Origin of the sequence: Streptomyces sp. NPDC020597 (assembly GCF_044335095.1) — a bacterium.
GTDB lineage: Bacteria > Actinomycetota > Actinomycetes > Streptomycetales > Streptomycetaceae > Streptomyces.
In genome coordinates, this window is the sequence record NZ_JBIRUL010000032.1 from 1 (window position 1) to 57671 (window position 57671).

The following is a 57671-nucleotide window of genomic DNA, read 5'->3' on the forward strand; positions in this document are numbered from 1 at the left end:
GCTCCAGCTCGAACCGCCAGCCCTTGCTGAAGCCATAGGCGGCGTCCGCGGTCACCCACCGGAACGGGATCCGGTCCGCAATGGCCTTGCGGACCATGGCCTTGGCCATGGCCACCTTCGTCTCGAAGGCGATCTCGTCGCCGATGCCGGCCCGGCGGCAGCGTTCCCGGTCGTCCGTCCAGGAGGTGGGCAGGTAGAGCCGCCGGTCGATCAGAGTACGTCCGTGGCTCGTGGCGTAGGCGAGGAAGACGCCGATCTGGCTGTTCTCGGTGCGGCCGGCGGTTCCGGAGTACTGACGTTGCACGCCGGCCGAGCGGATGCCCTTCTTCAGGAACCCGGTGTCGTCGACGATCAGGACGGCATCTGGGTCTCCGAGGTGTTCGACGACGTAGTTGCGTACGTCGTCCAGGACCTCGTCGGCGTCCCACTCGATGCGGTTCAGCAGCCGTTGGATGCGATCGGGGCCCGCGTGCCCGGCCTCCTCCGCCAGTGTCCAGCCGTTCTTCCGTTCCAGCGGAGCGATCAGTCCGCGCATGTACGCCAGTGCCGACTCGCGCGGCTCCTCCCGGTTGAACCGGTGCACGAACCGCTCATGCACCGCCTCGAGTTCACCCGCCCACAACCTGACATCAGCAAGGTCCCCACCCATGACCACACCAACGACCGAGCTGGCCAGCAGTCACGGCAAGCACCGTTGCAGTACTAGACAGCACCGACACACGGAACACACACCCGGACACTGACCGCAACCTGCCATGCAACAACTCCCACCCACCCCCACCCCCACCCCCACCCACCCCGGGCCGGCCACCACCACCCAGCCCAGCCACCCCGACCCGTGGACCGGCAGCGCTCGGGAGCTCCGCGGAAGATCACGGACGAGCGGGTCGAGGCGCCGGCCGTCAGGACGCCGGATCAGGCGCCACCGGGTGATTCGCACTGGTCGGCCAATTCGATGGCCGGGGCGGCGGGGATGTCGCAGTCGGCCGTCTCACGGACCTGGCCGTCCTCCGGCCACAAACCGCACATCGCTCAGACCCGGAAGCTCTCGACCGACCCGCAGACCGTGACCAAGGCCGCGACGTCGTGGGCATCCACCTCGCCCCGCCCGAGAACGCCCCGGTCCTGACGGTGTACGAGAAGCCGCAGAAACAGGCCCCTGGACCGCACCCAGCCCGTACCGCCGATGACGCCGACCACGCCGGCGAAGACGACCCATGACGACATCCGACACGACACGAGCAGCCAGTTCGCCGCCCCGGACATCGCCCCCGGCGGTCATCGCCCAGCACCACCGCCGCCACCGGTGCACACGCCGGCGCCCCCCAGACCCGGAAGCGGCCGTAGACCATGGCCCACAGACCGAACTCGCCCGCAATCTCCCACCACTGACCACAGGCGCGAAACCGCCAGAGCACCCCCACGAACTCCTCCCGCAACCATCCCGAATACAGGCCGAGCTCACCGATCGGCAGAGAACGACTCGAGCAACATCCCATCCCTGCCAGTGGAGTACCTGCCACACACGAACCCTTGACGCTGAACCGTTTCATCACTTCTCTCGAAAAGCTGCGCCCGGGAGCGCTCCCACCCCACACCGAAAGGCACCCCCGCGCAGACCACCCCCCACACCACCTCCTTATGCCGCTTCGCCCATACCCTCCCTTCGCTCGTCACGGCCGTTCTCGTCGCCTGCCTGCTGTCCTGGACGGGGAGCTCCCCCGCCCAGGCCGCGCCGAGTGACGGCTCGGTCTCCGATCCCAACATCGTTTACGCCGGGCGCTGGGACACCAGCGCCGGCACCACGGCGGTGCCCTCCTGGACCGGCGCCTACCTGCAGACGGCCTTCACCGGCACCACGGTAACGGTCAAGGCGAGAGACGCGGTCAACCTGTACGCCAGCATCGACGGCGGCCCCGACGTCTTCCACGCCGGCGTGCACGGCACAGTGAACCTCACTCCCCAGCCGTTGTCCGACGGCACTCACACCCTGCGCATCTCGTACCGCTCCGGCGACACCGTCTTCCAGGGCCTGGTGCTGGACCCCGGTGCGCGCACGGTCGCACCGAACACCCCCTCCCAGCTCGTCGAGTTCGTCGGCGACTCCATCACCGCCGGCGCGCTCACGGACCGGCTCACACTGGACTCGTACGCCTGGAAGACCGGCGAGCAACTCGGGGCGCGCCACACCCAGATCGCCCGGTCCGACTACTGTCTCGTCGCCCTGTCCGGATGCACGGGCCTTGGCACGCAGTTCTTCAGGACGGCGAGCACGGGCAGCCAGAACTGGGACTTCTCCCGATACCGGGCGGACGCCGTCGTCATCAACCTGGGCACCAACGACATCGCCCACGGCGTGACCGGCGCCTCCTTCCAGTCGGCGTACACCAAGTTCCTCGCCGACCTTCGCGCCGCCTACCCGAACGCGCATCTCTTCGTCCTGCAGACGCTCAAGAAGCGCTACGTCGCCGATACCAGGGCGGCCGTCACCGCCCGCGCCAACGAAGGGGACAGCAGGGTGCACTACGTCGACACCACGGGCTGGCTGACCGATGGCACCGACTATGAGGACGGCGACGGGCATCCCAACGAGGCGGGCCACACCAAGTTCGCGAACCGCCTCGCCCCCGTCATCGCCGCCCGCCTTGGCAGCCCCCTTCCACCCGGGCGGCCGCTCCTGGGCAGCCCGGCGACCCGAACAACAAGTTCGTGGGCCGCTGGGACACCAGGACCTCCGCAACCGCCTACACCCCGTACTGGGCGGGCGCCTACTACAGGGTCGGCTTCACCGGCCGGACCGTCCAGCTCGAGCAGCGCGGGACGATCGACTTCTGGGCGAGGATCAACAACGGCCCGGTGAAGTTCTACGACGACGTCGAGGGAACGGTGAACCTGACGCCCTCCCCGCTGTCCGCCGGCAACCACGCCCTCCAGGTCAACTACCAGGTGGTCGCCGGTTCGTACCGGGGCGACGCCGTCTTCCAGGGGCTGGTTCTCGACAGTGGCGCCACGACGTTCGCACCGCCGACGCCCGGCAAGCAGATCGAGTTGGTCGGCGACTCGATCACGGTGGGGACGACATCGTCGCAGAGCGCCCGCACCGCGTACGGCTGGCTGATCAGGGAACGGCTCGGCACCGAGCACACCCAGATCGCCCAGGGCGGCGCCTGCCTGGTCGCCGCGGCGGACGGATGCGTCGGCCTGGAACGGCAGTTCACCAAGCTCAACCCGAACGCAGCCACCCCCGACTGGGACTTCTCCCGCTACCAGGCGAACGCCGTCGTCATCAACCTCGGCACCAACGACGTGGGGCACGCAGTCAGCTCCGCACAGTTCCAGACGGCGTACACCAGTCTGCTGCGCAAGGTCCGCGCCGCATACCCCCAGGCGTGGATCTTCGCGTTGGAGACCTTCCACGGCCGGTACGTCCCGCAGACCCAGGCGGCGGTCAAGGCGGCCATCGACGGCGACGACTCCCGGGTGTCCTTCGTCGACACCAGCGGCTGGCTGGGTTCGGGCGACCTGACGGACTCGGTCCACCCCAACGACCAGGGGCACCGCGTCATCGCGGGTAGATGCCGATCGTCCCGCTCGACGGGTCACCTCGCTTGCCGTGAACGTGAGGGTCGCATCGGCCGTGAGGCACCAGCGGGCCTCCTGCCAGGTGTGCTCGGGCAGCGGCACCTTGCGCCCGTACTCGGTACCGACCAGGTCGGGGGCAAGCTCGCGAGCCACTGTGGATCTCCTACTCGTGCTGGTAGCGAGCGGTTGTCCGACCCCAAGATCATCCGCAGCCGCACACCGCCAGGCAGTCCAGCACGCCTACGCCCTCGGGCAGGTCTTCCATCACGCGCCGCGCGCTCTGCAACCGATCCGGGACGTGATCCTGGACCGCACCCCACGGATGCAGAAGGTGGTCGGTGACTCCACCCCCGTATCGATCCTCACTCAGCTCGGTGAGATCGACCGGGCCGAAGCCCGCTTCATCGCACTCCTCAGCCTCGGCCGCGGCGAGGCGCATGACACCGACACCGCTTCCCGAACCACGTGGCAGGTCAACGCATCGCTGGGGTCCGCTCGGATGCGGCCGAGCGAGGCCCCCCAGGGCGAGTTGTCGGCGGCAAACCCCGGGTCAGCCACACGGTGGGCGCGTCGCGGTGGCTCCAGGAGGCCGGGGGCCCTGGTGAGACTATGCCGTCAGCGTGTCCATCGCGCGGTCGAGCAGTACGGCCAGGGGCACGGCGCCCTCGCAGGCCACCCAGCCCGTCGCGGCCGCATCCAGACAGGCGAGCGCGGCCCCCGAAAGCGAGTTCGGCCCGACCTCCTCCGGCTGGTCGGCGCTGACGCCCAGCCGCCGGGCGATCTCCGGCTCCAGCATCGCCTGCCAGCTCAGCTGCTTCTCGAAGTGCCGGGCGCGCAGTGACGGAGTCTCCTGGAGCATGCGCAGGTAGGCGAGTGTCTGCTCGGGAGCCTGCTCGTTCGCCTGCGTGAGGACGTCGAACGCCCTGCGCAGCGCCTCCCAGGGACGCTCGGTGTCGGGGCGGGCCGCGAACGCCTCCGCGATCTGCAGGCCGGTCTCCTCCAAACCCTGCAGGACCATGTCTTCTTTGGTACCGAAGTACCGGAACAGGCTGGCACGCGACAGCCCCACCTCACCGGCGATCTGGTCGACGGTCGTCCGGTCGAATCCCTGCTCGATGAACAGCCGGAGGGCGACCTCGACGACTTCCTTCCGGACCGTCGCGCGCATACGCTCCCGCAGGCCGGGAGGCTTGGTCACGGGCTGGGCAGAGTCGGCCATGAACAAACAGTACAACAGCAGCTCAATCTGATACTGAGCATCAGAAGCACGGGATCCCGGCAGCTGCACTGCAGTTTGCGCAGGACACGTCAGCTTCAGGGTGGCCATGGCCTGTTCGCCGATGGCGCGGATTCGCGCGTGGGCGACATCGACGGCCTGGTGACCGACCGAGAAGTCGCGGTGTTACCGCGGAAGGGCACGCGTAGACGTCGATGACGCCGTGGGTGCGGGCCGCGTTGATGTCGCGTACGACACAGGGCAGGGCGGCGGAGGCCCACGGCCTCGCGAATGCAGCGGATAGACCGTGGCTGCCATGCGTGTGCCGAAGGAGGCCGCGAGCCGGTGCAGGTGTCACCGCAGCGCAAGTGTGAGCTGGACAGGTCGATCACGGACGGAGGCAAACACGCCGATGCTCCTGGTCAAACGGGTGGTCTCTGGCGCCGGCTGCGCTGAGGTGGGCTGCACCCGGATGAGCAGGTACCGGTCAATCGTCGTTGGGCCGCCACAGCCAGCGCAGCGCGTCCGGTAGCAGGACGCCGCCGTGGTTGGGGCTGTGTCCGCCGTCTCCCAGGACGAGGCGGAAGTCGTAGCCCGCTTCGGCGAGAGCGGCTGCCACGCGCAGGTTTTCGGCGAGCCAGTTCCACTGTGGCTCGTTCCAGTGCAGGTCGCGGTGGCCGCCTTGCATGAATATGCGCAGCGGCTTGCGGGGAACGCGGGAGATGAGGTCTGGGTAGGGATTGCCGTCCGGCATCTGCGCGAAGCTGGACAGATATCCGATGACGCGGCGGAACTTGTCCGGCCGCAGCCACGCGGCGGTGAAGGCGCAGTTGCCGCCGCTGCTCCCGCCGCAGATGCCCCACCTTTCGGGTGACTGGGCGATGGCATAGCGCTCCGCGACCTGCGGGATGATCTCGGTGAGGAGGAAGGTGACGTACCGGTCGTCGAAGGCGTCGTACTCGTTGTTGCGGTTCTTAGGGTTCTCCGAGTCGGGGAAGACGCCAGGATCGACGAACACGCCGATGGTGACGGGGATGTCGCCGCGGTGCATGAGGTTGTTCAGGACGATCGCGCCGCGTACCTCCCCTGCGGGGTCCAGGTACGACCATCCGTCCTGGAACACCATCAGGGATGCCGGTTCCGCTGGGTCGTACTGTGCGGGCACGTGTACCCAGAACTTCCGGAAGGTTCCCGGGTATACCTCGCTGCCCCTCCACTCGAACTCGACCGTCTCGCCAGCAGGCACGCCCTGCTGTGGAGCGGAATCAGGTCCGTGGACGTAGCGCACGTCCGACTGGTCGATCGGAAGTGGCTGGTAGGGCATCTCGATGGTCACGGGGAGCAACCGTAGGGCGATCACCGCCCTTGGTCGCAAGGGGTTTTCGCTCAGACGCTCCACCTCGCAGCTTCAGTGCGAGGTTGGAAAGGCTCACTGTCCACGCCGGGCGCTCAGGTCACTCCCACGGAGTGCGTCAGCGATGCGAGGTGAGGTGAAGTGAGGTGAGGGTCCACTTGGCCCGGAGGGCCGGTCATCGAGGGGGTGTACTCGCCCGCAGAACGACGTTCGTGGCGACCGGTACGATCCGCGGGGCGTCGTCGTCGGAGAGCGCGAGCTCCATCGCACGGAGCCCGACCTGCTGCAGAGGAACGGTCACTGACGTCAGCTCCGGGAACACGTCCACCGCCGGGCCGATGTCGTCGAAGCCGGCGACGGCGACGTCCCGGCCAGGGACAAGCCCCGCGTCGCGGAATGCGGTCATCACACCGATCGCCATGACATCGCTGACCGCGAAGACGAGTTCCGTACCGTGCAGTCCCCGCCGGACGAGCTCCCGGGCCGCCTCACACCCCCCTCGCCGACTGAGCTCGGCATCGACCACCAGCCGCTCGTCGACGTCGATGCCGAACTCGCGCAGGCCCTCCACGAAACCGCTGCACCGGTCACGGGAGGTCCTGAGGTGGGTCCCCGCCCGGACCACCGCGAACCGGCGGTAGCCGAGCCCGACCAGCGCGCGGGCAAGCTGCCGCGCTCCACCGTAGTTGTCGATGCTGACGGTGTGGAACGGCAGGTCGTGCTGGCTGATCAGGACTACGCTGCCGCCCGCTTCCCGGTAGGCCTGGAGCTCCTCGACGAGTGGGTCGCGGGCATCGGCGCCGTCGACGCGGCTGCCGGTCAGGATGATGACGCGGGGGCGCATGCCGCGCAGCGTCCCGACGATCTGGAGTTCCCGCTCCGGCGAGCGGTCCGCGACCGCCATGGTCACGATGAGTCCGGCGGCCTCGGCCGCCTGCGTCACGCCGGCCGCGATGGAGGAGAAGTACGGGTCGTCGACACCGCTGACGACCAGCGCGGCGATGTTCGTCGAACCCCGCGCGATCGCCTGGGCGGACAGGTGCGGTGCGTAGTCCAGTTCCGCGGCCGCGGTGAGCACACGGTCGACGTTCTCCTGCCGGACGTTGCGGACGCTGCCGTTGAGCACGCGCGACGCCGTCGCCTGTGAGACGCCCGCTGTCCGCGCCACATCATGGAGGGTCACCTGACGCCCCTCGGATACGGCCTCCCCGCGACGCCCCGCAGGCGCTGCCGCTCCATCTTCCATGCCGCACATTGTGCACCGAGCCGCCCAGCGCGCAAGGCGTGTGCGACGCAGCAGCGCACCGGCCTGGGGAGTGACCGTCGGGACGGAATCCAACCGGGCCGACGTGACCACCTACCAGCCAGGCGACCGTATCCCGAGTCGGTCCGGCCGACCATGCCCCCCTCGGTCCGGCCGACCGTATCCCGTGTCGCTCACCGGCACTTTCGTCCACACCTCCGCCGCCTGGCCGGGGACATCCTCGGGTAGCGTCGGCGGCGGCTCGTTTTCGTGGTGCGGGAGGGACGCGCGATGCCCCATTCAGCCAGGCCGACCGTCACCCTGCGTGACGTGGCGGCGGCCGCCGGTGTGTCGGTCTCGACCGCGTCGCGAGTGCTGGGCGGCAGTTCCCGGACGGTCGCGGAGGAGTACCGGCAGCGGGTCGTCTCCGCCGCGGCCGCGTTGCGCTACACCGCGGACGCCGCGGCCCGGGCGATGCGGCGCGCGAACGACTCGATCGCGGTCGTCGGCGACGATCTCACGACTCCGTCGATGGGGATGGTCGCCGCGGCGATGGAACGGCGAGCGCGCGACGCGGGTGCGTTCGTGACCGTCTCGTCGACCCACGGCACCGCCGAGCGCCAGCTCGAAACCGTCCGGTTGCAGCGTGCTCTGCGGCCGCGTGCGCTCATTCTGACTTCGAGCCGCCTCGACACGAAGGCCCTCGGCGGGCGCCTGCTCGACGAGTTGCTGGGCTACGAACGCGAGGGCGGCCGGGTGGTGATCGTCGGTGACACCGACATGCCGTTCGACTCCATCAGCTTCGACAATCACGGCCCTGCGAAGGAGTTGGCCACCTACGTCGCCGGGGCGGGGCACCGGCATGTGACGATCCTCGCCGGCGCGCGCGGGCAGGGAAACGTCTCGGCCCGTACCGCGGGCTTCATCGCGGGTCTCCGCGACGGCGGCGTCGAGGAGCGGCATATCCGGGTCGCGCACTGCGCGGTGAGCCGCCAGGGAGGGTTCGACGCGGCGCGACGGTTGGTCGCCGAGGGGCTGGAGCCGCCCCACGCGGTCCTCGCTGCCAACGACACCATCGCCATCGGCGCGATGTCCGCCTTCCGAACCGCCGGGGTGTCGGTGCCGGACGAGGTATCGGTGACCGGTTTCGACGACATCGAGCTCGCGACCGATGTGACACCACGGCTGACGACCGTGTCGTTGCCGCTTGCGCAGGCTGGCGCCGAGGCGGTCCGCCTCGCGCTCGCGGCCCGTACGGAAGCAGAGCATCTGATGATGCGCGGCCAGGTCGTGGTGCGCGACAGCACAGCGATCCGCATCGTCTGAACCGCCCTGAGCCGATCGCTCCGATCGCTTCCGCCGACGCGCACAGCTCCTTCGGACACCAGAACCTGCCACGTCAAAGCCGCATTTTTTACCCGCCGACCGACGCTTGACGCCTCCGATCACGGACGGGCACACTGCGCGGAATACGATTTCCCGACGTGAAGAGACGCCTCCACCAGGTGGGCCCCCTCTGCGATCCACGCGACAGGTCACACCGAGTCTCAGTACAAGCCGCACCCACCCGCACTCCCTCCCAGGAGGATCTCCCGTGCACCACGTCATTGGCCTGCCTGACAGGCACACCAGACGGTTGGCGGCCCTGGCCGCCCTGCTCATGGGACTGGCCCTGCTGACCGGCCGAGCACTGTCGCCCGCGTACGCTGCCACGGACACGGCGATCACCGTCGACGGCACCAGCGCAGGACGCACCTTCGACGGCGTCGGCGCGATCAGCGGCGGCGGCGGCAACACCCGCCTCCTGGTCGACTACCCGGCCACCCAGCGCAACCAGATCCTGGACTACCTGTTCAAGCCCGGTTACGGCGCCGCCCTGCAGATCCTCAAGGTCGAAGTCGGCGGCGACGTCAATTCCACCGACGGCTCCGAGATCAGCTTCGAGCACACGAAGGGCGACATCGACTGCGACGCCGGCTACGAGTGGTGGGTGATGGAGCAGGCCAAGGCCCGCAACCCCGGCATCAAGCTCTTCGCCCTGGCCTGGGGCGCCCCCGGTTGGATCGGCAACGGCAACTTCTACACGCAGGACGGCATCGACTACATGATCGACTGGCTGGGCTGCGCCAAGCAGCACGGCCTGTCCATCGACTACATCGGCGGCCTGAACGAGAAGACGTACAGCGCCTGGTTCTACCAGAACCTGAAGTCGGCCATGGCGGCGAACGGCTACGCCTCGACCAAGCTGGTCGGTGGCGACGAGACCGTCTGGAACATCGCCACCGGCATGAAGAACAGCACCGCCCTGTACAACGCCGTGGACATCGCCGGCGCCCACTATCCCTGCACATACCAGTCCGCGATGACCACCTGTTCCTCCTCCGCCGACGCCCAGTCGCTGGGCAAGCCGATCTGGGCCAGCGAGAACGGCTCGGAGAACGCCGAGACCGGGGCGGCCCCGGTCGCCCGAGCCATCAACCGCGGCTACCTCGACGCCAAGATGAGCGCGTACATCAACTGGCCCATGGTGGCCTCCGACTACCAGAACCTCTTCTTCCACGACCAGGGCCTGATCACCGCGAACCAGCCCTGGTCCGGCGCCTACAGCGTGTCCCGCACGGTCTGGTCCATCGCGCAGACCACGCAGTTCACCTCGCCCGGCTGGAAGTACCTCGACAGCGCCTCCGGCTACCTCGGCGGCGACCGTGCCAACGGCAGTTACGTCAGCTACGCCGCGCCCGACAACAGCGCCTGGAGCACCGTCTACGAGACCCTGGACGCCACCGCGTCCCAGACGGTCACTTTCGACATCGCCGGCGGCCTGCCCGGCGGCACCCTGCACGTGTGGTCCACCGACCTCTCGCAGCCCGGCGGCGCCACCCCGCGCATGGTGCGCAACAGCGACCTGACCGCCTCCGGGGGCACGTACACCCTCACCCTGGACCCCGGTCGCGTCTACACCGTGACCACCACCACCGGTCAGGGCGCCGGAACGACCGCCACCCCCACCCGCAACCGGCTCTCGATGCCGTACTCGGACTCCTTCGCCGGCTACAGCACCGGGCAGGAGGCGAAGTACTTCGCCTCGATGAACGGTGCCTTCCAGGCCGCCCCCTGCACCGGGGGCCGCAGCGGCCAGTGCCTGCGCCAGACCGCGCCGATGAAGCCGATCATCTGGTGGGCGCCGGCCTCGAACGACGTCCAGCCCTACACCCTCATGGGAGACCTGGGCTGGAGCAACTACACGGTCACCTCCGACATACTGCTGGAGAAGAGCGGCAGCTCCGCGGAGATTCTCGGCCGCGTGGGCACTCAGGCGAAGTTCAGCACCGGGCTGAACGCCTACCACCTGCGCCTGTCCGACACCGGATCCTGGGCGTTGCTGAAGACCGGCACCACCGGCACCACCGGCACCAACTCGTGGAACTGGACCACCCTGGCCAGTGGTTCGGTCAGCGCGCCCGGCACGGGCACCTGGCACAAGCTGGCCCTGACCTTCCAGGACAGCACGATCACCGCCAAGATCGACGGAACCACCGTCGGCACCGTCACCGACACGAGCTACGGCGCGGGCCTGGTCGGCCTGGGCACGGCCGGCTACTACCCCGTCGAGTACTCCAACCTGTCCATCACCCACGAAACCGTCCCGGACCTCTCCGGCACCTACAAGATCATCAGCGTCGGCAGCGGCAAGGCGCTCACCGCCTCCAACGGTGGGACCAGCGACGGCACTCCCCTCGTCCAGAAGACCGACCAGAACAGCGGCAGCCAGCAATGGAGGCTGACGTACACCAGCGGCGGCTACCTCACCATCACAGGTGTCACCAGCGGCAAGGCCCTTGACATCAACGCGGCTTCCACCTGGCCCGGCACCCAGTTGCAGCTGGGGACTTCCAGCGGGAGCGTCAGCCAGCAGTGGCTGATCTCCCCGGCCGGCAGCGGCACGTACACCATCGAGTCCCGTTCGAACGGGTACAAGGCCGACGTGTACAAGGCGCAGACCGCCGACGGCACACCGATCGACCAGTGGTTCACCAACGGCAGCACCAACCAGCGATGGAAGCTGGTCAAGGTCTCGTGACGGACTGAGCACCCGACCGATCCCGTGGGCGAGACAGGTCCCCATCGCCGGCCTCCCGTCCATGCGCCAAGAACCCTGACTTCGGCCTGCGCTCCCGCGCCCATCGGGCGACGGGTACTCGATCGGCCAGTGCGCAGCACCATTCGACGGCAGACCGGGCTGCCGCACGACCCGCTGTCGAATGGTGCCGTCGGCTTCAGACGGGGCCCCACAGCACTGCCGGGTTCATCTGCTCGAAGCCTTGACTCACTCGAGGCCCGCTGGGCACACTGCGCGGAATACGTTTTCCCAGTATGCCCGCTCGGGACAAGCACGAGGCTTCCAGACGGTCTGCTTCACATCCGGGAGGGCACTGTGACACCGCTATCAAGGCGCCTGGAACCGTCGACGATCTCTGCTCCCGACAGGGCATGTCCGGCCGGCCCGGTTCCGGTGTCGTCGAGCGTCGGCGGGTGTGTCCGCCGCGCGGTCCCGAACCGCCTCCGCCCTGGGTCGTTACGCGACGCCTCGACTGGAGGCGCCACGACAGGAGCCAGTACCTCACCATCACAGACGACAAGAAGAGGACCATGACCGTCAATCGAAGACTTGTGTCACAAGCAACAGCCGCCGCACTGTGCGCGCTGGCAGTCGTGCTCGCGTCGATCGTGCTCATACCCGCGCAGCGGGCCTTCGCCGCGGGCACCACGTACTTCGTGAGCGCGAACGGCAGCGACGGCAACGCCGGAACCAGCAGCAGCGCGCCCTGGCGCTCGCTGAGCAAGGTGAACGCGACGACGTTCCAGCCCGGCGACACGATTCGCTTCGAGGCCGGTGACAGCTGGACCGGCCAGCTCTGGCCGAAGGGGTCCGGCGCCGACGGCGCCCCGATCGCCATCGACAGCTACGGAACGGGCACCAAGCCGAAGATCGCAGGCCAGGGCACAGTCGGCGACGCGGTGCGGCTGAACAACCAGCAGTACTGGGAGATCCGCAACCTCGACGTGTCGAACGCGGTACCCACCGGGACGACAGACGGTTCGAAGCTCGGCGACTTCCGCGGCATCGGCGTGCACGGTGACAACGGCCAGACCCTGCACCACTTCGTGATCGACTCGGTGGACGTGCACGACGTCACCGGCGAGGTCAAATGGGTCGGCGGCAGTACCGCCGACAACAAGCCGGGCATCACCTTCCAGCAAGGCTGGGACCGCTCGAAGGACACCGGCGGCATCGCCTTCCTCACCGGCGTCCAGGACATCACCGCGCCTGGAGCTCCCACGGTCCTCGACGGCATCACCGTGGAGAACTCCACCATCAAGAACACCTCGTTCAGCGGGATCGTCACCAAGCAGTACGCCGGTGACGCGCCCGGTGCCGTCTTCACCGGCTGGGGCAAGCGCGCCACGGCCACCGACCCCGCCTACACGCCGTACACCGACGTCACGTTCCGCGGCAACTACATCACGCAGGCGAACACTCCCTACGGTTGCAACGGCATCTACCTCACCGGCGTCCGTGGCGGACTCGTCGAGGGCAACGTGATCGACCGGGTCGGTGTCTCCGGCGTCGAGACCAACATGGCCGACAGCGTCACGGTCCAGCACAACGAGATCATGGGCACCCACCTCTCCTCGGGCGGTGCCGACCAGAACGCCCTGGACCCCGACATCGGCACCACCAACCAGGTGTTCCAGTACAACTACCTTCACGACAACGGCGACGGCATCCTGCTGTGCGCGTGCAACTCCGCGGTCAAGTTCGGCAGCGTGGTGCTCCGCTACAACGTCATCACCGGCAGCACGCGGTGGAACATCCACATGTCGCAGCAGAGCGGCACGGTGGCGAACATCTACAACAACACCATCGCCAACACCAATTCGCAGAACATGGTGACCGGCGGTGTCTCCGGCAAGGCGACGTTCACCAACAACCTGTTCGTCTCCAGTCAGTCCGCCCCCCAGTTCATACAACCGTCGAGCATCACGTACAACAACAACGGATACTCGTCCAACCTGACGACTCGGCCGGCGTCCGACGCGAACGCCGTGGTCGGCGCTCCGCAGTTCGTGAATGCCTCCGTCACGGGGCCGTACGGCGACGAGAACGGCCCGAGGCTCGACACGGCGGCGAACTTCGCGCTCCAGTCGGGATCGGTGTTCGTCGACGCCGGAGCCACGGTCACCGGCAACGGCGGCCTCGACTACGCCGGGGCAACCGTGCCGATCGGGAACGGTCCGGAAATCGGCGCCTTGGAACGCGGCGCGCCCGACATCGCGTTCACGGACACGTTCGACGGCCTGGCGACCGGCGCGCTCGCCAATGGGACCAACGGATGGCGAGTCATCTCGACCAACAACGACGTCTCCGTGGTGGAGACGCCGTCCGCCACCGACAAGAGCGTCCGGCTCACCCGCACCATCGAAGGCGGCGGCACCGACGGGACCAACCTCGCCCGTCTCTTCAGCACCCCGCTGCAGGGCGTGGTGACCATCGACACGCAGGTGATGCGCAACGACACACAGGCCGGCTGGTTCGGGCTGCCCTACCTTTACAACGCCTCCGGCAGCCCAGCCGTCAGCGTGGCCTTCGCCCGCGGCCAGATCCACGCGTACAAGGGGACCACGGACACGGTGCTCGGTACGTACACCAATGGCAAGTGGTACCGGGTCACGCTCACCGTGGACACCGTGAACCAGCGCTTCGACCTGGACATCGACGGCCACCGCCTACTGAACGACGCGGCGTTCCGCACCTCGATGCCGGGGATCGCGAAGATCGCGTGGTACTCGAACGGGGGTGAGCGCGGAGCTGTGCACGTGGACGACGTCAGGATCTCGCGCGGCACCGGATTCGGCCAGTGAAAGCCAGGGCCAGAGTGGTGGCGGGAGCATTTCGGTAAGCTTCCGATCCAGTAAGCGCTTCCCAGTCTGGCATGATTCTCAACTCAGGATGACGTCACGATAAAGAGGAATCGGATCTGCCTGGCCGATGTCGGCCAGGCAGATCCGATTGCCGACTGATCAACGTGATGCAATCTGCTGCAGCGTGGCACGCAACACCGGCACATAGAAAGTGGTGATACCGGCGTCGTTGGGATGCGTCCCCGATCCCTCTGTGCCGGGAAAACCGTTGACCAGGTCGTCGAAGGTGTATTTCGCACGCTGCATGTCGTCGCGCGTGTCGAACGTCGTCTCTCCGAAGACATCGGCAACGGCGACGTCCCGCTTACGGCAGGCCTCCAGGGTCGCCTCGCGCAACGCCACCTGAGTGTCCCAGTCGCGCGAACCGAGTTTGTGGGCGGCGACGTACACGATGCGGGCGGTCGGCCACTTCCGCTCCATGACGTGCAGCGTCTTCTCCAGCTCTTCGGCATAGGCGCCGAATGTGTACGCGCGGTCCCGGAAGATGGACTGCGCGTCGTTGGTGCCTCCGTCGAAGACGACGAAGTCCGGCGCGATGTCGGTCGCCTGCTCGACCTGCGTGCGTATCTGCCCTCCGGAAGCATGGGGATCGATGCCTATGGTCGCACCGTTCCGGGCGAACTTGGTGAGGGCCATGCCCTCGCACTCTGCGACTACGTCCACGAAACTGTGCGGGTACACATGCCCGTACACAATGCTGTCCCCGAAGGCATAGACACTCTTGCCTGCCAGCGCATTTTTCACATCATCCTCCTCGCGGCTTCACCATTCGGGTCTGAGTTTAGACAGAACATTGACCGGTTGAGCGATCGGCGCGTAAATTGAGAGAGATAGAAAGCGCTTACTGCACACACCTGGAAAGTTGACACACGCATGAACACAATCAACACCGGATTGCCCGGGGGCGTCGCCATCTCGCATCTGTCGGTGTACGACTGGCCTGCCGCCGACGGGGCGTGCGGCGGCACGCCTCACATGCACCTGGCGTGCTCAGAGGCCTACGTCGTCACCGGCGGACGCGGGGCCGTGCAGACGCTGACCTCTTCCGGGTACGAGGTCACTCCGCTCCAGGCCGGCACGGTCGCCTGGTTCACGCCGGGCACCATCCACCGGCTGGTCAACGAGGGCGATCTGCGGATCACCGTTCTGATGCAGAACAGCGGGCTGCCGGAGGCGGGGGACGCGGTCCTCACCCTGCCCCCGGAGTACCTGACCGATCCGGAGACGTACGCCCGCGCCACCGCCATCCCGGCCGACGCGACCGAGGAGGAGCAGGAGCGCGCCGCCCGGGCCCGGCGGGACCTCGCACTGGAGGGCTACCGGGCCCTTCGGGAGGCCGAGGGGCCACAGGCCCTGGCCGCGTTCCACCGTGCCGCCGCCGCGCTCGTACGGCCCCGCATCGCCGAGTGGCGCGAGCGGTGGCGACAAGGTGCCGATGCCTCCGCCGCGGCCACTGCGGCGCAGCTCGACTGGCTGGAGCGGGGAGAGTCCCCCCATCTCGAAGCCGCCGCCGTGAGCTCCGAACAGCCCTCCGCCCGCGGGAAGTTCGGCATGTGCGGTCGGCTTGACGTCTACGCGAACTGAGAGTGATGGGCATCTGAGGAGGCGCGGCGTGCGCGGCCGGTTCGGCCCGCGCCCAAGGCCGGGCGGGCGGGCTCAGGGGACGTCCGCCTGCTCCGCGCCCACACCGGCGGCGGCGCTGGTCACCGCCCGCGGCTGAGACGCCCTGCCTCAGGCGGCTCGGCCGTCGACTCCCGCCAGATGATCCGGAACAGGGAGCCCTCCGTCGCCTCGGGCGCGCTGCCCCCCAGACCCGCGATCAGCTTCGCCATGGCCGTACTGCCCAGTTGTTCGAGCTCCACGTCGACGGTGGTCAGGGACGGGGTCATGAACTGCCCGACCCCGGCATTGTCCCAACCGGTCACGCTGAGGTCGCCGGGCACGTCCCAGCCGCGCTCCCGGGCGCCCCGGACGACACCGGCGGCGACGAGGTCATTGGCCGCGATCACCGCGGTCGGCCGCGCATGGCTCGGGAGCGACCGTATCGCCTCGATGCCGGACTCTCCCGACCAGTCTCCGTCGAAGACCCCGACGGACTCGACGCCGAGACGTTTGACGGTCTCCAGATAGCTCTGCTTGCGCGCCCTCGCGGAGGCGAACTGCGCGTCGCCCGCCACATGGAGGAACCGGGAGTGACCGAGCGCCGCCAGGTGCTCGATCATCCGCACCAGGGGCGTGGCGTCGGCCAGTTGCCCGATGCCGCGCATCTCGTCGTCGAAGTCGGCCGAGATCACCACGGCCGTCCTCTGGTGCAGTTTGCTCTCCACGTCGGGAAGCACGGGAGCGAGGGAGAGGAGGCCCTCGTACTGTCCCGAATCGGCGAGCTCCAGCAGGCGGTCGCTCCTTGCGGCTACGCCGCCCCCGGCGCTCACGACATCGACGAAGAACCCTGCGTCCTGCGCCGTCGCACCGGCACCCGCCAGCATGCGCGAGGGGTTGAAGGCCATGGCGGGCATGAGGATCGCCAGGCGGCCGGTCTTCCGTGTGCGCATCGACCGCGCCACCAGGTTGGGACGGTAGTCCAGCTCCCGTATGGCCTTCTCCACGCGTTCCAGGGTCGCCGGCTTCAGCCCGCCGTTGAACCGCAGATACCGCGACACCGTCTGGGGTGACACACCGGCGAGCCGCGCCACATCCGTGATCGTAGGCCGTCGTCGCGCCGCGTCAGCGCCATCCATCCGCTTCCCCCACCTTTCCGCCAACGTTCGGTGAAGTCAGAGACTACACACTCTTGACGTAAAAAGTGATCGTTCACTATGGTCCTCGCAACCCACAAAGTGAACGATCACTTTTCAGGGTGACGCGAGGCCCGGGACGGGCTCGCACCACTGTCTGCAGATGCCGCCGCTCAAGGGAGCAGTGCCGTGAGCTCCATCAACGAACTACGCCGGCTGCGCGGGTCCCAACGGGGCGCGCGACAGCAGAACAAGGCGGCGTTCTTCTTCCTAGCGCCATGGTTCGTCGGGCTCTTCGGGATCACTCTCGGCCCGATGCTGGCCTCGCTCTACCTCAGCTTCACCAAGTACAACCTGTTGCAGCCGCCGCAGTTCAACGGAGCCGAGAACTGGACGCGCATGCTCGACGACGAGCGACTGCACAAGTCGCTCGAGGTGACGTTCAGCTACGTCCTCGTCTCCGTGCCGTTGCAGCTGGCGATGGCCCTCGGGCTCGCCCTCGTGCTGGACAAGGGAGTACGGGGTCTTGCCTTCTACCGCTCCGTCTTCTATCTGCCGTCACTGATCGGCGGCAGCGTGGCGATCGCCGTACTGTGGCGCGCGATGTTCGGGACCAACGGCCTCGTCAACGAGGCCCTGGCCCTCGTCGGTGTCCAGGGACAGGGGTGGATCTCGGAGCCGGGAACGGCGCTGTCGACCCTCGTCGTCCTGAACATCTGGACCTTCGGCTCACCCATGGTGATCTTCCTCGCCGGGCTGCGGCAGATTCCGACCTCCCTCTACGAGGCGGCCTCCGTCGACGGCGCGAAGCGCTGGCGCCAGTTCCGCAGCATCACCATTCCGCTGCTGACACCCATCATCTTCTTCAACCTGGTGCTGCAGATCATCCACGCCTTCCAGACCTTCACCCAGGCCTTCGTGGTCTCCGGCGGTACCGGAGGGCCCGCCGACTCCACCCTCTTCTTCTCGCTGTACCTGTACCAGCGCGGGTTCGGCCACTTCGACATGGGGTACGCGTCCGCGCTCGCGTGGGTCCTGCTCCTCATCGTCGCGGCCTTCACCGCCGTCAACTTCTGGGCTTCAAAGTACTGGGTGTTCTACGATGACTGACCGCACCGAAGCCGTACCCTCCTCGCTGCCCGCCCCCCGCCCGCACGCGATACGCCGGGTCAGGCGCGCCGTGCGCGCCCCTCTCAAGCACTGCCTGCTGGCCCTCTGCGCCCTCACGATGCTGTACCCCGTCCTGTGGATGGTGGTCAGCTCACTGCGTCCCAACAGTGAGATCTTCCGCAGTGCGGGACTCGCCCTGACGCACCCGCGCTTCGAGAACTACAGCAACGGCTGGAACGCCTTCTCCCAACCGTTCAGTCACTACATGATCAACTCAGCGATCGTCGTCACCGGCGCGATCATCGGGAACCTCCTCGCCTGCTCCCTGGCCGCGTACGCCTTCGCCAGGCTGGAATTCAAGGCGAAGCGCGTGCTGTTCGCCATCATGCTCGTCACGATCATGCTGCCGATCCACGTGATCATCGTGCCCCAGTACGTCCTCTACTCGGAGCTCGGCTGGGTCAACACGTTCCTGCCCCTGATCGTGCCGAAGTTCCTGGCGACCGACGCCTTCTTCATCTTCCTCATGGTGCAGTTCATCCGTGGCATCCCGCGCGAGATCGACGAGGCGGCGCGGATCGACGGCGCCGGGCACGCACGGATCTTCTTCCACGTCATCCTGCCACTGATGGTCCCGGCCCTGGCGACCACCGCGATCTTCACCTTCATCTGGACCTGGAACGACTTCTACACCCAGCTCATTTACCTGACCGACCCGGACATGTACACCACGCCTCTCGCGCTGCGCACCTTCGTCGACCAGCAGAGCGCGACGGACTGGGGCTCGGTGTTCGCCATGAGCGTCGTGTCGCTCGTTCCCGTCTTCCTCGTCTTCCTCGCCGGGCAGCGCTTCCTGCTGCGAGGCATCGCGACCACCGGCGGCAAGTAACCGCGGGGGCTATCGCCGGACAAGCGGAGGTGACCGAGTCATGGCCGTTCGGACGCACCGCAGCCACCGATCCGACCCACGTATCAGCCACAGGAGAACCACATGAACCCCAGCCCCTTCAGACGCGTCGCGATCGGGACGGTCGCCTCACTCTCGCTCGTACTGACCGCTTGCAGCAGCGGCAGCAGCGGCTCCGCTCCCGAACTCGGCGACAAGCCGGTCACCATTCGTGCCACCTGGTGGGGTGCGGACGCCCGCGCCAAGCTCACCGACGAGGTCATCAAGGCGTTCGAGAAGAAGTACCCCAACATCACGGTCAAGGGCCAGTACAAGGACTGGAACGGCTACTGGGACGCGCTCGCCACGACGACCGCGGCCAAGGACTCCCCCGACGTCGTCCAGATGGACGAGCTGTATCTCGCCTCGTACGCCGACCGCGGAGCGCTGTACGACCTCGGCAAGGCCAAGAAGCTCCTCAGCACCTCGCAGTTCGACGACCAGGCCCTGGCCACCGGACAGATCGACGGAACGCAGTACGCGCTTCCCGTCGGCGTCGGCGTCATGTCCGTCCTCGTGAACACCGACCTGTTCAAGAAGTACGGCGTGCAGGTTCCGGACGACAAGACGTGGACGTGGGACGACTACGCCAAGACCGCCAAGGAGCTGACGGACAAGAGCGGCGGCAAGATCCACGGTGCGGCCGGTGCGCCCGGGTTCTCCGCCGGCGACGTCAAGTACTGGGCTCGTCAGCACGGTGAGAACCTCTTCGACAAGGACGGCAACGTCTCCCTGAAGCCCGAGACGCTCGCCGGCATGTGGAAGTACGGCCTGGACCTGCTCTCCTCCGGGGCCAGCGTCAACACGTCGACGATGGTCGAAGACCTGACCGCGGGTGTCACCGCCGGCACCTTCGCCACTGGCAAGGCAGCCATGATGGGCGCGTACAACACCCAGATCACCGCCATCCAGCAGGCCGCTGGCGCCCATGTGCAACTGCTGCAGATGCCTCGTGTCGGCGACACCAAGGCCAACTTCTTCAAGCCCTCCATGTACTGGGCGGTCTCGAGCCAGAGCGCGCACCCGGCTGAGGCGGCCGCGTTCATCAACTTCATGCTCAACGACCCCAAGGCCGCCGACATCCTCAAGACGGAGCGCGGCATCCCCGCCAACAAGGAGATGCTGAAGCACCTCCAGCCGACTCTGGCCGGGACCGACAAGGCGGCGGCCGACTACATGAACGCCGTGACCCCGGGTGAGTCGCCGGTCGTGACCCCCAACGGCGGAAGCGGCATCGAACCGGAGCTGCAGCGCTACAGCCAGGAGGTCTACTTCAAGAAGACCTCGCCGGAAGTCGCCGCGAAGGCCTTCATCAAGGAGCTCCAGGGCGAGATCGACGCGGCCAAGTGACCTCCTTCCGGGGGCCGTCGCCGCTGCCCACGGCCCCCGGTGGCCCCACGTGACGTGGGTCAGGAACCAAGAGAGAGAAAACACCCATGCCCAGCCCCCGGCCGCCGTACCGCGTGGCCATCATCGGCACCGGCGGTATCGCCCACGCTCATGCCGAAGCCCTCACCGAACTCTCCGAACGTGCCCGGCTGGTCGCCGTCGCCGACCTCGACCCCACCCGCGCCGCCGAGTTCGCCGACCGATTCTCCGTGCCGCACGTCTTCGACGACCCGCAGGCTCTGCTGGACAGCGAAGACCTCGATCTCGTACACATCTGTACGCCCCCGCAGACCCATGTACCGCTGGCATCCATGGTGATGAAGGCCGGCGTCACCGCCCTGGTGGAGAAGCCGACGGCGCTGAGCCTGCGCGAGATGGACCAACTGGCCGCGGTGCAGGAACAGACCGGCTCCAAGGTCCTGACCGTCTTCCAGCACCGCTACGGCGCCGCGGCGGTACGCCTGCGCCGGCTGGCCCGATCCGGCGCACTGGGCCGGCCGCTGGTCGCCACCTGCGAGACCCTCTGGTACAGGCCCGACGCGTACTTCGAGGTGCCGTGGCGGGGACGCTGGGACGTCGAGGGCGGCGGCCCCACGATGGGACACGGCATCCACCAGTTCGACCTCTTGCTGTCGGTCCTCGGGCCCTGGTCCCAGATCACCGCACTCGCCGAGCGCCAGGCCCGTCCCACGGACACCGAGGACGTCTCGATCGCCGCCGTCCGGTTCGACGGCGGAGCCCTCGCCACGGTGGTCAACTCCCTGCTGTCCCCCCGGGAGACCTCGCGCCTGCGCTTCGACTTCGAATACGCCACGGTCGAACTGGAACACCTCTACGGCTACCGCGAGGAACACTGGCGGTTCACCCCGGCCCCCGGCCATGAGGGTCTCTCGGACCTCTGGACCGACGGTGCCGAGCCGGACATCACGAGCGGCCACAGGCTCCAGATCGAGGCCGTGTTCGACGCCTGGGAGAGCGGACAGGAACCCGGCGTCTGCCTGCACGAGGCGCGCCGCACGCTGGAGTTCGCGGCGGCGACGTACGCCTCCGCCTTCCGCGGTGTCCGCGTCGCCGCGGGCGAACTGACCGACGACGACCCCTTCACGCTCAGCATGGACGGCGGCGCCGTGCCGTGGGCACGGGTCAAGGAGACCCTCGTATGAACGCTCTTGAAATCCGCCACGACCTGGGTACCTCGGTCACGGTCCGCGACGACGGCACCGAGTTGTTCCGCTACGTGTACCGGCCGGACACCGTGCAACTGGAATCGCCGAAGCCCTACATCCACCCCCTGCGCACCCGGGCCGGCAAGGTGGTCAGCCTGTTCCGTCCCCATGACCACGTGTGGCACAAGGGCATCGCGTGGTCCCTGCCCCACGTGGGCGAGGAGAACTTCTGGGGCGGTCCCACGTACATCCACGGACGCTTCTACGTGCAGCTGGAGAACAACGGAACCCAGGCCCACCGCCGGGTCAGCGACCTGGACAGGGCCTACGGAACGGCGACGTTCGCCCACGACCTGGACTGGACCACCCAGTCCGGCGCGCTGTTCTTCACCGAGCGCAGGACGCTGCGGGCGAGCCTGATCTCCCCGCACGCCTGGGCATTGACGTTCGAGACGCAGATGACCAACGTGTCCGGAACGGACGTCGCCATGGGGTCCCCGACCACCAAGGGACGGGAGAACGCCGGCTACGGCGGCCTGTTCTGGCGTGGCCCCCGGTCGTTCACCGGCGGACAGTTCGTGACCGAGGAAGGCCTGGGCGGCGATGAGGTCCGCGGGCGGCGCATGGAGTGGATGGGCTTCGCGGGCCGCCATGACGAGACGGACGCGCAGTCGCTGGTCCTCATGGTCGACGACGCGGCCAACCCGAGTCACCCGCCGCAGTGGTTCGCCCGGACCGAGGAGTTCGCCTGCCTCAACCCGGCACCGTTCTTCAGCGAGGAGCTGACCGTCGAGGACGGCGCGACCGTGCGGTTCCGCTACGGCGTCGGGATCGCCGATGCCGACGCGACCGCGGCTCCCGCACTCGCCGACGAGGTACGCCGGGTGCTCACACGGTCGGACACGCCGTCCGCACGTGCCGCAGAATCCACAGAGTCCTCTTCAGGACGCTTCGCGACGGAGTGATAGGACCCCGCTCGCCGTGCTACCCCCGGCGTGCACTCCCCGCCCAGAAGGGAGTGCACGCCTTTCCTCACCACCCCGGCTGACATCGCAACGGCCCGGCGCCTCTCGACGAACCGTGAGACGGCGGGCGTCCTGACGCTGCTCCGTTCCTGCGCTCCGGCGAACCGGACGAGGTGGCCGTGGATGAGTTCGCGCGGAGCTGGGGGGTCCACTGCTCAGTTCCCCGCAGCCCACACCGGCCGTAGCTGTTCCAGACGTTGACTATCGCGTCCGCCTCCGTGCCTGAGCACACGGTTCGCAATGCGGCCCAGGTCGCCGGGTCGAGCCCGAGCGGGTGGCACTCACGAGCCTGCTGGAAGGCCGCTTTCCCGGGTGGACTCGCCCCCGCCCGCGCCCTCGCCGTGCCCGAGGAGGAGGCGGACGCGTTGGTCTCCACGACACTGCGATCGCCATCTGTGCCGGCTGTGTCACGTGAGCCCGAAGACGGCCCGGCCCCGGCCGACGCGCGGACGGCCGTCCTGCCGCCTTCCGACGCCGTGCGACGGTGGACGTCAGGCCGCACCGGCCGGGTGGTCGCCGGGACCACGGCCGCGGCCTTGATGGCCACGCCAGGCACGTTCGTCCTGCAGCCCTTCTCCGCGACGCGCGAGCGCGAGGCGCAGTGGGAGGCAGGAGTGCCGAGCCCGCGGGGCACTGCGGCACCTTCGCTTCACCGGTGCGCGGAGGTTGCGCCGGGTGGGCCGATCCCGGCGGAGCTCCACCCGACGATCTCCCAGCAGTTAAAGTGGTGCCGATCCTGTCCACCGCGTCGGAGCCGACCTTGCCGAACCTGTCCCACCTCGAGGAGATCTTCTCCGACGAGGGTGACGGCGCCGCCGGCCCCGTGCGGTCGCCCGGCTGGCAGAGCACTGTCTCGCCACAGGGCCTCGCGGTGACCCTGATCGCTGACTACACGTTCCCCGTCCGGTCCTGGTTGCCGTCGGCGGCGATCGTGGCGCTGCTCGGCGAGTTCCATGTGACCCCGGGCGCAGCTCGTACGACGATCAGCAGGCTGATGCGCCGTGGGGTGCTGGAGGGCAGCCGGCAAGGCCGGTACAGCTCCTACCGGCTGACGTCTCAGGCCGCCGTCGATCTGTGGAGCGGCGCCAGTTCGATCGCCACCTTCACCACTCAGCCCGACTCGTGGGACGGACGGTGGACACTGATCGCCTTCTCCGTTCCGGAACAGGAGAGCACGCGGCGGCGGGCGTTGCGCACCGCGCTGCGTTGGCGCGGGTTCGCGCCGCTGTACGACGCGCTCTGGGTGTCGCCGCACCCCCTGACCCCCAAGGGGCGGATCGAGGTGGCCGACCTGGCGCGAGGAGCAGTGACCGTGTTCCGCGCGCGGCAGGAGGAACTGGACACGGCGGTCGACCGCAACCCGGTAGAGGCGTGGGACCTCACCGGCATCGCCGAGCACTACCACGCGTTCATCAGTCGTTGGAGCGGCTTGCTTCCGCACATCAGCGCCGACGGCGTCACCGGTGCCGACGCGGTGCGCGCCCGGACCGAGGTCATGCACGCCTACCGGCACTTCCCCATCCTGGACCCGTTGCTCCCCATCGGGCTGCTGCCATCCGACTGGCCCCGGTCACGGGCGCGGGAGGTCTGCGTCGCGGTGTACGACGGGCTGCTCCAGCCTGCCCAGGACCATGTCCGCGCCGTGGTGACCCGATTCGCGGAGGGACCGCACCTCGACATCCGGGCCCATACGATCGCCGGCATGAGTGCGGGTATCGGTCACGGCTGACGAGGGACCGTCGCGAGCGTGACGGGGCGATGTACGGAGACTCGATACCGCGCTGCCCGCCCCTCGATCTGTCGAATGCGCGTCGAAGACAACAGAGTCGGGCGCCAATGATTGACAGACCGGCACCCGATCGGGACTCTGACTGTTGCAACCTCGATGTGGGAACGCTCCCAGAGCGCGGCACAGGTGGTCACCGGCTCGCCGTCACCGTGTCTCCGCCCGCAGGGCAACGCCACATCGATCACCACCATGGTCGCTGCCACAGGCAGGACCGGAACGTCCTCCACCGTTCCTGATACGCCCACCTGACGCCCCCCACGGCCACACCCCCACCCCTCGGTCAGTGCGACCGCCCCGGCATCACCGATGCCTCTTCCCGGCACCTGACCGAGCAGCGCTCCGCATCCCCACACCAGGAGTCTTCATGACCATGCAACGGCGTAGTTTCCTGACCCTGAGCGCAGCCGGAGCCGCGGGCGCAGGCCTGTCCCTGCTCGGCACAGGGCAAGCAGGCGCCGTAGCAAGGGCCGGAGCTCCGACCCAGCGGTTCGCGGTCGGCGTGCGGCCATTTGCCTGGAGCCGCGGCAGCCGCCGGTGGACCACCTACGTCTACTACCCCGCCACCGGCTCTCCCGCTGGCTCCCCGGTCACCAACGCACCCGTCGCCCAAGGCGTCTTCCCGGTTTGCGAGTTCATGCACGGCTTCAGCAGCAGCCCGCAGAATTCCCTGGCGATCATCCGACCTCTGGCCGAGGCCGGCTTCGTGGTCGCCGCCCCCCACTTCGCCAACCTCAGTGGCCAGGACGTCTACAACGGCAACCAGTCCAAGGACGTTTCCGAGGTCATCACCCGGACCCTCGCCCTCAACACGTCCGGAGACCCACTGGCCGGCCACCTCGACACAGCGGTCGGAGTCGGTGTCTCCGGCCACTCGATGGGCGGCATGACCACCCACGGCCTGCTCACGGCCTGGCCGGACGCGCGGATCACCGCCGCGATCCCGATGTCCTGTGTGGACATGGGCAACCCGAGCCCGTCGGTCCGCGCCAAGGTCCTGTTCACACACGGCGACCGGGACGGAACGTGCCCGATCTCCTCCGCCCGTCAGGCGTACCGGGAACTGCCCGCCGCCAAGGCGTTCCTCACCTTCCGCGGCGCCGGCCACAGCAACTACTTCGGCGACTCCCGCACCGTCAACACCTTCGTGGACTGGATGCGGTGGAGTCTGTACGGCGACACGGCGGCCCGCGACCGCCTTCGTTCCGACGCCACCTCCGGCACGACCACGTGGGAATCCGCCCTGAGCTGAGGAGCAACCACGCACGGCCCCCCGGGACACGCATGCCGTGAGCAACCCACCCGGGCCGTCCAGAATGCCCGACCGTCCGCGGACGCGCACCAGCGGGACGCCGGGGCCTCGTCACAGCACGAGCGCTTCGCTGCACCGAACCACTTTCCGGAAGCCTGCGAGTCGGCCGCAGCGTAAATGAGTTGCGCACGTTGACCTGGGCCCCAGAAAGCACACCCCCCGAAGAGCCGGGCGGCTCCGACCGCTCGCGCTCGGGCAGAAAGGTCCACTTGGGGGTTCGACACCCTCAAGACTGCAAGAGAGGAAAGCCCATGGCTTCACTAGCAGGGAAGATCAGAGCCGTTTTCCTTGCCGTCCTGTTGGCGGTTGCCGCAGCTGTGTACGGCACGGCCCATCAGGCGTCGGCCGATACCGTGGCACAGTCGAGCGCTTCGCAGATCGTGGCCGACATGGGCGCGGGATGGAATCTGGGGAACCAGCTCGAAGCCACCACCAACGGATACCCCAGCGAAACGGCATGGGGCCAGCCGACCGTGACACAGGCCCTCATCGACAAGGTGAGAGCGGCAGGGTTCAAGACGATCCGGATCCCGGTCTCCTACCTGGGATACATAGGGCCCGGCCCGAACTACACGATCAACGCTGCCTGGCTGAACAGGGTCCAGGAGGTCGTCAACTACGCCTACAACAGGGGCCTGCATGTGATGATCAACATGCACGGCGACGGCTACAAGAACGTCAGCGGCTCCTGGTTGATCTGCGATTCGTCCTCCCAGACGACGATCAAGGCCAAGTACGAGAAGGCCTGGCAGCAGATCGCGAACAGGTTCAAGAACTACGACCAGCGCCTGATCCTCGAGGCCATGAACGAGGAGTTCGACGGGCAGTACGGCCGTCCGACCCAACCGTGCTACTCGAACATCAACAGCTACAACCAGATCTTCGTGGACACCGTACGGAAAACGGGCGGAGACAACAGCTCGAGGTGGCTGCTCGTGGCCGGCTGGAACACGAACATCGACTACACCGCGGGGAATTACGGCTTCAAGCTTCCGTCCGACCAGTACCGCTCCCCCTCCATTCCCGCCAGTGAACGGCGGATCATGATCTCCGTCCACCACTACGCTCCGTGGGACTTCGCCGGAGAGGAAAACGGCACCATCACGCAGTGGGGACGAGCAGCGACCAATCCATCGCGGAAATCGACCTGGGGACAGGAAGACTACCTGGAGGCCCAGCTCAAGACGATGCACGACGTGTTCGTCACGAAGGGATATCCGGTGGTCGTCGGCGAATACGGAGCGGTCGACAAGTCGTCGTTCGATTCATCGAACAACAGGTATCGCGCGGACTTCGCACGGGCCGTCGCGGCCGCCGCCAAGAAATACGGGGCGGCGGGCATCTACTGGGACAACGGCGCAACCGGCCGGTACGGGTTCGGGCTGTTCGACCGGCGCTCCCTCACGGTGACCCAGCAAGGCATCATCAACGGCATCATGAGCGGCGTCAACGGCAGCGTTGCCGGCTCCGCCCTTCCGGCCGGCATGTAGCAGGACCCGACTCTCGGCGACGGGTTCATACCTCCGTATCCTCGTGGGCGCACAGGCACACCGGGTGGCGACGCCACCCGGTGTGCCTGGTCAACTGCGCGCCTACCAGCCGGAGAAGCCGCGCTGCTCCGCGCTTGGGAGCACGTTCGGCAATCGGAGGCCTGCGATGTCTTCACATGCGGCGACCGCAGTGCGCCTGGCCGACGATGAACGGGACCATCTGTTCCGGCCGACCCAGCCCGGCCGGAACCGCACACCCCGGTCGGCGCGCCTGCCGCGGCTGCTTCAGCCCACTGCCCAGCACCTCTGCGGCACGTTCGGCGTGCCAGCCTTCTTCGTCAGTCGGCGCCGGGACATCCTCGGATGAAACCGGCTCACCACAATGAGAACGACGGCCGCCCGGGGCGCGGAACGTGGGCCGGCAGACCTTCCTCTCACCGGAAGCGTGCGATCGATTCGCCGAACCGGGCCGCATGGCTGCGACAGTCAGCGGCGTTCTGCGGATAGACGTCGGCAGGAGCCCCACGAGGGTGTGCAGCTATCCACGCTGATATGCGAGTTGTCGCTGAAGCGCGAGGAGTACCCATGACACTGCCTCTGCCGGGGTGCGCCCGCATGCGGCTCAACCAGTATCACGTATCACGCGGAATCCGGGCTCCCGGTAGGAGGAAGTTCTGAGGGTACCGGCCGATTGGAAGACAGGGCCGTAGGACTGAGACGTGTTTACGGCCAGGTGACTACGCTCCGCGCCACCCCGCTCCAAGAACACCATCAGCGTGCCGCGTGCACCACGGCCAGTGCTCCGTCACCCGTGCCAGGTTCAAGTCGTTCGACGAACACCCCCTTCCCTGATGCTTGAACTCGCTCAAGCATCAGGGAAGTCGGCTGTCCAGCTCAGAGGCTGTTCGGCAGCGCGATGGTGGGGCGGGGCGGCGTGGGCATGTTGCCGCCGATGAAGAAGCTGGGGTGCGGGGGCTGGTTGTAGGCGGTGTTCTGCCAGGCCAGGGCCGTGCGGTACTGGGTGTCGTGGAGGAGGGTCGTGATCCGCGTATTGGTCTCGTGCGGCGTGGAGTAGATCCGCAGGGCCGTGTTGTTGGACGTCGGCCAGATGACCTCCTCGCGCCAGTCACCAAGGATGTCGCCGGACAAGGACGGCGTCGACTTGGTGCCGTTGTTGGAGTGGACTCCGGAGCCGGTGAGCAGGCGGGTGTCGCCGGAGGTGCCGTATTTGTCGATGTGGGTGCCGTCGAGGAGTTCACGGATGGTGTCGCCGTCCCACCACGCCAGGAAGTTGCTGGACCCGGGCTTGCGACTGGCGACCACCGCGCCCTTGGGGTTGCGGACGCCGCTGGCGAGCGACGACCACGACTCGGCGCCCGCGCTGCCGGACCAGATGTCACCGGACACGCCCCGGCCGTTGTCACCCGCGGCCGGGGTGGACCAGAGGATCTGGCCGGTCCTCGCGTCCGCCATCCAGGAGGACGGCTTGGAGCCGTCCTCGTCGACCTTGAACTCCTCCAGACCCGGCCGGGACGGGTCGAGGTCGCCCACGTGCATCGCGTCCCCGTGGCCGTTTTTCGTCGTCCACAGGCCGTTGCCGTTGTCGTCGACGGCCATCGCCCCGTAGACGACCTCGTCTTTGCCGTCTCCGTCCACGTCCGCGACCGACAACTGGTGGTTGCCCTGGCCGGCGTAGCCGCTGTGGGCGTTGGAGTCGAAGGTCCACCGGCGGGTGAACTGTCCGTTCCGCCAGTCCCAGGCGGCGATCACCGTACGGGTGTAGTAGCCACGGGCCATGATCACCGACGGATGGAAACCGTCCAGATACGCCGTGCCCGCCAGGAACCGGTCCACGCGGTTGCCGTAGGAATCCCCCCAGGACGACACCGTGCCTCGGGCCGGGACGTAGTCGACGGACTGCATCGCCTTGCCCGTCTGCCCGTTGAATATGGTCAGGTACTCGGGGCCGGACAGCACGTAGCCCGAGGAGTTGCGGTGATCGGCCGAGGAACTGCCTATGACCGCGCCGGTTCCGTCCTTCGTGCCGTCGGCGGTCTTCATGGCGACCTCTGCCTTGCCGTCGCCGTCGTAGTCGTACACCTGGAACTGTGTGTAGTGCGCGCCGGAGCGGATGTTGCGGCCCAGGTCGATCCGCCACAGGCGCGTGCCGTCGATCTTGACGCCGTCGACGATCGTGTTGCCGGTGTAGCCGGACTGGGAGTTGTCCTTGGCGTTCGTCGGCTGCCACTTCAGGACGATGTCCAGGGCGCCGTCGCCGTCGAGGTCGCCGACGGAGGCGTCGTTGGCATCGTAGGTGTACGGCGAGTTGCCCGGTGAAGTGCCTCCGGGCGGCGGGGAGATCGGCACGTCCTTGTACCCGCTGCGGAACTGGAGCGCGTGCTCGGACGGCGCCTGCTCGACGCCGTTCACCACCGCGCGCACCGTGTAATCGGCCGAGTCCGGGGCGCCGGCGTCCAGGTAGTTCGTCGAGGTGGTCAGGGGCGAGGAGTTGAGCCTGGTGGTGCCACGGTAGACGTTGAAGGCCACGTCGTTGGGGTCAGTGGCCAGCCACCGCCACGACACCAGGTTCCCGCTGCCGGTGTGGACGCTGGTCAGGCCCCGATCCAGGCGTTCCACCTGCCGCGCGGTCGCGGCGTGCGCGGTCTGCGGCACTCCTGTGAGGGCGCAGAGGGCCAGTGCGGTGGCGGCCGTAAGGCCGCAGAACAGCCGCTTGCTCGGCCGGCGTTGGCATCGCGGTGGGGGCGATGCGGTGCGCGGATGCCGGTGCGGGTCGGTCACGATGACCTCCGATGTATGGGGGGGTGAAGTGAAGATCGCGGGGACGGCGGTCTGACCCAATGTGGGAACGCTCCCATTCGCTGCGAGGGTAGGAATCCGCTGATAGCCAGTCAAGCTTTCTGTTGACTTTCCCTGTTCGAGCGTGTTCGAGTGCGAGCCGACGAGATGCCTGTGCGCAGACTCGTCCCCGTCGCCGCATTTCCTTCTGGAAGGGCACTTGAGCTGGGATGACTCCGACCGGTTCAGACGGCCCGCAGCCGAGGTACGGCGAGCACCCGCCCACAGGATCGCACCGCTTCTTCTATCGGATCGGTGAGCAATGGTTGACAGCTTCGTGCCCGATCGAGAGGCTGCGTGATGCACCTCCGGTTCATTGTGATGCGATTCCGCACCTGCGTCGCCCACACCTCTGTGATCGCTCACAGCTCCGACCTCGAGGAGTGTCCACGGCATGCCAAGGCCGCCGTCTCCGACACGTGCCACTCGCAACAGTCCTGCCTCAGTTGTCGCCACACCGAAGGAGGCCACATCGACTGGATCGCACGCGCTGCACCAACTCCGCGAGTTTGAGCGTCAGTTGCCCCCATCACGCGCCTCGCTCCCTGGAATCTCCTCTCACTGACCCGCTCTCCGCCGACCGTGACATCTCACCCACCGCCGACGGAAGGAAAGGACCACCATGTCCCCGCAACCCCCCACACCAGCTGCCGGGCGCATCAGCCGGCGAACCTTGCTCAGGGCCACCACCGCGACCGCCGGGGCGCTCGCCACGGCCGCCGCGTTCGCCGAACTCGAGACCCCTGCCGAGGGCGCCGCGAGCTTCGTCAAGGGCGTCGACATCAGCTGGGCACCTCAGATGGAGGCTCGCGGCTACTCCTGGAAGAACGCGAGCGGGCAAACCCAGGACCTGCTGACGATCCTCATGGGCTACGGCATCACCGCCGTACGCCTGCGCACCTTCGTCAACCCGTCCAACGACCCGGCCAACGGGCACTGCGGCATCAACGAGGTCGCCGCCTTCGCCAAGCGCGTCAAGGCCGCCGGCATGTCCATCATGCTCGACTACATGTTCGGCGACACCTGGAACTCCGTCGGCGTGCAGAACCCGCCCGCGGCCTGGCGGAACATGGGCTACAGCCAGATGCGCACCGCGCTGGGCACGTACGTGAAGCAGACCATGACGGTCATGAGGAGCAACGACGTGCTCCCCACCTGGGTCCAGATCGGCAACGAGATCAACAGCGGAATCTGCCGCCCCGTCGGCAGCGTCTCCAACGGGGCGCAGATGACCGGACTGCTCAACGCCGCATACGACCAGGTCAAGGCGGTGTCGCCAAACTCGACGGTGTGCATCCACCTGGCCCAGCCGCAGAAGTACGACGTGATGACGACGTTCTTCGGCCGCTTCGCGGCGAGCGGCGGCAAGTGGGACATGTCGGTGTTCTCGTCCTACGGCAGTGCCGACCTCGCCCCCGGGATCGTGGCGAACATGAAGAAGATCTCCGCCGCCTACGGCAAACCGTTCCTGCAGAGCGAGTTCGGTGGCCGGGTGGACCGGGTGTCCGCCACCCAGGCCTCGCTGGTCGCCTACATCAAGGCCCTCAAGGCCAACGGCGGGCAGGGCATCTTCTACTGGGAGCCGGAGTGCATGTCCCCGTTCACCGGCTACAACATGGGCGCCTGGGATTCCTCCAGCAAACGGCCCACAGCGATCATGAACGGATTCACCCAGGCCTGAGCGACGGGCCACGGACCTCAACGCGGGCAACTCTCCGGTTCAGGATGGGGATTAGTGATTGTAATGGGCATGACATCTCATCTCGAAGGGCACGGGGTCAGGCTGGGAGTGGTGGGTCTGCTGACCCTTGCGACGTTGGTCGGCACCGGTGTGGCGCATGCCGAGGCCGCCACGCGGGCGCTGCCGACCGGTTGTTCCGGCACCGCGCCGATCAAGTGTCACTACGCGGTCTCACCCGGCAACTACGACGTGACGGTCTCCATCGGCGGTGCCACTGCCGCCGAGACCGACGTGTGGGTGGAGGCCCGGCGCTTGATGCTTCCGGCGACGAAAACGGCGACCGGTGCCAACGCCACGTACTCGTTCACGGTCAACGTGCGGCAGCCGGAGGGGCAGCCGACCGGCCAGGGCGGCACCGGGAACCCCGGTCTGGACATCCGGTTCGCGGGGTCCAGCCCGCAGCTGTCGGCCGTCTCCGTGAAACCGGCGGCACAGCCGCTGGTCGCCTACCTGGCCGGTGACTCGACCGTGTGCGACCAGCCCGTGGCCCCGTACACGGGATGGGGCCAGATGATCACGCCGACGGTGGGGCCCGGAGCGTCGGTCGCCAACTACGCCGACTCGGGAGAGAGTTCGGGCAGCTTTTTGAGAAACTCGGCGCTCTTCCCGGCGCTGTTGTCGAAGGTCAAGGCGAACGACGCGGTCTTCATCCAGTTCGGCCACAACGACAAGCAGACCAGCGCGTCGGCTTTCCGGAGCAACCTCACCTCCATGATCACGCAGGTCCGCGCGAAGGGCGGCGTCCCGGTCCTGGTGACCCCGCCGGTCCGCCGGCTGTTCGACGGCAGCCGGCTCACGTCAACGGCCCTGCACGTCAACGGCGTCGGCGTGAATCTGCCCGCCGAGATGCGCTCGGTCGGGACGGCCCAGAGGGTTCCGGTGATCGATCTGACCACCAAGAGCAAGACGCTGGTCGAGTCCCTCGGCCCCTCTGCCTCCGCGCAGCTCTTCCTGCGCTCCTCCGTCGACGGTGTCACGGACAACACCCACTTCTCGCAGTACGGCGCGAGCCGGATGGGCGGGCTGGTGCTCCAGAGCATCCGCGAGCAGCGCCTGCCCCTGGCCACGTACCTGCGCTGACCGACGTCCGGCGCCAGTCTCAAGGAGGGACCCGTTGAGGAACTTACGGATTCTCATCACGACCGCGCTCATGATCGCCTTGTCGAGCCTCGGTGTCAGCGCCGCATCCGCGGGGGACCGCATCCACACGAACTGCACCAGCGCCTCCCAGGCCCAGGCGGCCTCGGCCGCACGGACGGTCGCCGCACCGGTCACCGTGTGGCTGGCCGGCGACTCCACCATGGCCAACCCGAGTTCCGGCCGTTGTCCGGTCGGCTGGGGCAGCCAGTTCGACGCACTGTTCAACAGTGACGTGACCGTCAAGAACCAGGCCGTGGGAGGCCGGAGTATCCAGACCTGGCTGTACGAGGGGAACGTGAGCAGCACCAAGGGCTCCGACGGTGAGTGCCGCCTCACGTCCACCTCGTACTCGTCCCGCTGGCAGGCGATGCTGAACTCGAGCACCGGAATGAAGGCAGGTGACTACCTGTTCATCCAGTTCGGCATCAACGACTCCTCCTCGACCTGCCCCCGTCACGTCGGCCCCACCAGGTACCAACAGCTGATGACCATGATGGCGCAGGCCGCCCTGGCCCGGGGCGCGCACCCGGTGCTGCTCACCCCGGTGGCCGCCATCACCTGCTCCGGCGGCACAGCGACCAAGAACCGCGGCTTCGTGGCCGAGACCTTCGCCGCCGGGTCCGCCACCAGGGCCCCCGTCGTCGACCTGCAGACGCTCAGTGTCTCGCTCTACAACAGCCTGCGCTTCTGCCCGAACAACGGCGACTACGGGGGCAGCGGTCCCCTGGGCACCTTCTTCTGCAACGACCACACCCACTTCGACACCTACGGCGCCCAGCGGGTCGCAGGGCTCGTCGCCGGTGACGTGCGCCGCCAGAACCTCCCCCTCGCCGCGTATCTCAGGTAGCACGTGGCGGTGGGCGCGAACCGGGACCGGTCGGTTCCCGGGTGGCCTCACCGACGGCGCTGTCGCGGACCGAGGTCGCAGTCGATCCGGTGGGCCGGTTCGACTGCCTGGCGCCGTTCGTCTCCGTCGCCGATGAACGGCGTCTGCACCACCGACCAGTCGAGGGTCAGCCGCCGGAGCGTTCATGTCAGTGATCCCACCGGTCGGGGTCTTCCTGATCGGCTCGCGCGGCTTCATCGCCAACCTAGCCGCCGACGCCATGAGGTTCTGAAGAGAAACGCGCCTGTCCCCGCCCTTCGAAAAGCAGCTTTCGCCTGCGATGAGTACGTCTGGCAGACACGAGCCCCAATGCCGCACGGGCAGACACCTGACTCGGGAGATGACGCTGTGAGAACCGCGAAGTTCGGCACCCCTGCCCTCCTGCTCTCGGTGGTCACGGCGAGTTCCGTCGCCATGTCCCCCGGCTCGGCGGCCGCGAGCGCCGCGGCGGCCGGAAACACCTACTACGTCGCCCCCAACGGAAACGACGGAGCGGCAGGTACGCAGGCCGCTCCGTGGGCAACGATCGCCCGTGCGCAGGTCGTCGTCACAGCGGGCGACACGGTCTACTTCCGGGGCGGCACCTACGCCTACGCCCGCGCGAACAGCGCCTGTTCGAGCCAGACAGCCAAGGTCGACGCGATCACCCTCAACAAGAGCGGCAGCTCGGGCAACCCGATCCGCTACTGGGCCCAGCCGGGGGAGAAACCGGTCTTCGACTTCTCGCGGATGACGGACAACTGCCGCATCAAGGGCTTCGACGTCACCGGCAGCTGGATCCACCTCAAAGGACTGGAAGTCAAGGGCGTCCCCCAGAACAACAACCGCAACGCTGAATCCTGGGGGATCTGGGTCTCCGGCAGCAACGACGTCTTCGAGCAGATCAACACCCACCACCACATGGGTACCGGCCTGTTCATCAGCGGCGGGGGCGGCAACCTCGTCCTCAACTCCGACGCGCATGACAACTACGACCTGCGGAGCAACGACGGGCCCGGCGAGAACGCCGACGGGTTCGGTTCGCACTACACGCCAGCCGGCCGGCCCACGAATGTGTTCCGGGGTTGCCGATCGTGGTGGAACGCCGATGACGGTTTCGACCTCATCTCCACCCACTCTTCCGTGATCATCGAGAACTCGTGGGCCTGGCGCAACGGGTACGTGCCGGGGACGACGACGTCCGCCGGCAACGGGGCGGGCTTCAAGTCCGGCGGCTTCGGGGGCGACTACGAGGCCAACGCGCCGAAGCACACCGTCCGCTCCTCGGTGGCGTTCCTCAACAAGGCAGCCGGCTTCTACGCCAACCACCACCCGGTGGCCAACGACTACCTCAACAACACCGGCTACGGAAACCACCCCAACTTCAACATGCTGGGAATCGACTCGCGCGGTGCCGCCGTCGGCCGGGGCACCCTGCGCAACAACATCGCCTACACGGGAACGGCGACGTCGAACATGAGCGGCACGAACGCCGCGTACAACTCCTGGAACCTCGGCATCCCCCTGTCGGACTCCCAGTTCCGGAGTGTGTCGACGTCCGACTGGGACGCGCCCCGCCAGGCCGACGGGACCCTGCCCGTGCTGCCCCACCTACGTCTCGCGGCGAACAGTGCCCTGATCGACAAGGGCACCGACGTGGGACTGCCCTTCAGCGGAAGTGCGCCGGATCTCGGCGCCTTCGAGAACGACGGAAGGTGACCCCGTGAAGCAGAGATCGCATGTCGTCTCGAAGTACTGGAAGTCGGCCGCCGCCGCGCTGTTGTCCGTGGTGTTGGCGGCGCCCCTCTCGGCTGGCACCGCCGCGGCGGAGACACCCGCGCCGCAGAGACAGGCAACGGAGCTCCAGGACCAGCGGGCGGCTGCTGGGCCGGTGGCGGATCGCGGCCTCGAGTACCTGGTGTCCGACTACCGGACGCGCACTCCTACGAAGTACACGGCTGACTCCTGGAAGCCCTTCGCAAAGGCGTTGACCGCCGCGGCCGAGGTCGCCGACGACTCCTCGGCCACCGCGTCGGATGTCGCCGACGCGAAGACGGCACTGATGACCGCCGCCGCCGATCTGCAGGCCGCCGACGAGGGGACGTTCCAGACCGTCACGAACAACACCTTCTGGAACGACACCAGCGGCAACCCCATTTATTCGCAGGGCGGTGGGGTCTTCAAGTTCGGTGACACCTACTACTGGTACGGCGTGCACTACACCGGCGCCGAGCTCTACCGGGCCAATCCGACGAAGAAGTACGACGGCAACGTCAGCTTCGTCTCGGTCCCCGTGTACTCCTCGAAGGACCTGGTGAACTGGAAGTTCGAGAACAACGTCGCGACGCGCTCGACCAGGATCCAGAACGGCGCCACCCTCGGTCAGGCAGGGTGGGTCGGGCGCCTCGGGGTCTCGTACAACGAGAACACCGGCAAGTACGTGCTCGCCACCCAGGCCTATGTCGGAGGCGGGCACGGGGTCCTGTTGCTCCAGGGTGACTCCCCCACCGACACCTTCGACTACGGCTACTTCCAGACCCAGATCACCAACTCGCCCACGACCGGCACCGGAGATCAGACCGTCTTCACCGACGACGACGGCAAGGACTACCTGATCTTCTCCAACCGCGAGGGACGGTCGCGCGGCTTCGTGGCCAAGTTCAGGGAGTCCGACTCGCTGCGGATCGAGCCGGCCGTGCAGATCCGCAGCGGTGCCGGTCGCGAGGGCAACGCGATGTTCAGGCTCGACGGCAGGTACTACCACGCGGCGTCGGACCTCCACGGCTGGAACACCTCTGTCAACTACGTCAATGAGTCGACCGGCAGCAACGTCCAGGGCTCGTACAGCAGCGAATACGTCCTTGCCGGCACCGAGATGGACTACAGCCACGTGACCCAGACCGGGTTCTTCGTGACGGTCAAGGGCACCAAGCAGAACACGGTGCTCTACGCCGGCGACCGCTGGGCCGACTTCGCCTGGAACGGCATCGGGTACAACCAGTGGGTGCCGATCACCAAGACCGGCGCACGGCCGCAGTTCCACTCGGTGGGCCAGTGGCAGTTCAACGCCACGACCGGGGAGTGGCGCGTCGGGCCGGCGAACAACTACATCCTCAACCCGGACATCCAGGCTGACCGCGTCATCGTCTCCAGTGTTCGGGGATGGCGGAACCTCGGCGGTTCGGTGACCAACGTCAACGGTGGCGTGAACGGGTCTCGCTTCGCCCTCCAGGTGAGCAACAGCGGCGGCGTCGAGCAGCGGATCGAGTCGGTGCCCGCAGGCACCTACGCCCTGTCACTGCACGCTCGGGGCAGCGCCGGACAGGTCGTGATCACCGGCACCGACGGCAGCCAACGCGCCCTCGGCATCCCGTCGTCGAGCGGCTGGGCCAAACGCGAGATCACCGGTATCGAACTGCCCGGCGGGGCCGCCACCGTCACCGTGCGGGCGTCGGGTTCGGGCGGCGTCACCGTCGACCAGCTCTCACTCGTCAAGACCTCTGCCGGCACCCCACCGCCTCCGGGGCGTTACGAGGCGGAGACAGCTCCGGCGCAGTGCCAGGGCACGATCGACTCGAACCAGGCGGGCTATTCCGGTAGCGGGTTCTGCAACGGAAATGCTGCCGCGGGGGCCTTCGCGGAGTTCACCGTGAACTCGGAGACCGCCCGAACAGTGACGCTGGGGATCCGGTTCGCCAATGGCGCCACCAGCGGTGCGAGGCCGGCGAACCTGGTCGTCAACGGATCCACGGTGGGGACGGTTTCGTTCGAGGCCACCGGTGCGTGGACGACGTGGACGACCAAGACCGTGACCGTCTCGCTGAACGCCGGCAGCAACACCATCCGGTTGGATCCGACCACGGCAGCCGGACTGCCCAACGTCGACTACCTCGATGTCGGTGCCGCGGCCGGCTGACATCCCGTGCTCTGCCGGTCTTCTGGACCGGCAGAGCGTACGGAACAGCCCATGCCGCACGTACGTCACATCGTCAGGAGAAGGACATGAGCAGCAAGCGTCTGCCCCGCGCCATCGCGGTCACGACGACGTTGGTCACCATGGTACTCATGGTGCCCGAGCAGGCCCACGCGACCTTCGGAACCGCGGACATCAAGCCGATCGAGAGCAATATCGCCGCCAAGCCCTGGGCCTCGGCGACGGCCGCCACCGGCTCGTCCAACGCCCGTCTGGCCACCGACGGCGACCCGGCGACGTCCTGGCACCCGGATCGTGCCGGCGTCCGTCAGTGGCTCACCGTCGACCTCGGTGGCACCTACGACAACCTGCGCAAGGTCACGGTGCTATTCCCGGACCGTGGAGTGGCCCACCGGTACGTCATCGAGGCCTCGTCCGACGGTCGCCGGTGGAAGACCATCGCCGACAGGTCCCACGACCGAGCCGTGTCGCGAGGGGAAGTACACCTGTTCACCCGGCCGGGCACGCGCTTCGTCCGGCTGACGTTCACAGGTGGCCCTGCCCAGGCCCGGGCAGGTGTCAGCGAGCTCCAGGTCTTCAACTACCTGCGCGACGACCTCACCCTCGGCGCCGATCTGTCCTGGATAGACGACGTCCAGGACCAGCAGTACTGGGTCGACCCCGTGGCCGAGAACCGCGGCGCCGGGCCACACCTGCTCGACGTGGCCAAGGACCGTGGCATCGAGTACAGCCGGTTACGGATATTCAACGAGCCGCGCAGCGAGAGCACCGGCCGACCGACGCCGGTACCGCGCCAGGGCCCGGAGCGCTCATTGGCCTCAGCCAAGTGGATCAAGCAGCGGGGCATGGGCCTGGGGATCGACTTCCACTACGCGGACTCGTGGGCGGATCCGAGCAAGCAACCAAAACCACGCGCCTGGGCCGAGCTGGAGTTCGCGGACCTGTCCCAGAAGGTGTACGACTTCACCGCCGGCTATCTGAAGCGGTTGATCCGGCAGGGCACCACGCCGGAGAAGGTGGCCGTCGGCAACGAGATCATCAATGGCTTCATGTACGGCAGCGAGGCGGCCCGCATCGGCACGACGAACCCGCCGTACTTCGTCGACCAGGCCGACATCTACCAGTCCCAGCCCGGTGGTGGCCTGCTGTGGAAGTACTGGCGGTCGACCGACCCGGTGGAGCGGCAGCTCTACGACCAGTCGTGGGACCGGTTCACCACACTGGCCGCGGCCGGGATCAAGGCCGTCCGGGACGCCTCACCGACATCCAAGGTCGAGATACACGTGATCGTCGACAGGGACAAGCTCGCCAGAACCATGGAGTTCTGGCACCAGTTCCTCACCCGGGTGAAGGCGAAGGGCCAGAACCCCGATGTCCTGGCCCTCTCGTACTACCCGGAATGGCACGGTACGCCCGAGGCGCTGGATCTCAACCTGAACACCATGGCCACCACCTACCCCGGCTACGAAATCGACATCGCGGAAACCGCCTACCCCGCGTCGGGCGGCGACGGCTCACCGTTGCCCAACTCGCCGTACTCGCGGACCGTTCAGGGGCAGGCGGACGCGATCCGGAGGGTGTTCCAAGCCGCCAACGACGTGGTCGGCAACCGGGGTTCAGGGGCGCTGGTGTGGGAGCCGGCCGGTTACCAGCCGATGTTCCGGGCCGTGCCCGGACTGGCGAACACATGGGAGCCGCACGCGTCCATCAACGTCTTCAACGCCAGCCGCGCCAAGCACATCCTCCAGGACACCGTCCACACCTCCACCGTGGTGGGAGCCGCCCCGAAGCTGCCCTCCTCCGTCCGCATGCTCACCACCGCCACCAACAAGATCACCGATGTCCCGGTCCGCTGGCAGCCGTTGCCACCCGGCGCGACCGACAGGCCCGGTGAGGTGACAGTCACCGGGACGACCGGCACAGGACCGGTCACGGCGGTCATCGACGTCATGCCCGGACACGGCGAACACGACGTGACCACCTCATAGCCTGCCCGGAAGAACCAGGCCGTGTTCGACCGGAACGGGCCGCCCTCGTCCCCGCATCCGGTGGGCCCGACCCGCCGCACGCCCGCTCGCGCCGCCCCTCGCGGGTGACAGGAGCACCCACACCCGCTGTTGCGCCGTGCACCCCGTCGACCCTGTCGGCCTCCGCCGCCAGTGGGACGCACCCGGCAACGGGACCAGCCGAACGCCGAACCCCCCACCCATCCCCGCACCCAAGGAGTCACCATGACCCTGCGACGACGTACCTTCCTCGCCATGAGCGCGGCAGGAGCGACGGGCGTGGGCCTGTCCCTGCTGGGGGCAGGACAGGCACCGGCCGCCGCCGGACCGCTGGACACCGCGCCGACCACGCCCTTCGCGGTCGGCGTGCGCCGGTACAACTGGACCCGCGGCGGTCGCCCGTGCACCACCTATGTCTACTACCCGGCCACCGGCACGGCCGGCGGCAGCCCGGTGACGGACGCCCCGGTCGCAAGCGGGGTCTTCCCCGTATACAACTTCACCCACGGCTACGGAAGCAGCCCGCAGAACTCCCTGTTCATCATCCGGGCCCTGGCCTCGGCGGGCTTCGTCGTCCCCGCCCCGCACTTCAACCACAACTTCACCGACGTCAACAACGGCAACACCTCCAAGGACGTCTCGCAGATCCTCACCAACACCCTCGCGCTCAACGCGAGCGGACCGCTGGCCGGGCACCTCAACACCGGCATAGGCGTCGGCGTCTCGGGCCACTCCCTGGGCGGCATGGTCACCCACGGTCTGCTGACCTCCTGGCCCGACAGCCGGATCGTCTCCGCCAACCCGCAGTCCTGCGTGGACATGGGCAACCCCGCCGCCTCGGTCTCGGCCAAGGTCCTGTTCGTCCACGGCGACCGGGACTCGACCACGTCGTACTCCTCGGCCCGGCAGGCGTACACGGAGATCACCTGGCCCAAGGCGTTCCTCACCTTCGTCGGCGGCAGCCACACCAGCTTCTGGAGCGACCAGCGCTTCCCGAGGACCGTCGTCGACTGGGCCCGCTGGACCATGTACGGCGACACCGCCGCACGGGACCGCCTCCCCGCTGACGCGTCCGGGTCCAACACCAGGTGGGAAGCCCAGCTGGGCGACTCCCCAGGTGGCCCGGGCCTCTACACTCTGCTGGCCCAGCACAGCGGCAAGGCCGCCGAGATCAACGGGGCCTCCACCGCCGCCGGCGCACAACTCGTCCAACGGACCACCAGCAGCCGCCCCAACCAGCAGTTCGAGTTCGTCGACGCCGGTAACGGCCACGTCCGCGTCAAGGCACTGCACAGTGGCCTGTTCCTCCAGCCCACCGGCAGCGCGACCGGCGCGGATGTCGTCCAGCAGGCCGACACCGGCGCCACCAGCCAGCAGTGGCGCGTGGTCGATCACGGTGGTGGTGTGATCAGCCTCGTCAACCGGGAGTCCGGCCTGGCCATGGATGTCTGGGAGTACTCCACCGCCGACGGCGCCCGCATCTCCCAATACACCTACAGCGGCAACCCCAACCAGCGCTTCACTCGCCGCCGCGTCTGACCGGCGAGGCGAGCGGGCAGGCGCGCTCGCGGAGCAACTCGCGGTGCCGGCCTCCTCGTTGCACATATGCCTGACTCCGTCGACGCCGTACTGGGCGCGCCGGTGGAGCCAGGCGGCAACGCCATGCGCGCCGCCCGGGCCACCGCCCCGCAACCCGGAGACCGCGCCCTGATCCTGGGCCTCCGCGCCGCCGGTACGGAAGTCCATCTCATGGGCCGCACTCAACGCTCGCTCGGCTTCGCCCGCGAGCTGGGCTTCGCGCACGTATGGACGGAGGAATTCGTTGCGGACCTGCCGTTCGACGCAGTCGTCGACGCATCGAACGCCACCACCTACCCGACCTGGCACTGGACTTGGTCGAGCCGGCCGGCCGCGTCGTGTACGTGGGGCTGGCCGGGGAACCCAGCAGCATCGACACCCGCACGCTGGCACTGAAGGACGTGACGGCGGTCTGCATCCTGTCGGTCTCCCCGGCCTCGACGACACCATCCGGGCCTATGCCGTCGGATCGGCCGACGCCAGGCCGCTCGTCGCCGCGACCGCAGGCCTGGAACAGGCCGGTCCCGTACTCGCCGGTGAACGTCCTGCCGACGCCGGGCCGGGCCCAAGAGGTCCATGCCGACCCGCGGCTGGGCTGAGGAGGCGAGGACCAGGCCGTCGGGTGCCGGGAACCGTCACCTCACCCAGGGTGACGGCCGCGTCCTCGGCGAGCACCCGCACGTCCCAGCGGTGCAGTTCCAGCTCGTCCCCAGCCGCGTGCCGCCCAGAGCCGACGATGCCCCTCAGTGCTGCGGGCACATGGACGAGGACCCGCTCCCGAGGCGACCTGCGTCGACCTGGCGCGTGGTGGCGGCAGGCCACCGGCCGAAGCACGGGTGATCGTACCCGGCGTGGACGGTGGCGCCGTCGGCTGTGACCCCACGGCCCGTCTCGTGGCCGCGGCCGTCCCGTCGCGCCATCTCGTCACGGCGTCGTGCCGGCGCCGTCGCCGAGGACGTCCACTCGCCGGCCGCGCAGGGAGCTGACCCCAAGATGGCCACACCGATCCGCCTGCTGTGCTCGTGCGGCAATGAGTGTGTTGGCCAGGAGCATGGCGATGGTCATCGGGCCCACGCCGCCGGGGACGGGAGTGACGAAGGCCGCGGTGCCGACGACCGCGTCGGTGTCCACGTCCCCGCGCAGCCCCGCCGTGGAGCGGTGGATGCCGACGTCGATCACGGTGGCGCCGGGCTTGACAGCGTCGCTGCCGATGAGACCCGGGATGCCGGCCGCCACGACCAGGACGTCGGCGCGGCGGCACACGGCGGCCAGGCCGCGGGTGCGTGAGTGGCAGATCGTGACGGTCGCGTTCCTCTCCAGCAGCAGCTGGCCCATCGGCTTACCGACCAAGGTGCTGCGGCCGACGACGACGGCTTCGGCCCCCTCGAGAGGAATCCGGTGGGCGTCGAGCAGGGCCATCACCCCAGAGGGAGTGCAGGGTCGCAGGCCGGGGCTGCCCTGGACGAGCAGTCCGGCGTTCACGGTGGTCAGGCCGTCGACGTCCTTGTGCGCCGGGACGCGCGCGAGCAGGGCGGCGGCGTCCAGGTGGGCCGGTGTCGGCAGCTGCAGGAGGATCCCTGAGACCGCAGGGTCGGCCGCCAGTTCGTCGATGAGCGCGGCAGCGTCATCCTGAGTCGTCTCGGCTGGAAGATGCCGGTGCAGGTCGGTCATGCCGGCCGCGGTACAGGCGCGGCGCTTGTTCCGGACGTACACCTCGCTCGCCGGGTCGTCGCCTATGAGGACGGTGGCCAGGCCGGGCGCATTCCCCCCGGCGTCCACGAGTGCGGCAACGCCGGAGGCGACGTCGGAACGGACCTGCCGGGCAACGGTGGTGCCGTCGATGAGCTGCGCGGTCACAAGAATCCCTTGGAAGACGATTCAGAAGACGATGGTGGAGTTGCCATGGATGGCGAGCCGGTCCTCCAGGTGCGCGCGCACGGCGCGCGAGAGAACGGCGCGCTCGACATCGGCGCCGAGGCGTACGAGGTCGGCGGTGGTGTGGCGGTGATCGACCCGGACGACGTCCTGGTCGATGATCGGGCCCTCGTCCAGATCGGCGGTGACGTAGTGGGCGGTCGCACCGACCAGTTTCACACCGCGGTCCTTGGCCTTCTGATACGGGCCGGCCCCGATGAAGGCGGGCAGGAAGCTGTGGTGGATGTTGATCAGCGGACAGCCGACCGCTTCGAGGAAGGAGGGCGTGATGATCTGCATGTACCGCGCCAGCACGACGAGGTCGACGTTGCCGCGCAGCAGGTCGAGGATGCGGCTCTCGGCTTCGGCGCGGTTGTCCCGGGTGGCGGGGACGTGGATGTAAGGCACCCCGAAGGGCCGGACCTCGTCGGCGAGGTCGGGGTGGTTGGACACGACCATGACCACGTTCATGTCCAGTTGGCCGCGACGGTGACGCCAGAGCAGGTCGAGCACGCAGTGGTCGGTCTTGGACACCATGATGGCCACCCGTTTGGGCCGGGCGGCCTCGGTGAGGCGGTGAGTAATGCCCCAGCGCTGAGCGACGCCGGTTTCGAATGCACGGTCCAATTCGTCCCGGGCCGCGGACAGGCCGGGCAGATGGAACCCGGTGCGCTGGAAGAAGGTGCCGCCGACCGCAGTCGTCGAGAACTGGTCCAGGCTCGTGATGTTCGCACCGGCCTCGGCGAGGAACGTGCTCACTGCCGAGACCACGCCCGGCCGGTCGGGGCACTGGATCAGCAGACGCCCGTGGTCGGCTCGGTCCTCGGGGATCCCGCCCTCAGGCGAAGTGCTCCCTTGGGGCGTGGTGGGCGCGGACGCGGTTCGTGCGGACGTGGTGGGTGCGGTCATGGCGACTCCGGTTTGATGGGCGGGGTGGGTACGCGCCGGCGCATTGCTGGTCGCGGCGCCGGTCATGTCAGGTCCGAGAGAAGACGCCGGCGCCACGCCTCGGTCGGCGCGAGATCGTTGAAGGTGAAGACGTGGAACCCGGCGACGGCGTCGGCCTCCCCGAGGTGGGGCGCGAGCCCCGAGAGCAAGGCGTCCGGCCGATAGCCGCCGGGGAGGAAGAAGCGCCGGAGCAGGGTCTGCTGCTTCTTCAGGAACCTCGCCGACTCCCCGAGGCCCAGTCCGCCCGCGACGCGCAAAAGCTTCTGCCGGTGGACGGCACCGGGGAGGCCGACGTGGACCGGCAGCTTGATGTCGTAGGCGCGAACCCGTTGGATCCACGCCAGGATGGCTCGGGAATCGAAGACGATCTGCGTCGTGATGTGCGTGGCGAGCGGCGCCTTGTCCGCCAGCGCCTGCATCAGCACCTGCTCCGATACGACCGGATGGCCCTCGGGGTGACCGCCGATCCCAATGTCGGTGAACGTGTGGTCCAGTTCGTGCACCGCCCGTAGCAGCGCCAGAGCGTCGGGGAACGCTGTCGTCGTGTCGGTACGGTCGCCTCCGACCACGAACACGCCGGTGATACCGGCGTCGCGGCACCTGCCGACGAGACCGGCCAGGTGCTGGTGGTCCCTCACTTGCTGGGCCGACAGGTGCGGTGACACGGCATAACCGTGGCCCGCGAGCGCGACCGCCAGGTCGATGGTCGCGTCCTGTCCCTTGGCCGGTGAGGCGGTCACGGTGAGCGGGACGTCGGTCGGGACGTGGTCGCGGACGGCCTGCTCGGTCTTGGCGAACGGGATGACCTCGTAGCCGAGACCCCGCACGGCCCGGACCAGGTCAGCCCGCACGATCACATCGTGCCGGGAGTGGAGTCGGTTCACGGTCGGCCTCTCGGATGGGCGGGTGGAGTGGTCCGGCACGTCAGTGCTGAGCCGGCGGCCGGGTCCGTACCGTGGCCCGGATGGTGGTCTGCACGTGGTGGGGTTCGTTGAGTGGCCGGCCGGCTCCGCCGTCGGGCTCGCCCCACAGAACCTCGACGCGGTCGCCGTCGGTCAAGGACTCGTCGAGGATGGCGATGGTCACCACGCGCCCGACGTTGACGGTGTAGCCACCCCACGTGGACAGGCCCACGAGGCGATCGCCCTGCAGCACGCTGTCCAGGTAGATCGTGGCGGGGTTCAGGTTGGGCAGGCTGAGCAGCTTGGGTCGGGGACCGTCTCCGAAGAAGCCGGCCCGGACCACCTCCATGACGTCGTCGGTGTCCCACTCCAGCCAGCGCTTGAGGCGCTTGGGTCCCTTGGCCGCCTGCTCGAGGGCTGTGCGGCCGATGAAGTCGTGGTCGAGCTTGACGATGGAGCCGTAGCCCAGCTCCCAGGGGTAGAAGTAGTAGTCCTGGATGTCGTCCGAGACGTAACTGCCCTCGATGGTGATCATGCCCTCCATCCCGAAACCGGGCAGGTGCTGCCGGTAGGCGGCCGTCTCCGGGGAGTTGTAGACGGCGGACGGGACGGCGGGGATCCACCCGGACTCGACCGTCGAGGACAGGTAGGACACGGCCCCGCCCTGGCGCAGGCCGCTCTGCGCGCCGGCGTACAACAGCGTCTCCAGGACGCGGGGGCCATGCTCCACCGGGCCGAAGAGCTCCAGGCCGGTGTACTCCTCGCCCGGCACGCCCGCCATCGTGTGGTTCAGGGCGCGGACCGGGGTCCCCACGATCTCGAAGGAGCCCATGCGGAAGAACGGGATGCGGTCGATCGGGCCGCCGACGGCGCGTTCCAGGATCTCCTGGGTGCGAGGGCCGTTGAGCTGGTACCGGTAGTGCTGTCGGCGGCCCAGCGGGTTGTGGACCGACGCCGGGTCCACGCTGAACTCGACGTCGTAGTCGCCCTGTTGAGCTTGGAACTGCACCCAGTTGGCCGCCTGGGGGACACCGACCAGGCTCAGGTGGTCCTCCTCGAGGCCGAACAGGATGCAGTCGCCGATGTAGCGGCCGTCCGGCCCGACGGCGACGAACTGCTTGGCGCGGTCGCGGCCGAGGGTTGCCGGGCTGTTGACGCCGGTGTCGCTGATCAGGCGCTTCACGTCGGGCCCGGTGATGTGCACCTCGGTCATGTGGTGGGACTGGTCGAACAGGACGCAGGCGTTCTTCCAGGCCCACTGCTCGTTGTGCCAGGTCGTGTACTCCTGGGCGTAGGTGAACGGGTAGTGCGTGGCGGGATTGGTCCGCAGCATCGCCAGCGGGCCCCCGCTGCGATCGATGCGCTGCTGCAGGGTCTCGAGGTGCGGTTGGTCGGACACGGGGTGCCTCCTGGGTGGGTGGTGGTCGGCGGGGCGCCGGGGTCGCTGCGACGAGATGTCGGGCAGTGCGTCGCGCTGGCGTGTGCAGGCCGCCGTGGTGGGCACCGTTTCCTGACCGGAGACCCTCAAGGACGAGGTCCTGCAGCCGCACCCGCTCGCGGGAGTAGGCGACCAGCCGGGCGAAGTGGAGGACATCTCGTCGGCGGCCAGTCCTGCGACACTTCGCCGCTGACCTGTAGGACGATCCGCACGGCGTATCGGTCGGCCAAGGGCGCCGGCACGACGAATGGCCCGAACGGATCGGCGCGGCATGTAAGAGTTTCAGGCACCGGTCCGTCGCCGAACTGAGCGGCGGACAGCGACGTGAATGCTGTTTCCGGCGACGAAGCCGAGCGGCAGCTTCATCCCCCTCGGCGGCATCGTCGACCTGCTCCGCACCCCTGGGGAACTGGGCGGGTGCCGTGGCGTCGACCAGCACACCCGCGACTGCCTCCGCCGCGACGCGCTTCTCACCCAGGCGGCTGGCGGCGGTCCGCGCCGGTTCGCCGGGCTGGTCGGGAACACTGAGGAGCCGCATCCCGTGCTCGGCACAGGCGGCCGTCGGGGCGGCCCGGACGGTGTTGACGTCGTAGTTGTCGCCCCAAGTCCGGTACGGGATTCCCTCCGCGGGTGGACCGAAGGTTGCCAGGCGGTCCATATCCCAGCGCGGCCGTCCCGGCGGGCCGGCTGCGCGGCCGTTGTGACCCGCTCGCGTCAGCGGCGACCTGCGCGGGAGGCACAGGAGTCCCTTCGGATACCACCATCGTCGTCGTCTTCTCCTGGGGCGGGCTGCCGTGCGACTCTCGGCCGGGCGGCAGGAGGTGGGGTGGGGCCGCCGACGACGCGCCGGGCTTTCGGTGCCTGCTCGCCCCGCCGACGTCGTTGATAGTGACAACAGCCGCACCGATGCGGAATGGCCGAACCGGTATGCCACCAATCCACAGGACGGATGGCGAGCCACCGACATCCTCCTACTGAGCCGCCTACCGGACCCCAGCCGGCGGACCAGCGCCAAGCCGCGGTCCAGGTGCGTGTGAGGCGCCGACCCGCGACGAATGCGGCGCCGACCCGGTTGCGGCGGCGCTTCGGTGAGGACCTGCTCGCCCGCGTCGACCGCGCCTACGAGCTGATTGCCGTGCCGAGGAGCCCTGCGGAGCCGTGGAACGTCTCCGGGCAGAGGTGGAGCTCAGTGGTGACCCCCGCCTGTACCAACCGCTGCGCGTAGCTCATTGCCTCGTCCCGCAGGGGATCGAACTCGCACACTCGCCGCGTTCTACGGTGCGCGGACGGCGACGACAGAGCGCCGAACGGCAGGTCACCAAGGAGACCGCCACCGCATTCGGCGTGCCACGCGACGAGTGCCGCCCACCGGCACGCGCCGTCCTGACCGACCCGTAAGGGGCCCCACCGGAGTTCCGGTGGGGCCCCTGTGGCAGCTGCGCGCTCACATGCCTCTGCTCGGTGGCTCTCCGCCGTCCTCGCCACTCTTACCGTCCCCGAGGATTCCGATCCCACGACTCGGCTTGATACTCAGTCTCAGTACGATATACAGTCTTCCCATAAGACTTCAGCTCGAAGAGAAGAGCTTTCCCATGAGCAAGATCTGGTTCATCACTGGCTCGTCGCGTGGCTTCGGCCGTCAGTTCGCCCAGGCGGCCCTGGAGCGTGGCGACAAGGTCGCGGCCACCGCCCGCAACATCGACTCCCTGGCGGATCTGATGACCGCCCACGGTGAGGCGGTCCTGCCGCTGAAACTGGACGTCACCGACAAGGCCGCCGCGTTCGAGGCGGTCCAGCGGGCGCACGAGCACTTCGGTCGCCTGGACGTGATCGTCAACAACGCCGGACACGGACTGTTCGGTGCAGTCGAGGAGCTGACGGAACAGCAGGTCCGCGGTCAGATGGAGACCAACTTCTACGGCGCCCTGTGGGTCACCCAGGCCGCCCTGCCCCTCCTGCGCGCCCAGAACAGCGGCCACATCGTGCAGATCTCCACCGTCGGCGGCGTCACCTCCTTCCCCAACCTGGGCGGCTACAACGCCTCCAAGTGGGCCCTGGAGGGCCTGACCGAGGCCCTCGCCCAGGAGGTCGCCGGCTTCGGCATCAAGGTCACCCTCGTCGAGCCCGGCGGCTTCGAAACCGACTGGGCAGGCTCCTCCGCCACCTTTGCCACACCGCTGCCGGCCTACGACGACCTGCGCACCGCCGTCGCCGCCGCCTGGAGTGGAGTCGAGTCCGGCGACCCCGCCGCAACCGGCCCCGCCCTGCTGAAGATCGTCGACGCCGACAACCCGCCCCTGCGCGTCTTCTTCGGCACCGCCCCCCTCCACCTCGTCCCCCAGGTCTACGCCGAGCGCCTGAAGACCTGGCAGGAATGGGCCGACATCTCCACCCAGGCCCAGGGCAACGCCGCGTAACCCGTGCGACGGCCGCGCCGGTCACGCCCGCCGACCGCTCCCATGGCCCTGGGAGCGGTCGGCGGGCGTACGCACTTCCACAGCGAGCAACCGCACGCTCGCCGGTCGAGCTTTGTGAAGTAGCCACCTGTCCTCCGGCTTGGCAGCTCTCAACCGATGGTCAGGCAAGGGACGGTCGGCAATGCTCCGACCAGACCTCGACGCCGGGTGAGCCCGAGCAGCGGCCTGCCCGAGAACGAGACCATCCCCTCGTGCACCCCGCACTGCGGGACGGACGGGTTACTCAGGGCAGCGGCTTCGGGTTCCCGTCACTGATCTGCCCTCTTTCCCATGGCGTTGGCAGGAATGGTGTCGGCGAGGTACCAGTGGCGCGGTGGCTTGTACGGGGCCAGAGCCCCGGCTCGCCCACGGGCAGCGGATCGACGTCGGCGGGGCCGACGATTTTGACCTCAACCTGCCAGAGGGGCCGGCCGGCGGTGTGCAGCTTGTCGTGGGCGCTCTCGTCGGGGCTGGTCTGAGTGACGGCGGGGCTGAGTTCGGTCTGCCCGTAGAGGATGGAGAAGCGGGCGCCGAAGCGGCGCTCGGTCTCCTCAACGAGTTCTGGAGGCGCCCGGTCACCGCCGGACAGGACGGCGGAGCAGGCGCTGAGGTCATAGGAGTCGAACCAGGGGTGGTTCAGCAGGGCGGAGAGCATCGCCGGGACTCCGGCGAACGAGCACGAGGGTGCCGTTGACGGTGGCCACGCCGAGCACCGTCAGGTCGCAGCCGGCGGTGTGGACCAGTGGCAGCGCGCTGCCCCAGACCCCGTTCCGGGTGAATCCGGCGCGGGCGGCCACGAAGGCGGCATTGGTGACGAGGCCACGGTGGTGCAGGACGGCGCCCTTGGGGGTCCCGGTCGTCCCGGAGGTGTACTGGATCTGCGCCGCCGCACCGGGGCCTACCCGCGGCAGGGGCCTGAGGGCGGTGCCGCGGACCTCGGCGAGCCAGCCGGTGAAGCAGACCCGCTCGCGCAGTCGGGGAAGACCCGGCAGTATCCGTTCCACCGCCGCCGCCATGTCCGTCTCACGGAAGGAGTCTGTGAGCAGCAGCCCCACGGCGCCGGACTGGGAGAGCGGCGATGCGCTAGGCGACGCGTTCCGCCGCACGCCCCAGCGCATCACGGAACCATCGGTGGCCGGGATCGTCGCTCATGGTCGGGTGCCATCGCAGCGACAGGTTGAGAGGTCCGATGTCCACCGGGCTCGGCAGTATCCGCACGGGCGCCACGGGTGCCAGGCGTCGCGCGAGTTTCTCCTGGAGGAAGGCGACGCGGTTGCTGCCGGCGAGCAGGAACGGGACCGAGAGGAAGCTGTCGGTCACCACCTCCACGTGCGGCTCAATGCCGTTCGACCGCAGGTGGCGCAGCGCCGGGAAGCTGGCCGGGTCGGAGTGGGTGAACTGGCTCACCCACGGCAGGAGGGCGAGTTCGGCCAGGGTCGGCTCGCTGCTGATCACGGTGTTGCTGTCGGCCACGACGCACACCCAGCGGTCGCGCAGCAGGAGCCGGCCGGGATAGCCCTGCACCAGCTCGTGCGGCAGGACCACCCCGTCGGTGTGACGGATCAGGGCGTCGGCGTCGAGGTGGGAGCTGGTGGTGAGGGGGCGAAGGTCGAGTCCGGCGCCGGGGGCCTCCTCGCCCAGAATCCGGTTGAGTTCCTCGAACAGGATGGCGACGGTGTAGTCGGAGAGCGCGAGGGAGAACTGCCGGTTGGTCGTCGCGGGGTCGAAGTCGTCGCCGAACACGCGCTCCAGCGCTTCGGTGGCCGACTCGATCCGTGACAGCAGGCTGGCGGCCAGCGGCGTGAGCTCGTAGTCCCGGCCCACCCGGATCAGCAGCTGGTCGCCGAACCGGCGACGAAGGCGGGCCAGCACCGCGCTGGTGGCGGGCTGGCTCAGGCCGAGGGACTCACCGGCCCGGGTGACGTTGCGCTCGACCAGCAGGGCACGCAGCACGGGCAGGGTCGCCACGTCCTGGTTGCGCAGTATCCGGCCTGACGGCTCTGGGGTGCGTCCACCTGCCGTCGGGCTTGGAGTCGAGTTGTACGTCACCGCGGTGTCCTCCCCCGGCTTCTGTTACAGGCGCGGCTCGGCGAGCCCACCAGCACAGCAGTGCGGCTCCGAGGCCTTCGCCGAACGACCCGCACCGGCCGGTCGATGCCGAGCATCCGTTCCGTCGATGGGTCGCATACAAGGCTGAGCATATCCCAGGCCTCGTGGCCCGGTTCACAATCAGATCATCCTCCGGCCGGCCCGTCCTCCGGGCTCCTTGTCGTCCGCCGGAACGGCCGGACAGACCCATGGCGAAAGGTGATCCATGACTTTCCACCGTCCAGGTGTCGTGCGTCCCGCACGACCCAGCGTCACCGAAACGGAAACGTGACCCATGACTGAGACCGCCCCTGTCACGCGCGCTCCGGAACACCCGGTCGACCCGGCGACCGGACTGCGCGCGGGAACCTTCGCGCTCGGTACCTTCGCCGGCGAGACGCGTGCCTTCCCGGCCCTCGTGACCGCCGACGGCATGGTCACCGACCTGTCTGGCCGGTTCCACGACCTGCACGAGGTCTTCGCCGACTGGACGACGAACCTCCAGTTCCTCGAGGAGGTGTGGATCGACTCCTCCCGACCGACGCGGCCGTTGGCGGAGCTGCGTGCGCTGCCGCCGCTCAGCCATCCCAACCTCCTGGGCGCCGGCGCCAACTACAAGACGCATTCGGCGCAGATGCTGACGAAGAACGCCTTCAACCAGCACAACCGCCGAGCGGGCGAGACCGACGAGGAGTTCTTCCAGCGCAATCTCGCGTTCATGGAGCGCCGGTCGCGAGAGGGGATTCCCTTCGCCTGGGTCGGGATGCACTCCTCGCTCGTGGGGGCGACCGACGACGTCGTGCTGCCGGCCCTGGGCGACGAGCCCGACTGGGAGCTCGAACTCGGGGTCGTCGTCGGCGGCACCGGTCGGTTCCTCACCCCCGACGAGGCGACAGGGCTGATCGCCGGCTACACGATCGTCAACGACCTAGGCACAGTCGACCAGTTCCGCCGCACCGACATCCCTTGGGGCTTCGACTGGATGGGCAAGCACCAGCCTGCGTTCAAGCCGGCGGGGCCGTTCGTCGTGCCCGCACAGTTCTTCACGCTCGACGACACCATCCGGACCACATTGAAGGTCAACGGCCAGGTCATGCAGGACTGGCCGACCGGCGACATGATCTTCGACCCGGCCCAGTTCGTGGCGTACGCCTCCGAGCACGTCCGGCTGACGCCCGGGGACATCATCTTCATGGGCTCTCCGCCCGGGAACGGCAAGCACCACGGTCGCTTCCTGCACGACGGCGACGTCATCGACAGTGAGATCACCTACCTCGGACGGCAGCGCAACCGCTGCGTCGCCGAGGTCCTGCAGGGCCGCAAGCCCCACTTCGGCCGCTTCCCGACCGACTGAGCTCGGCCGACCGACTTGGTCGGCCCCACCCAGGTGTTTCTGATCCACCGGAGAGCGAGGCGCACCATGTCGTCCACCGCCGAGACACATACTGAACCGGACTGGTACCCGGAGGAGGACCGAGGGGCCGATCCCGCGGTGGCGGCCTCTGCTCACCCGAGCGGTACGCCGAGTACACCCGTCTGCGCCGCGAGTGCCCGGTCGCCTGCAGCGACACCTCCGAAACGCACGCGACCCGGGCCCGCGTCCCTGGACAGGTTGATCGGCTGGGACAACGGCTGGGATCAGCGCTCCGAGCCGGCTCGGACGGATGAGGTGGTGGCGCCGTGAGCGTACCCACCGTCGATGTGCACGCCCATGCGGGCGTACCGGCCGTCGACGCGCTGATCGAGGGGCAGCCAGGTCTGGCACGGCAGCGGGAGATCGACGCGGCCACCCTCGGCCGGGCGTCGCTGGCGGTGAACCTGAAGCAGATCGCCGAGCTCGGGCCGAAGCTGGTCGACCTCGACCTGCGGCTGGCCGCGATGGACGCCGCGCGTGTGCAGGTGCAGGCGGTCAGCGCGGTACCGCTGCCGCATGCGTGGGCCGACCGGGAGCTGGCCTCCCGCATCGTCGCGGTGGGCAACGAGGGCATCGCCGCGTTGTGCGCGAAGGAACCGACTCGGCTGCTTTCGATCGGAGCCGTAGCGCTGCAGCACCCCGACCTGGCGGTCGGGCAGCTCGTGTCAGCGGTCCGCGACCTCGGTATGCGGGGCGTGCAGATCTCGACCTCCGCCGGCCCGGGCCGGGAACTCGACGACCCGTCGCTGGCCGACTTCTGGGCCGCCGCCGAGGAACTGGGCGCCGCCGTTCTCATCCACCCCTGGGGGTGCACCCTCGGCGAGCGGCTGAATGCCTACTACCTGTTCAACAGCGTGGGCAACCCGACCGAAACCGCTCTCGCGCTGTCCCGGATCATGTTCTCCGGACTGCTCGAGCGGCACCCGCGGCTGAAGATCTGGTCCGCGCACGGCGGTGGCTACCTGGCCGGATATATGGTCCGCGCCGACCACGCCTGGGCGGCCCGCTCCGACGCGCACACCACTGCCGAGCCGCCGTCCGCGCTGCTGCGCCGCACCTTCGTCGACTCACTGGTCTACACCACTGAGCAGCTGCGGCACCTGGTCGGCTCGATGGGCGCGAGTCAGGTGACCCTCGGCAGCGACTACCCCTTCGACATGGGCGTGGTCGACCCGGTCGACCGACTGGAGGCGGCCGACTTCGACCAGGCCACGACCGACGCCATCCGCGGTGGCAACGCCGCCCGCCTCCTGGGTCCGATCCCGACGGTGGGAACCGCGCACCCATGACGAAGCCCCGATGACCTTGCTGCCGATCCCTGATCGGAACTCCACGGAGGAAGACCTGTGACCACGTTCGACCGCTCCGATCCCGAAGGGGCCATCGCGGCCGCGGCCAAGCGCGTCTCGAACTGTGGCCGCTGGGGCGCCGATGACGTCCTCGGCACGCTGAACTTCCTCGACGAGGCCAAACGGGCACAGGGCGCACGGCTGGCCCGCCGCGGCGTGAGCTTCTCGCTGGCACAGCGCTTCGACGCGGAAGGCCCGCAGAAGGGGTGGCGGCGGCGCACCAACCCGGTCCACACCATGCTCTCTTCCGGCCTGGACGCCGAATTCGGCCCGGCGGAGTTCCCGCACGGGCTCGGCGGCGCGGACGACGTGGTCTTCATGCCGCTGCAGGCCTCCACGCAGTGGGACGGCCTCGGCCACATCTTCGACCACGGCACGGCGTACAACGGACGCCGCGCCTCACAGGTGGTGACCAGCGAGGGAGACAGGCTGACCGGCATCGAGACCGTGGCCGACAGGATCGCCGGCCGGGGCGTGCTGCTCGACGTCGGCAGGGCGGTCGGAGCCGAGGGCGAGCTGCCGGACGGCTTCGCCGTCACCGTCGAACACCTCGAGGAGACCATCGCCGCGCAAGGTGAGACCGCCCGGGTCGGCCGCGGCGACCTGCTGCTGGTGCGCACCGGCCAGCTCACCCGGGCGCGGCGCGGCATCGCCGCAGGCGACGGCTGGGGCGACTACGCGGGCGGCCCCGCCCCCGGTCTGTCGTTCGCCACGGCCGACTGGCTGCACGCCTCCGAGATCGCCGGAATCGCCACCGACACCTGGGGCTTCGAGGTTCGCCCCAACGAGTTCGATGCCGCCTTCCAGCCGCTGCATCAGGTCGCCATCCCGCACATCGGCCTGTTCATCGGGGAGATGTGGGACCTCGACACCCTGGCCGCCGACTGCGCCGCAGACGCCGTCTACGAGTTCCTCCTCGTGGCCGCCCCCCTGCCCGTGACCGGCGCCGTCGGCGCACCGGTCAACCCCCTCGCCGTCAAATGACGGGTAAGGAGCCCACCGTGCCCGTGGTGCACGACGTCATCGTCGACCGACGTCCGTCGAACACCCTCACTCCGCCGCCCCTCCACCTCGCCGGTGCGGGTCGATGAAGTTCGCGACCTGGGAGTCCCAGGGCAGAACGTCTTCGGGTGTCGTCTCCGATGCAGGGCTGCACGCCCTCCCGGAGGGGACGAGGGTGCTCGACCTCGTACGTGCGGGGCTGCCGGCCGCGCTGGAGACCGGCGGCACGGCGCTGGAGACACGGGCCGTGCCGGTGGACGGCGTCCGGCTGCTGCCGCCGCTCGCCCCTCCCACCGTGCGGGACTTCGTGGCGTTCGAGGAGCACGTGGAGGGGGTGGTACGGAGCATGACCGACGGCGGAGTGATGCCGGAGTGGTACGAGGCACCCACCTTCTATTTCACCAACCCCTATGCCCTCGTCGGTGCCCATGACGACGTCGCCGTCCCGCCCGGCTCACAGCTGCTCGACTTCGAGCTCGAGGTCGCCGCAGTCGTCGGCAGGGGCGGCGCGTCGCTGAGTCCGGAGCAGGCCCGTGATGCCGTCTTCGGCTACACGGTGCTCAACGACTGGTCCGCGCGCGACCTGCAGCGCCGGGAGATGAAGGTCGGCCTGGGCCCGGCCAAGGGCAAGGACTTCGCCGGCACTCTGGGCCCGTGGCTGGTCACCGCCGACGAACTGGAGCCGTATCGGGACGACGAGGGCTTCCTGTCCCTCGAGATGCGGGTCTCCGTCAACGGCACCGAGATCGGGCGTGACCTGCTGTCCAACATGGGCTGGCCGTTCGAGGAGCTGGTCTCCTACGCATCCCGCGGCAGCGAGGTCCGCGCCGGGGACGTCCTCGGCTCGGGCACCTGCGGGAACGGCGGTTGCCTGGCCGAGCTGTGGGGCCTCCGTGGCCGTCCGGACCCGCCGCCACTGCGGCCCGGCGACGTCGTGGAGATGACCGTCGAGGGCATCGGCACCATCCGCAACCGGGTCGTCCCCGGCCTTCAGCTCCCGCCGGTCCGCGCCGCCCGGTCACGGCCACGGCCACGGCCACGGGCAAGGAAGCGGCTGTCGTGAGTGGGCGGTGAGCGCGAAGCCGCGCGCCGGTGAACGCACCGGACCGGGCGCCGTCATGCTCGCTGGCTCCCGTGGTCGGTCGGTCCGCATGTGCCGGGCACGGGGCCTAGTAGGGGCTGGAGAGAGCCTCCATCGCCCGCCCCCGCACCTTGTTCTGAGCGGCGATCGGCTCTCCCCGCTGCTGCATGCGGTCCAGTTCGACGCTGGTCTGAACCACCAGGCGAGCCCGCTCGAAGCGCCGTGTCACGAAGCGCTTGAACACGTCCTCGAGCGGGCCGCCGGCCGCGCATTCCTGACCGAGGACCACGCCGTCCTCGACCGCCATACCCCCGCCGGCACCGAGGTGGGCGGTGGTGGCGTGCGCGGCGTCGCCGATCAGCAGGACCCGGCCCCGGTACCAGGGCTCGGACACGAGCAGCCAGTCGTAGTCGTTGACGATGATCTTCGTGTCGTCCGTGAGCCGCGCCTCCAGCGCGCGCATCAGCGGTGCGGTGAAAGAGCGGAGGTTCTCCCGGACGATCTGGCGGGCCTGTGCCGCCTCGATCCGCGGGCGCTCCGGGAACTCGCGGCCGGTTGCGAGGTAGAGGCCGCCGTCCCGCTGCCGCCGGGTCACGCAGAGGTACTCCGACTCGTAGTGCCCGATCGGGCCGACGTCCGGTACCCCGTCGGCGACCCATCGGAACATCGTGAGGCCGGAGTAGGTCGGGGTCGCCTGGCCCCCCAGGATGAGCGAACGCGTCTTCGACCGGATGCCGTCCGCGCCGATGACCAGGTCGTACGACCGCTCCGACCCGTCGGTGAGGGAGGCGGTGACGGAGTCTTCCGTCTGCCGCAGCCCGGCGAGACCCACGCCGTTCCGGAGGCTCGCGCCGGCCTGCTCCGCGGCTCGCCGGAGGATGTTCGCCAGGACCGGCCGGTAGATGAGGATGCCGTGCGGCAGAGCGGACGTCGGTGCGGGAGGCATGGGCGGCGTGGACACCGGTTTCCCCGCCGCGTCGAAGTAGGCGAAGATGTCCTGCGGGGACACCGCCAGCCCCTCGTCCAGGCACTGTTCCAGGACTCCGATCTCGGCGAGACCGTCGACGGCCCGGTTGAGCAGTGAGATGGCGGCCCCGGCCGGACCGTCGGCCAGGTCGACCACGTCGCAGGAGATCCCGGTACGGGACAGGGCGGTCGCGGCGGTCAGGCCGGCGATGCCCCCGCCGACGATGAGCGCGTTCTGGATGCTGGTCAAGGCAGGACTCCCGAGTGCGTCAGGGCAGGTTGAGGAGATCGGTGCAGGGCGATGAGAGACGTCCGGGCCGAATGCCAACGAGCGTCGGTGAGCACCGGCAGGCCCGGCGGCTCCGGTGCGGATGCCCTGAACTCCCTTGGTGCAGCACCATCTTGTGGGTGGCCCGGGCCACGTCCAATACGCGGTTTCGTATCGCAGCCATGGACCGGATGAATACCCGGCCGCACGCCGTGTCCGCCCTTCGGGGCAGCTCGCGTCACGGGCCGGCATCAAAGGATCTGGTGTCCCCTCCGGTGCTGGTGGCGCTGCTCCGGGGAACGGTGCGTCACACGGGCCGGCGAGGTCGTCGGGCTCACCCACTCGGCCTCCGGCAATGCCCTGGCCGGGCTGCGGCCCCGGGTTCAG

General features: G+C 68.5%; 41 protein-coding genes and 2 pseudogenes. 27 read left to right on the forward strand and 16 right to left on the reverse strand.

The annotated features are described in order from the left end of the window. Both ACH4ZA_RS34290 and ACH4ZA_RS34295 read right to left on the reverse strand, forming a co-directional pair. The coding region (locus ACH4ZA_RS34290; protein ID WP_398433138.1) for an IS701 family transposase at window positions 1-649 on the reverse strand (649 nt) is incomplete at its 3' end. Window positions 650-1032: 383 nt separating this feature from the next. Next, entirely contained in the window at window positions 1033-1227 is a 195-nt protein-coding gene (locus ACH4ZA_RS34295; RefSeq protein WP_398433139.1) for a hypothetical protein, read from the reverse strand. A 583-nt stretch (window positions 1228-1810) separates the two neighbouring features. On the opposite strand from ACH4ZA_RS34295, the gene ACH4ZA_RS34300 reads away from it, so the two are divergent. After that, window positions 1811-2860 (forward strand): GDSL-type esterase/lipase family protein, encoded by a 1050-nt coding sequence (locus ACH4ZA_RS34300; protein WP_398433140.1) that lies wholly within the window; start codon window positions 1811-1813, stop codon window positions 2858-2860. 209 nt (window positions 2861-3069) lie between these two features. Next, window positions 3070-3924: a GDSL-type esterase/lipase family protein gene (locus ACH4ZA_RS34305; protein WP_398433195.1), complete on the forward strand. Its 855-nt coding sequence runs from the start codon at window positions 3070-3072 to the stop codon at window positions 3922-3924. A gap of 265 nt (window positions 3925-4189) precedes the next feature. On the opposite strand, the gene ACH4ZA_RS34310 is transcribed toward ACH4ZA_RS34305, so the two are convergent. The 3 genes from ACH4ZA_RS34310 to ACH4ZA_RS34320 form a co-directional block, all read right to left on the reverse strand. Continuing rightward, on the reverse strand, window positions 4190-4801 hold the full coding sequence (locus tag ACH4ZA_RS34310; protein WP_398433141.1) for a TetR family transcriptional regulator: 612 nt from the start codon (window positions 4799-4801) through the stop codon (window positions 4190-4192). 484 nt (window positions 4802-5285) lie between these two features. Then, entirely contained in the window at window positions 5286-6134 is an 849-nt protein-coding gene (locus tag ACH4ZA_RS34315; RefSeq protein ID WP_398433142.1) for an alpha/beta hydrolase, read from the reverse strand. Window positions 6135-6327: 193 nt separating this feature from the next. Next, window positions 6328-7335, reverse strand: coding sequence for a LacI family DNA-binding transcriptional regulator (locus tag ACH4ZA_RS34320; protein WP_398433143.1), 1008 nt, complete (start codon window positions 7333-7335; stop codon window positions 6328-6330). Window positions 7336-7725: 390 nt separating this feature from the next. On the opposite strand from ACH4ZA_RS34320, the gene ACH4ZA_RS34325 reads away from it, so the two are divergent. The 3 genes from ACH4ZA_RS34325 (at window position 7726) to ACH4ZA_RS34335 (ending at window position 14319) form a co-directional block, all read left to right on the forward strand. Continuing rightward, window positions 7726-8721 (forward strand): LacI family DNA-binding transcriptional regulator, encoded by a 996-nt coding sequence (locus ACH4ZA_RS34325; RefSeq protein WP_398433144.1) that lies wholly within the window; start codon window positions 7726-7728, stop codon window positions 8719-8721. Window positions 8722-8989: 268 nt separating this feature from the next. Continuing rightward, window positions 8990-11476, forward strand: a complete 2487-nt coding sequence (locus tag ACH4ZA_RS34330) for an RICIN domain-containing protein (RefSeq protein WP_398433145.1) — start codon at window positions 8990-8992, stop codon at window positions 11474-11476. A 569-nt stretch (window positions 11477-12045) separates the two neighbouring features. Continuing rightward, entirely contained in the window at window positions 12046-14319 is a 2274-nt protein-coding gene (locus ACH4ZA_RS34335) for a right-handed parallel beta-helix repeat-containing protein (RefSeq protein ID WP_398433146.1), read from the forward strand. A gap of 159 nt (window positions 14320-14478) precedes the next feature. On the opposite strand, the gene ACH4ZA_RS34340 is transcribed toward ACH4ZA_RS34335, so the two are convergent. Then, complete coding sequence (locus ACH4ZA_RS34340; protein ID WP_398433147.1) at window positions 14479-15123, reverse strand: SGNH/GDSL hydrolase family protein; 645 nt, start codon at window positions 15121-15123, stop codon at window positions 14479-14481. A gap of 129 nt (window positions 15124-15252) precedes the next feature. Here ACH4ZA_RS34340 and ACH4ZA_RS34345 point away from each other — a divergent pair, with 129 nt between their 5' ends. Next, complete coding sequence (locus ACH4ZA_RS34345; RefSeq protein ID WP_398433148.1) at window positions 15253-15963, forward strand: cupin domain-containing protein; 711 nt, start codon at window positions 15253-15255, stop codon at window positions 15961-15963. Between the two features lie 119 nt (window positions 15964-16082). Here ACH4ZA_RS34345 and ACH4ZA_RS34350 read toward each other — a convergent pair whose 3' ends face one another. After that, a complete protein-coding gene (locus ACH4ZA_RS34350; protein ID WP_398433149.1) occupies window positions 16083-17072 on the reverse strand; it encodes a LacI family DNA-binding transcriptional regulator in 990 nt (329 codons plus the stop codon). Window positions 17073-17303: 231 nt separating this feature from the next. Between ACH4ZA_RS34350 and ACH4ZA_RS34355 the strand changes: the two genes are divergently transcribed. The 8 genes from ACH4ZA_RS34355 (at window position 17304) to ACH4ZA_RS34390 (ending at window position 27338) form a co-directional block, all read left to right on the forward strand. After that, window positions 17304-18224, forward strand: a complete 921-nt coding sequence (locus tag ACH4ZA_RS34355) for a carbohydrate ABC transporter permease (protein ID WP_398433150.1) — start codon at window positions 17304-17306, stop codon at window positions 18222-18224. Then, window positions 18217-19113: a carbohydrate ABC transporter permease gene (locus tag ACH4ZA_RS34360; protein WP_398433151.1), complete on the forward strand. Its 897-nt coding sequence runs from the start codon at window positions 18217-18219 to the stop codon at window positions 19111-19113. Before ACH4ZA_RS34355 ends, ACH4ZA_RS34360 begins: the two co-directional genes overlap by 8 nt. A gap of 102 nt (window positions 19114-19215) precedes the next feature. Beyond that, the gene (locus ACH4ZA_RS34365; protein WP_398433152.1) at window positions 19216-20520 is read left to right on the forward strand and encodes an ABC transporter substrate-binding protein; all 1305 of its coding nucleotides are present in this window, start codon (window positions 19216-19218) and stop codon (window positions 20518-20520) included. Between the two features lie 86 nt (window positions 20521-20606). After that, window positions 20607-21722 carry a Gfo/Idh/MocA family protein gene (locus ACH4ZA_RS34370; RefSeq protein WP_398433153.1) on the forward strand — a complete coding sequence of 372 codons (1116 nt, stop codon included), beginning with the start codon at window positions 20607-20609 and terminating at the stop codon, window positions 21720-21722. Continuing rightward, entirely contained in the window at window positions 21719-22690 is a 972-nt protein-coding gene (locus ACH4ZA_RS34375) for a PmoA family protein (protein WP_398433154.1), read from the forward strand. The genes ACH4ZA_RS34370 and ACH4ZA_RS34375 overlap by 4 nt, the downstream gene beginning before the upstream one ends. Before the next feature lie 820 nt (window positions 22691-23510). After that, a complete protein-coding gene (locus ACH4ZA_RS34380; protein ID WP_398433155.1) occupies window positions 23511-24479 on the forward strand; it encodes a PaaX family transcriptional regulator C-terminal domain-containing protein in 969 nt (322 codons plus the stop codon). Between the two features lie 424 nt (window positions 24480-24903). After that, a complete protein-coding gene (locus ACH4ZA_RS34385) occupies window positions 24904-25788 on the forward strand; it encodes an alpha/beta hydrolase family protein (RefSeq protein ID WP_398433156.1) in 885 nt (294 codons plus the stop codon). A 311-nt stretch (window positions 25789-26099) separates the two neighbouring features. Beyond that, window positions 26100-27338 (forward strand): glycoside hydrolase family 5 protein, encoded by a 1239-nt coding sequence (locus ACH4ZA_RS34390; protein ID WP_398433157.1) that lies wholly within the window; start codon window positions 26100-26102, stop codon window positions 27336-27338. Window positions 27339-28232: 894 nt separating this feature from the next. Here the strand turns inward: ACH4ZA_RS34390 and ACH4ZA_RS34395 are convergent. Next, window positions 28233-30137, reverse strand: a complete 1905-nt coding sequence (locus tag ACH4ZA_RS34395; protein WP_398433158.1) for a rhamnogalacturonan lyase — start codon at window positions 30135-30137, stop codon at window positions 28233-28235. Window positions 30138-30816: 679 nt separating this feature from the next. Here ACH4ZA_RS34395 and ACH4ZA_RS34400 point away from each other — a divergent pair. The 8 genes and pseudogenes from ACH4ZA_RS34400 to ACH4ZA_RS34435 all read left to right on the forward strand — a co-directional run. Continuing rightward, window positions 30817-31875: a glycosyl hydrolase 53 family protein gene (locus tag ACH4ZA_RS34400; RefSeq protein WP_398433159.1), complete on the forward strand. Its 1059-nt coding sequence runs from the start codon at window positions 30817-30819 to the stop codon at window positions 31873-31875. A 69-nt stretch (window positions 31876-31944) separates the two neighbouring features. Beyond that, on the forward strand, window positions 31945-33015 hold the full coding sequence (locus tag ACH4ZA_RS34405; RefSeq protein ID WP_398433160.1) for a rhamnogalacturonan acetylesterase: 1071 nt from the start codon (window positions 31945-31947) through the stop codon (window positions 33013-33015). A 34-nt stretch (window positions 33016-33049) separates the two neighbouring features. After that, window positions 33050-33922, forward strand: coding sequence for an SGNH/GDSL hydrolase family protein (locus ACH4ZA_RS34410; RefSeq protein ID WP_398433161.1), 873 nt, complete (start codon window positions 33050-33052; stop codon window positions 33920-33922). A 387-nt stretch (window positions 33923-34309) separates the two neighbouring features. Beyond that, window positions 34310-35659, forward strand: coding sequence for a right-handed parallel beta-helix repeat-containing protein (locus tag ACH4ZA_RS34415; protein WP_398433162.1), 1350 nt, complete (start codon window positions 34310-34312; stop codon window positions 35657-35659). Between the two features lie 4 nt (window positions 35660-35663). Beyond that, entirely contained in the window at window positions 35664-37856 is a 2193-nt protein-coding gene (locus tag ACH4ZA_RS34420; protein ID WP_398433163.1) for a family 43 glycosylhydrolase, read from the forward strand. Window positions 37857-37942: 86 nt separating this feature from the next. Beyond that, a complete protein-coding gene (locus tag ACH4ZA_RS34425) occupies window positions 37943-39862 on the forward strand; it encodes a glycosyl hydrolase 53 family protein (RefSeq protein WP_398433164.1) in 1920 nt (639 codons plus the stop codon). A 243-nt stretch (window positions 39863-40105) separates the two neighbouring features. After that, window positions 40106-41419 carry an RICIN domain-containing protein gene (locus ACH4ZA_RS34430; protein WP_398433165.1) on the forward strand — a complete coding sequence of 438 codons (1314 nt, stop codon included), beginning with the start codon at window positions 40106-40108 and terminating at the stop codon, window positions 41417-41419. Between the two features lie 4 nt (window positions 41420-41423). Further along, window positions 41424-42057: pseudogene (locus ACH4ZA_RS34435) on the forward strand (zinc-binding dehydrogenase); the annotation flags it as partial. A 325-nt stretch (window positions 42058-42382) separates the two neighbouring features. On the opposite strand, the gene folD reads toward ACH4ZA_RS34435, so the two are convergent. The 5 genes from folD to ACH4ZA_RS34460 all read right to left on the reverse strand — a co-directional run bounded on the left by folD (window position 42383) and on the right by ACH4ZA_RS34460 (window position 48175). Further along, window positions 42383-43315 (reverse strand): bifunctional methylenetetrahydrofolate dehydrogenase/methenyltetrahydrofolate cyclohydrolase FolD, encoded by a 933-nt coding sequence (folD, locus tag ACH4ZA_RS34440; RefSeq protein ID WP_398433166.1) that lies wholly within the window; start codon window positions 43313-43315, stop codon window positions 42383-42385. 21 nt (window positions 43316-43336) lie between these two features. Next, window positions 43337-44281 carry a formyltetrahydrofolate deformylase gene (gene purU / locus ACH4ZA_RS34445; RefSeq protein WP_398433167.1) on the reverse strand — a complete coding sequence of 315 codons (945 nt, stop codon included), beginning with the start codon at window positions 44279-44281 and terminating at the stop codon, window positions 43337-43339. Between the two features lie 62 nt (window positions 44282-44343). Beyond that, window positions 44344-45171, reverse strand: a complete 828-nt coding sequence (locus tag ACH4ZA_RS34450; protein ID WP_398433168.1) for a methylenetetrahydrofolate reductase — start codon at window positions 45169-45171, stop codon at window positions 44344-44346. Between the two features lie 73 nt (window positions 45172-45244). Beyond that, window positions 45245-46621, reverse strand: coding sequence for an aminomethyl transferase family protein (locus ACH4ZA_RS34455; protein ID WP_398433169.1), 1377 nt, complete (start codon window positions 46619-46621; stop codon window positions 45245-45247). A 1158-nt stretch (window positions 46622-47779) separates the two neighbouring features. Next, entirely contained in the window at window positions 47780-48175 is a 396-nt protein-coding gene (locus tag ACH4ZA_RS34460; protein WP_398433170.1) for an alpha/beta hydrolase fold domain-containing protein, read from the reverse strand. A gap of 77 nt (window positions 48176-48252) precedes the next feature. Here ACH4ZA_RS34460 and ACH4ZA_RS34465 point away from each other — a divergent pair, with 77 nt between their 5' ends. After that, entirely contained in the window at window positions 48253-49077 is an 825-nt protein-coding gene (locus ACH4ZA_RS34465; protein ID WP_398433171.1) for an SDR family oxidoreductase, read from the forward strand. Between the two features lie 283 nt (window positions 49078-49360). On the opposite strand, the pseudogene ACH4ZA_RS34470 reads toward ACH4ZA_RS34465, so the two are convergent. Both ACH4ZA_RS34470 and ACH4ZA_RS34475 read right to left on the reverse strand, forming a co-directional pair. Next, window positions 49361-50234, reverse strand: a pseudogene (locus ACH4ZA_RS34470) (AMP-binding protein). Beyond that, the gene (locus ACH4ZA_RS34475; RefSeq protein WP_398433196.1) at window positions 50200-51084 is read right to left on the reverse strand and encodes a LysR family transcriptional regulator; all 885 of its coding nucleotides are present in this window, start codon (window positions 51082-51084) and stop codon (window positions 50200-50202) included. The pseudogene ACH4ZA_RS34470 and the gene ACH4ZA_RS34475 overlap by 35 nt, the downstream one beginning before the upstream one ends. Before the next feature lie 415 nt (window positions 51085-51499). Between ACH4ZA_RS34475 and ACH4ZA_RS34480 the strand changes: the two genes are divergently transcribed. The 4 genes from ACH4ZA_RS34480 to ACH4ZA_RS34495 all read left to right on the forward strand — a co-directional run bounded on the left by ACH4ZA_RS34480 (window position 51500) and on the right by ACH4ZA_RS34495 (window position 56032). Next, window positions 51500-52558: a fumarylacetoacetate hydrolase family protein gene (locus ACH4ZA_RS34480; RefSeq protein WP_398433172.1), complete on the forward strand. Its 1059-nt coding sequence runs from the start codon at window positions 51500-51502 to the stop codon at window positions 52556-52558. 326 nt (window positions 52559-52884) lie between these two features. After that, window positions 52885-53907, forward strand: coding sequence for an amidohydrolase family protein (locus tag ACH4ZA_RS34485; protein WP_398433173.1), 1023 nt, complete (start codon window positions 52885-52887; stop codon window positions 53905-53907). A 57-nt stretch (window positions 53908-53964) separates the two neighbouring features. Then, entirely contained in the window at window positions 53965-54951 is a 987-nt protein-coding gene (locus tag ACH4ZA_RS34490) for a cyclase family protein (protein ID WP_398433174.1), read from the forward strand. Between the two features lie 103 nt (window positions 54952-55054). Then, window positions 55055-56032: a fumarylacetoacetate hydrolase family protein gene (locus ACH4ZA_RS34495; protein ID WP_398433175.1), complete on the forward strand. Its 978-nt coding sequence runs from the start codon at window positions 55055-55057 to the stop codon at window positions 56030-56032. Between the two features lie 106 nt (window positions 56033-56138). Here the strand turns inward: ACH4ZA_RS34495 and ACH4ZA_RS34500 are convergent, their stop codons facing one another. Continuing rightward, entirely contained in the window at window positions 56139-57266 is a 1128-nt protein-coding gene (locus ACH4ZA_RS34500; RefSeq protein ID WP_398433176.1) for an FAD-dependent monooxygenase, read from the reverse strand. Between the last annotated feature and the right edge of the window lie 405 nt (window positions 57267-57671).

What these genes read in the sequence shown, in the direction of transcription:
- ACH4ZA_RS34480 (WP_398433172.1), top strand. Translation starts at nt 51,500, where the DNA reads ATGACTGAGACCGCCCCTGTCACGCGCGCTCCGGAACACCCGGTCGAC.
- ACH4ZA_RS34310 (WP_398433141.1), bottom strand. Translation starts at nt 4,801, where the DNA reads ATGGCCGACTCTGCCCAGCCCGTGACCAAGCCTCCCGGCCTGCGGGAG.
- ACH4ZA_RS34430 (WP_398433165.1), top strand. Translation starts at nt 40,106, where the DNA reads ATGACCCTGCGACGACGTACCTTCCTCGCCATGAGCGCGGCAGGAGCG.
- ACH4ZA_RS34465 (WP_398433171.1), top strand. Translation starts at nt 48,253, where the DNA reads ATGAGCAAGATCTGGTTCATCACTGGCTCGTCGCGTGGCTTCGGCCGT.
- purU (WP_398433167.1), bottom strand. Translation starts at nt 44,281, where the DNA reads ATGACCGCACCCACCACGTCCGCACGAACCGCGTCCGCGCCCACCACG.
- ACH4ZA_RS34365 (WP_398433152.1), top strand. Translation starts at nt 19,216, where the DNA reads ATGAACCCCAGCCCCTTCAGACGCGTCGCGATCGGGACGGTCGCCTCA.
- ACH4ZA_RS34345 (WP_398433148.1), top strand. Translation starts at nt 15,253, where the DNA reads ATGAACACAATCAACACCGGATTGCCCGGGGGCGTCGCCATCTCGCAT.
- ACH4ZA_RS34390 (WP_398433157.1), top strand. Translation starts at nt 26,100, where the DNA reads ATGGCTTCACTAGCAGGGAAGATCAGAGCCGTTTTCCTTGCCGTCCTG.
- ACH4ZA_RS34335 (WP_398433146.1), top strand. Translation starts at nt 12,046, where the DNA reads ATGACCGTCAATCGAAGACTTGTGTCACAAGCAACAGCCGCCGCACTG.
- ACH4ZA_RS34495 (WP_398433175.1), top strand. Translation starts at nt 55,055, where the DNA reads ATGAAGTTCGCGACCTGGGAGTCCCAGGGCAGAACGTCTTCGGGTGTC.
- ACH4ZA_RS34425 (WP_398433164.1), top strand. Translation starts at nt 37,943, where the DNA reads ATGAGCAGCAAGCGTCTGCCCCGCGCCATCGCGGTCACGACGACGTTG.
- ACH4ZA_RS34405 (WP_398433160.1), top strand. Translation starts at nt 31,945, where the DNA reads ATGACATCTCATCTCGAAGGGCACGGGGTCAGGCTGGGAGTGGTGGGT.
- ACH4ZA_RS34385 (WP_398433156.1), top strand. Translation starts at nt 24,904, where the DNA reads ATGACCATGCAACGGCGTAGTTTCCTGACCCTGAGCGCAGCCGGAGCC.
- ACH4ZA_RS34375 (WP_398433154.1), top strand. Translation starts at nt 21,719, where the DNA reads ATGAACGCTCTTGAAATCCGCCACGACCTGGGTACCTCGGTCACGGTC.
- ACH4ZA_RS34400 (WP_398433159.1), top strand. Translation starts at nt 30,817, where the DNA reads ATGTCCCCGCAACCCCCCACACCAGCTGCCGGGCGCATCAGCCGGCGA.
- ACH4ZA_RS34370 (WP_398433153.1), top strand. Translation starts at nt 20,607, where the DNA reads ATGCCCAGCCCCCGGCCGCCGTACCGCGTGGCCATCATCGGCACCGGC.
- ACH4ZA_RS34295 (WP_398433139.1), bottom strand. Translation starts at nt 1,227, where the DNA reads ATGTCGTCATGGGTCGTCTTCGCCGGCGTGGTCGGCGTCATCGGCGGT.
- ACH4ZA_RS34360 (WP_398433151.1), top strand. Translation starts at nt 18,217, where the DNA reads ATGACTGACCGCACCGAAGCCGTACCCTCCTCGCTGCCCGCCCCCCGC.